General features: G+C 67.7%; 57 protein-coding genes (2 of these 57 cut by a window edge). 35 read left to right on the top strand and 22 right to left on the bottom strand.

Translation table 11 applies throughout. The features are described from left to right. The 8 genes from AC1G9C_RS17050 to AC1G9C_RS17015 form a co-directional block, all read left to right on the top strand. On the top strand, positions 1-59 hold the final stretch of the coding sequence (locus AC1G9C_RS17050) for a glycerate kinase (RefSeq protein ID WP_480408277.1). Its footprint begins 1,069 nt before the window's first position; 59 of the gene's 1,128 nt are visible here — the last part of the coding sequence; the start codon falls outside the window, past its left edge; the stop codon is at positions 57-59. A gap of 96 nt (positions 60-155) precedes the next feature. Further along, entirely contained in the window at positions 156-617 is a 462-nt protein-coding gene (locus AC1G9C_RS17045; protein ID WP_122108679.1) for an outer membrane lipoprotein, read from the top strand. A gap of 287 nt (positions 618-904) precedes the next feature. Then, positions 905-3,697: a monovalent cation/H+ antiporter subunit A gene (locus tag AC1G9C_RS17040; protein ID WP_480408276.1), complete on the top strand. Its 2,793-nt coding sequence runs from the start codon at positions 905-907 to the stop codon at positions 3,695-3,697. Between the two features lies 1 nt (position 3,698). Further along, a complete protein-coding gene (locus tag AC1G9C_RS17035; protein ID WP_021442610.1) occupies positions 3,699-4,028 on the top strand; it encodes a Na+/H+ antiporter subunit C in 330 nt (109 codons plus the stop codon). Then, the gene (locus tag AC1G9C_RS17030; protein ID WP_021442609.1) at positions 4,025-5,530 is read left to right on the top strand and encodes a monovalent cation/H+ antiporter subunit D; all 1,506 of its coding nucleotides are present in this window, start codon (positions 4,025-4,027) and stop codon (positions 5,528-5,530) included. Before AC1G9C_RS17035 ends, AC1G9C_RS17030 begins: the two co-directional genes overlap by 4 nt. Then, a complete protein-coding gene (locus tag AC1G9C_RS17025) occupies positions 5,527-6,030 on the top strand; it encodes a Na+/H+ antiporter subunit E (protein WP_480408275.1) in 504 nt (167 codons plus the stop codon). Before AC1G9C_RS17030 ends, AC1G9C_RS17025 begins: the two co-directional genes overlap by 4 nt. After that, on the top strand, positions 6,015-6,284 hold the full coding sequence (locus AC1G9C_RS17020) for a K+/H+ antiporter subunit F (RefSeq protein ID WP_021442607.1): 270 nt from the start codon (positions 6,015-6,017) through the stop codon (positions 6,282-6,284). The genes AC1G9C_RS17025 and AC1G9C_RS17020 overlap by 16 nt, the downstream gene beginning before the upstream one ends. 23 nt (positions 6,285-6,307) lie before the next feature. Continuing rightward, positions 6,308-6,640: a Na+/H+ antiporter subunit G gene (locus AC1G9C_RS17015; protein ID WP_021442606.1), complete on the top strand. Its 333-nt coding sequence runs from the start codon at positions 6,308-6,310 to the stop codon at positions 6,638-6,640. A 123-nt stretch (positions 6,641-6,763) separates the two neighbouring features. On the opposite strand, the gene AC1G9C_RS17010 is transcribed toward AC1G9C_RS17015, so the two are convergent. The 3 genes from AC1G9C_RS17010 to AC1G9C_RS17000 all read right to left on the bottom strand — a co-directional run bounded on the left by AC1G9C_RS17010 (position 6,764) and on the right by AC1G9C_RS17000 (position 10,452). After that, positions 6,764-8,377 carry an NAD(P)/FAD-dependent oxidoreductase gene (locus AC1G9C_RS17010; protein WP_480408274.1) on the bottom strand — a complete coding sequence of 538 codons (1,614 nt, stop codon included), beginning with the start codon at positions 8,375-8,377 and terminating at the stop codon, positions 6,764-6,766. Between the two features lie 81 nt (positions 8,378-8,458). Continuing rightward, positions 8,459-9,466, bottom strand: a complete 1,008-nt coding sequence (gene gap / locus AC1G9C_RS17005) for a type I glyceraldehyde-3-phosphate dehydrogenase (RefSeq protein ID WP_021442604.1) — start codon at positions 9,464-9,466, stop codon at positions 8,459-8,461. Between the two features lie 314 nt (positions 9,467-9,780). Beyond that, positions 9,781-10,452 carry a COG3650 family protein gene (locus AC1G9C_RS17000; protein ID WP_480408273.1) on the bottom strand — a complete coding sequence of 224 codons (672 nt, stop codon included), beginning with the start codon at positions 10,450-10,452 and terminating at the stop codon, positions 9,781-9,783. Positions 10,453-10,582: 130 nt separating this feature from the next. Here AC1G9C_RS17000 and AC1G9C_RS16995 point away from each other — a divergent pair, with 130 nt between their 5' ends. Beyond that, positions 10,583-11,464 (top strand): pseudouridine synthase, encoded by an 882-nt coding sequence (locus AC1G9C_RS16995; protein WP_480408272.1) that lies wholly within the window; start codon positions 10,583-10,585, stop codon positions 11,462-11,464. 54 nt (positions 11,465-11,518) lie between these two features. Here the strand turns inward: AC1G9C_RS16995 and AC1G9C_RS16990 are convergent, their stop codons facing one another. From AC1G9C_RS16990 to AC1G9C_RS16970, 5 genes are all read right to left on the bottom strand, one after another. Next, positions 11,519-12,541 carry an AbrB family transcriptional regulator gene (locus tag AC1G9C_RS16990; protein ID WP_480408271.1) on the bottom strand — a complete coding sequence of 341 codons (1,023 nt, stop codon included), beginning with the start codon at positions 12,539-12,541 and terminating at the stop codon, positions 11,519-11,521. Continuing rightward, positions 12,525-14,045 (bottom strand): tripartite tricarboxylate transporter permease, encoded by a 1,521-nt coding sequence (locus AC1G9C_RS16985; RefSeq protein WP_021443497.1) that lies wholly within the window; start codon positions 14,043-14,045, stop codon positions 12,525-12,527. The genes AC1G9C_RS16990 and AC1G9C_RS16985 overlap by 17 nt, the downstream gene beginning before the upstream one ends. A 1-nt stretch (position 14,046) precedes the next feature. Then, complete coding sequence (locus tag AC1G9C_RS16980) at positions 14,047-14,490, bottom strand: tripartite tricarboxylate transporter TctB family protein (protein WP_021443498.1); 444 nt, start codon at positions 14,488-14,490, stop codon at positions 14,047-14,049. A gap of 67 nt (positions 14,491-14,557) precedes the next feature. Next, the gene (locus AC1G9C_RS16975; protein WP_021443499.1) at positions 14,558-15,535 is read right to left on the bottom strand and encodes a Bug family tripartite tricarboxylate transporter substrate binding protein; all 978 of its coding nucleotides are present in this window, start codon (positions 15,533-15,535) and stop codon (positions 14,558-14,560) included. 31 nt (positions 15,536-15,566) lie between these two features. Further along, the gene (locus AC1G9C_RS16970) at positions 15,567-16,832 is read right to left on the bottom strand and encodes an OprD family porin (RefSeq protein WP_480408270.1); all 1,266 of its coding nucleotides are present in this window, start codon (positions 16,830-16,832) and stop codon (positions 15,567-15,569) included. 261 nt (positions 16,833-17,093) lie between these two features. Here AC1G9C_RS16970 and AC1G9C_RS16965 point away from each other — a divergent pair, with 261 nt between their 5' ends. Further along, complete coding sequence (locus AC1G9C_RS16965) at positions 17,094-17,765, top strand: response regulator (protein ID WP_397498255.1); 672 nt, start codon at positions 17,094-17,096, stop codon at positions 17,763-17,765. Beyond that, positions 17,762-19,156, top strand: a complete 1,395-nt coding sequence (locus tag AC1G9C_RS16960; RefSeq protein ID WP_480408269.1) for a sensor histidine kinase — start codon at positions 17,762-17,764, stop codon at positions 19,154-19,156. Before AC1G9C_RS16965 ends, AC1G9C_RS16960 begins: the two co-directional genes overlap by 4 nt. Here AC1G9C_RS16960 and AC1G9C_RS16955 read toward each other — a convergent pair. From AC1G9C_RS16955 to ygfZ, 3 genes are all read right to left on the bottom strand, one after another. Then, positions 19,139-19,894, bottom strand: a complete 756-nt coding sequence (locus AC1G9C_RS16955) for a substrate-binding periplasmic protein (RefSeq protein ID WP_480408268.1) — start codon at positions 19,892-19,894, stop codon at positions 19,139-19,141. The two genes, AC1G9C_RS16960 and AC1G9C_RS16955, sit on opposite strands and share 18 nt — an antisense overlap. A gap of 69 nt (positions 19,895-19,963) precedes the next feature. Beyond that, a complete protein-coding gene (locus AC1G9C_RS16950; RefSeq protein WP_021444869.1) occupies positions 19,964-20,800 on the bottom strand; it encodes an HDOD domain-containing protein in 837 nt (278 codons plus the stop codon). A 46-nt stretch (positions 20,801-20,846) separates the two neighbouring features. Beyond that, positions 20,847-21,788 (bottom strand): CAF17-like 4Fe-4S cluster assembly/insertion protein YgfZ, encoded by a 942-nt coding sequence (ygfZ, locus tag AC1G9C_RS16945; RefSeq protein WP_480408267.1) that lies wholly within the window; start codon positions 21,786-21,788, stop codon positions 20,847-20,849. A gap of 145 nt (positions 21,789-21,933) precedes the next feature. Here ygfZ and AC1G9C_RS16940 point away from each other — a divergent pair, with 145 nt between their 5' ends. Next, positions 21,934-22,188, top strand: a complete 255-nt coding sequence (locus tag AC1G9C_RS16940) for an FAD assembly factor SdhE (RefSeq protein ID WP_021444818.1) — start codon at positions 21,934-21,936, stop codon at positions 22,186-22,188. After that, complete coding sequence (locus AC1G9C_RS16935) at positions 22,172-22,630, top strand: protein YgfX (RefSeq protein WP_480408266.1); 459 nt, start codon at positions 22,172-22,174, stop codon at positions 22,628-22,630. The genes AC1G9C_RS16940 and AC1G9C_RS16935 overlap by 17 nt, the downstream gene beginning before the upstream one ends. Here the strand turns inward: AC1G9C_RS16935 and nadB are convergent. Further along, complete coding sequence (gene nadB / locus AC1G9C_RS16930) at positions 22,593-24,215, bottom strand: L-aspartate oxidase (RefSeq protein WP_480408265.1); 1,623 nt, start codon at positions 24,213-24,215, stop codon at positions 22,593-22,595. The genes AC1G9C_RS16935 and nadB overlap by 38 nt on opposite strands. A gap of 376 nt (positions 24,216-24,591) precedes the next feature. On the opposite strand from nadB, the gene rpoE reads away from it, so the two are divergent. The 12 genes from rpoE (at position 24,592) to pdxJ (ending at position 34,982) form a co-directional block, all read left to right on the top strand. Then, a complete protein-coding gene (gene rpoE, locus AC1G9C_RS16925; protein WP_003245473.1) occupies positions 24,592-25,173 on the top strand; it encodes an RNA polymerase sigma factor RpoE/AlgU in 582 nt (193 codons plus the stop codon). A 30-nt stretch (positions 25,174-25,203) separates the two neighbouring features. Continuing rightward, positions 25,204-25,776, top strand: a complete 573-nt coding sequence (locus tag AC1G9C_RS16920) for a sigma-E factor negative regulatory protein (protein ID WP_021444821.1) — start codon at positions 25,204-25,206, stop codon at positions 25,774-25,776. An 8-nt stretch (positions 25,777-25,784) separates the two neighbouring features. After that, on the top strand, positions 25,785-26,732 hold the full coding sequence (locus AC1G9C_RS16915; protein ID WP_480408264.1) for a MucB/RseB C-terminal domain-containing protein: 948 nt from the start codon (positions 25,785-25,787) through the stop codon (positions 26,730-26,732). Continuing rightward, on the top strand, positions 26,729-27,184 hold the full coding sequence (locus tag AC1G9C_RS16910; RefSeq protein ID WP_480408263.1) for a SoxR reducing system RseC family protein: 456 nt from the start codon (positions 26,729-26,731) through the stop codon (positions 27,182-27,184). The genes AC1G9C_RS16915 and AC1G9C_RS16910 overlap by 4 nt, the downstream gene beginning before the upstream one ends. 34 nt (positions 27,185-27,218) lie before the next feature. Further along, entirely contained in the window at positions 27,219-28,643 is a 1,425-nt protein-coding gene (locus AC1G9C_RS16905) for a DegQ family serine endoprotease (protein ID WP_457787660.1), read from the top strand. A 151-nt stretch (positions 28,644-28,794) separates the two neighbouring features. After that, a complete protein-coding gene (gene lepA / locus AC1G9C_RS16900) occupies positions 28,795-30,594 on the top strand; it encodes a translation elongation factor 4 (protein WP_021444825.1) in 1,800 nt (599 codons plus the stop codon). A gap of 6 nt (positions 30,595-30,600) precedes the next feature. Next, positions 30,601-31,455 carry a signal peptidase I gene (gene lepB / locus AC1G9C_RS16895; protein WP_021444826.1) on the top strand — a complete coding sequence of 285 codons (855 nt, stop codon included), beginning with the start codon at positions 30,601-30,603 and terminating at the stop codon, positions 31,453-31,455. Positions 31,456-31,542: 87 nt separating this feature from the next. Further along, positions 31,543-31,920: a DUF4845 domain-containing protein gene (locus AC1G9C_RS16890; RefSeq protein ID WP_480408262.1), complete on the top strand. Its 378-nt coding sequence runs from the start codon at positions 31,543-31,545 to the stop codon at positions 31,918-31,920. Further along, the gene (rnc, locus tag AC1G9C_RS16885; protein ID WP_397488220.1) at positions 31,917-32,606 is read left to right on the top strand and encodes a ribonuclease III; all 690 of its coding nucleotides are present in this window, start codon (positions 31,917-31,919) and stop codon (positions 32,604-32,606) included. Before AC1G9C_RS16890 ends, rnc begins: the two co-directional genes overlap by 4 nt. Next, complete coding sequence (era, locus tag AC1G9C_RS16880; protein ID WP_031303358.1) at positions 32,599-33,498, top strand: GTPase Era; 900 nt, start codon at positions 32,599-32,601, stop codon at positions 33,496-33,498. The genes rnc and era overlap by 8 nt, the downstream gene beginning before the upstream one ends. A 55-nt stretch (positions 33,499-33,553) precedes the next feature. Beyond that, the gene (gene recO / locus AC1G9C_RS16875) at positions 33,554-34,243 is read left to right on the top strand and encodes a DNA repair protein RecO (protein ID WP_480408261.1); all 690 of its coding nucleotides are present in this window, start codon (positions 33,554-33,556) and stop codon (positions 34,241-34,243) included. Then, positions 34,236-34,982, top strand: coding sequence for a pyridoxine 5'-phosphate synthase (gene pdxJ, locus AC1G9C_RS16870; RefSeq protein WP_480408260.1), 747 nt, complete (start codon positions 34,236-34,238; stop codon positions 34,980-34,982). Before recO ends, pdxJ begins: the two co-directional genes overlap by 8 nt. Positions 34,983-35,046: 64 nt before the next feature. On the opposite strand, the gene AC1G9C_RS16865 is transcribed toward pdxJ, so the two are convergent. Further along, positions 35,047-35,931 carry a LysR family transcriptional regulator gene (locus AC1G9C_RS16865; RefSeq protein WP_480408259.1) on the bottom strand — a complete coding sequence of 295 codons (885 nt, stop codon included), beginning with the start codon at positions 35,929-35,931 and terminating at the stop codon, positions 35,047-35,049. Between the two features lie 117 nt (positions 35,932-36,048). Between AC1G9C_RS16865 and AC1G9C_RS16860 the strand changes: the two genes are divergently transcribed. Next, complete coding sequence (locus AC1G9C_RS16860; RefSeq protein WP_480408258.1) at positions 36,049-36,312, top strand: hypothetical protein; 264 nt, start codon at positions 36,049-36,051, stop codon at positions 36,310-36,312. A gap of 33 nt (positions 36,313-36,345) precedes the next feature. Here AC1G9C_RS16860 and cmoB read toward each other — a convergent pair whose 3' ends face one another. The 4 genes from cmoB to AC1G9C_RS16840 all read right to left on the bottom strand — a co-directional run bounded on the left by cmoB (position 36,346) and on the right by AC1G9C_RS16840 (position 39,411). Beyond that, entirely contained in the window at positions 36,346-37,314 is a 969-nt protein-coding gene (gene cmoB, locus AC1G9C_RS16855) for a tRNA 5-methoxyuridine(34)/uridine 5-oxyacetic acid(34) synthase CmoB (RefSeq protein ID WP_480408257.1), read from the bottom strand. Continuing rightward, entirely contained in the window at positions 37,311-38,054 is a 744-nt protein-coding gene (gene cmoA, locus AC1G9C_RS16850) for a carboxy-S-adenosyl-L-methionine synthase CmoA (protein ID WP_480408256.1), read from the bottom strand. The genes cmoB and cmoA overlap by 4 nt, the downstream gene beginning before the upstream one ends. Before the next feature lie 68 nt (positions 38,055-38,122). Further along, positions 38,123-38,695, bottom strand: a complete 573-nt coding sequence (locus tag AC1G9C_RS16845) for a hypothetical protein (protein WP_480408255.1) — start codon at positions 38,693-38,695, stop codon at positions 38,123-38,125. Between the two features lie 80 nt (positions 38,696-38,775). Continuing rightward, positions 38,776-39,411 carry a lysoplasmalogenase gene (locus AC1G9C_RS16840; protein ID WP_480408254.1) on the bottom strand — a complete coding sequence of 212 codons (636 nt, stop codon included), beginning with the start codon at positions 39,409-39,411 and terminating at the stop codon, positions 38,776-38,778. Between the two features lie 163 nt (positions 39,412-39,574). Between AC1G9C_RS16840 and AC1G9C_RS16835 the strand changes: the two genes are divergently transcribed. Then, entirely contained in the window at positions 39,575-40,828 is a 1,254-nt protein-coding gene (locus tag AC1G9C_RS16835) for an RNA polymerase sigma factor (protein WP_480408253.1), read from the top strand. 116 nt (positions 40,829-40,944) lie between these two features. Here the strand turns inward: AC1G9C_RS16835 and rapA are convergent, their stop codons facing one another. Next, positions 40,945-43,785, bottom strand: a complete 2,841-nt coding sequence (gene rapA, locus AC1G9C_RS16830; protein ID WP_021445690.1) for an RNA polymerase-associated protein RapA — start codon at positions 43,783-43,785, stop codon at positions 40,945-40,947. A gap of 163 nt (positions 43,786-43,948) precedes the next feature. Here rapA and AC1G9C_RS16825 point away from each other — a divergent pair, with 163 nt between their 5' ends. The 8 genes from AC1G9C_RS16825 (at position 43,949) to AC1G9C_RS16790 (ending at position 51,103) form a co-directional block, all read left to right on the top strand. Further along, positions 43,949-44,242 carry a hypothetical protein gene (locus tag AC1G9C_RS16825; RefSeq protein ID WP_021445691.1) on the top strand — a complete coding sequence of 98 codons (294 nt, stop codon included), beginning with the start codon at positions 43,949-43,951 and terminating at the stop codon, positions 44,240-44,242. 36 nt (positions 44,243-44,278) lie between these two features. Further along, positions 44,279-44,878 carry an alpha-ketoglutarate-dependent dioxygenase AlkB family protein gene (locus AC1G9C_RS16820; protein WP_480408252.1) on the top strand — a complete coding sequence of 200 codons (600 nt, stop codon included), beginning with the start codon at positions 44,279-44,281 and terminating at the stop codon, positions 44,876-44,878. Further along, entirely contained in the window at positions 44,875-45,036 is a 162-nt protein-coding gene (locus AC1G9C_RS16815) for a hypothetical protein (RefSeq protein ID WP_021445693.1), read from the top strand. Before AC1G9C_RS16820 ends, AC1G9C_RS16815 begins: the two co-directional genes overlap by 4 nt. Before the next feature lie 200 nt (positions 45,037-45,236). Next, a complete protein-coding gene (ccoM, locus tag AC1G9C_RS16810) occupies positions 45,237-45,353 on the top strand; it encodes a cytochrome c oxidase subunit CcoM (RefSeq protein ID WP_021445694.1) in 117 nt (38 codons plus the stop codon). A 177-nt stretch (positions 45,354-45,530) separates the two neighbouring features. Further along, on the top strand, positions 45,531-47,516 hold the full coding sequence (locus AC1G9C_RS16805; RefSeq protein WP_480408251.1) for an FUSC family protein: 1,986 nt from the start codon (positions 45,531-45,533) through the stop codon (positions 47,514-47,516). Continuing rightward, positions 47,503-47,703: a DUF1656 domain-containing protein gene (locus AC1G9C_RS16800; RefSeq protein ID WP_122107507.1), complete on the top strand. Its 201-nt coding sequence runs from the start codon at positions 47,503-47,505 to the stop codon at positions 47,701-47,703. Before AC1G9C_RS16805 ends, AC1G9C_RS16800 begins: the two co-directional genes overlap by 14 nt. 14 nt (positions 47,704-47,717) lie before the next feature. Continuing rightward, positions 47,718-48,572, top strand: coding sequence for an efflux RND transporter periplasmic adaptor subunit (locus AC1G9C_RS16795; protein ID WP_457787649.1), 855 nt, complete (start codon positions 47,718-47,720; stop codon positions 48,570-48,572). Positions 48,573-48,679: 107 nt separating this feature from the next. After that, positions 48,680-51,103, top strand: coding sequence for a bifunctional diguanylate cyclase/phosphodiesterase (locus AC1G9C_RS16790; protein WP_480408250.1), 2,424 nt, complete (start codon positions 48,680-48,682; stop codon positions 51,101-51,103). A 115-nt stretch (positions 51,104-51,218) separates the two neighbouring features. Here AC1G9C_RS16790 and codA read toward each other — a convergent pair whose 3' ends face one another. The 4 genes from codA to AC1G9C_RS16770 all read right to left on the bottom strand — a co-directional run. After that, the gene (codA, locus tag AC1G9C_RS16785) at positions 51,219-52,454 is read right to left on the bottom strand and encodes a cytosine deaminase (RefSeq protein ID WP_480408249.1); all 1,236 of its coding nucleotides are present in this window, start codon (positions 52,452-52,454) and stop codon (positions 51,219-51,221) included. A 100-nt stretch (positions 52,455-52,554) separates the two neighbouring features. After that, positions 52,555-53,025 carry a MaoC family dehydratase gene (locus tag AC1G9C_RS16780; protein ID WP_021444428.1) on the bottom strand — a complete coding sequence of 157 codons (471 nt, stop codon included), beginning with the start codon at positions 53,023-53,025 and terminating at the stop codon, positions 52,555-52,557. Then, a complete protein-coding gene (locus tag AC1G9C_RS16775; RefSeq protein ID WP_480408248.1) occupies positions 53,022-53,972 on the bottom strand; it encodes an alpha/beta hydrolase in 951 nt (316 codons plus the stop codon). Before AC1G9C_RS16775 ends, AC1G9C_RS16780 begins: the two co-directional genes overlap by 4 nt. A gap of 63 nt (positions 53,973-54,035) precedes the next feature. Then, a protein-coding gene (locus AC1G9C_RS16770; RefSeq protein ID WP_480408247.1) for a substrate-binding periplasmic protein crosses the window boundary here: on the bottom strand, positions 54,036-54,369 show its final stretch. 401 nt of this gene lie beyond the right edge of the window; only the last 334 of its 735 coding nucleotides appear in the window; its start codon lies off the right edge, out of view; it ends in the stop codon at positions 54,036-54,038.

The raw sequence follows: 54,369 nt of genomic DNA, 5'->3' as shown, positions 1-54,369 counted from the left end.
CCGCCGTGGAACTCGAGGCGCGGGCGGTGGACATCGCCAGGCTGTGGCGTCTTAGCTGAACTGCGTCTGTCCGAATCGGCTATTGTTGAGTCACGGCCGTGACAGCCGCGTGGACGCGGCGTCTAATGGATTGAGACACTTCTGGAGGAACTGCTATGCGTAAACCCACTCTGCTCATTACCTCGCTGGCCGCGTTGCTGGCCCTCGGCGGGTGTGCGTCCAGCCTGACCGGCGACACCTACAGCCGCGACGAGGCCCGGACCGTGCAGACGGTGCGCATGGGCACCATCGAGTCGCTGCGTCCGGTGAAGATCGAAGGCACCAAGACGCCGATCGGCGCCGGCGCCGGTGCGGTGATCGGCGGTATCGGCGGCAGCACGGTCGGCGGCGGCCGCGGCAGTGCGGTGGCGGCGGTGATCGGGGCGGTGGCCGGCGGCCTGCTCGGCGCCGCGGCCGAGGAGGGCATCACCCGCACTCAGGGGGTGGAGATCACCGTGCGCGAAGACGACGGCACCCTGCGCGCCTATGTGCAGGAGGTCGAGCCGAACCAGATCTTCCGCGTCGGCGAGCGCGTGCGCATCATGACCGTCAACGGCACCAGCCGCGTTACTCACTGAGGTGCAGTGTACGAGCCGGAGCAGCCCCAGGTTGCTCCGGCTTTTTTGTGGCCCGTACGGGCCGCTGCCACGAGGCTGGGCGATTGGCGCGCCGCGCGTGTGTTTAGTAATAATTCAATGCATGACGATGTGTCGATAGGTATGGATAATCGGCGCTTATTCGTGTCACGACAATGACTTAGCTCGACCGCTCGGTCAGGAATCGAATACCGTCAGGGGAGTTGCGACTCCAATTCACGCCGCCGGGGTCTGCAAGCCCGGCGGGCTTGCATAAGGGGTTTTTGCCGATGGCGCTTGCGCTGATTGTCGCCTTGCCATTTCTGGGACTGTTTCTGCCGGTGCTGGCCGACCGCCTGGGGCGTTCCGCCTGTGCCGTGGCCGCCGCCCTGGCGCCGCTGCTCGCCCTGGTGCTGCTGTTCAGTCAGCAGCCGGCGGTGTTCGCCGGCGAGGTGCTGCGGGTCAAGCTGGAGTGGCTGCCGCAACTGGGGCTGAACCTCAGCCTGCGCCTGGATGGCCTGGGCTTTCTGTTCGCCCTTCTGATCCTTGGCATCGGCCTGCTGGTGATCCTCTACGCCCGCTATTACCTGGCCAAGAGCGAGCCGATGGGGCGCTTCTTCGCCTTCCTGCTGCTGTTCATGGGCGCCATGCTCGGCGTGGTGCTGTCGGAAAACCTGCTGCTGATGCTGGTGTTCTGGGAGCTGACCAGCCTGTCGTCGTTCCTCCTGATCGGTTTCTGGGGTTCGCGCTCGGAGGCGCGCAAGGGCGCACGCATGGCCCTGGCGATCACCGGCGGCGGCGGTCTGGCGCTGCTCGCCGGCATCCTGCTGATCGGCCATATCGTCGGCAGTTTCGAGCTGTCGCAGGTGCTCGCCGCCGGCTATGCGATCCGCGCCCACGAGCTGTACCCGCTGGCGCTGGTGCTGGTGCTGCTCGGCGTGTTCACCAAGTCGGCGCAGTTCCCCTTTCATTTCTGGCTGCCGCATGCGATGGCGGCGCCGACCCCGGTGTCGGCCTACCTGCACTCGGCGACCATGGTCAAGGCCGGGGTGTTCCTCCTGGCGCGCCTGTATCCGGCGCTGGCCGGCTCCGAGTGGTGGTTCTACCTGGTCAGCCTGACCGGCCTGGCGACCCTGTTGGTGGGTGCCGGCATGGCGCTGTTCCAGCACGACCTCAAGGGCCTGCTGGCCTACTCGACCATCAGCCACCTGGGCCTGATCACCCTGCTGTTCGGCCTCGACTCGCACCTGGCGGCGGTCGCCGCGGTGTTCCACATCATCAACCACGCCACCTTCAAGGCCTCGCTGTTCATGGCCGCGGGGATCATCGACCACGAGACCGGCAGCCGCGACATGCGGCGCATCAACGGCCTGTGGAAGTACATGCCGCATACCGCGGTGCTGGCCATGGTGGCGGCCTCGGCGATGGCCGGGGTGCCCTTGCTCAACGGCTTCCTGAGCAAGGAGATGTTCTTCACCGAGACCCTCCACCAGCACCTGCTGGGCAGCTTCAGCTGGGTGATCCCGGCGGCGGCGACCCTCGCCGGGGTGTTCTCGGTGGCCTATTCGCTGCGCTTCATCCACGACGTGTTCTTCAACGGCGAGCCGATCAACCTGCCCAAGTACCCGCCGCACGAACCGCCGCGCTACATGAAGGTGCCGGTGGAGATCCTGGTGTTCCTCTGCCTGCTGGTGGGCATGCTGCCGGCCTACACCGTGGCGCCGCTGCTGGCCACGGCGGCCTCGGCCACCCTTGGCGGCACGCTGCCGGAGTACAGCCTGGCGATCTGGCACGGAGTCAACCTGCCGTTGATCATGAGCCTGATCGCCACGGTCGGCGGCATCCTCATCTACACCCTGCGTCAGCCGCTGTTCCGCTGGTACGCCGGGATGCCCAGCGTCGACGCCAAGCTGATGTTCGAGCGCGTGGTGGTCAGCCTGTTCGGCGCCGCCACGGCGCTGACCCAGTGGCTGGAGAACGGTTCGCTGCAGCGCTACCTGGCCTGCCTGCTCGGCGCCGGTGTGCTGGTGGTGGTGCTCGGCCTCGGCCCGCTGCCGCAGCTGAGCGGTTCGGTGGCGCTGAGCCCGGTGGACGGCATCACCGCGCTCGGCCTGGGCATCCTCTCCCTGGCGGCGCTGGTCACGGTGATCTTTCACCGCCAGCGCCTGGTCTCGCTGCTGATGCTCAGCGTGGTCGGCCTGATGGTGGCGCTGGCCTTCGCCCGCTACTCGGCGCCGGACCTGGCGCTGACCCAGCTGTCGGTGGAGGTGGTGACCATCATCCTGCTGATGCTGGCGCTGTTCTTCCTGCCGGCGCAGACCCGCGTCGAGTCCAGCAGCCTGCGCGCGTTGCGCGACTTCAGCCTGGCCATCGGCAGCGGGGTGATGATCGCCATGCTCGCCTTCGCCGTGCTCACTCGTCCCTACGACAGCATCGCCAGCTACTTCCTGGCGAACAGCGTGCCCGGCGGCGGCGGTACCAATGTGGTCAACGTCATCCTGGTGGACTTCCGCGGCTTCGACACCCTCGGCGAGATCAGCGTGCTGGCCATCGCCGGCGTCGGCATCTACGCCATGCTCGACGGCCTGCGCCTGTTCCAGCCCAATGCCGACGCCCAGGGGCGCAGCTGGGCGCGCGACCGCCACCCGCTGATCCTCGCCACCCTGTCGCGGGTGCTGCTGCCGATGGCGCTGCTGATTTCGGTGTTCATCTTCCTGCGCGGCCACAACCTGCCCGGCGGCGGCTTCATCGCCGGTCTGGTCACCGCCGTGGCGCTGATCCTGCAGTACGTCGCCAGCGGCGTGCAGTGGACCCAGTCGCGCCTGCCGCTGAATTACCACCGCATGGCCGGCGCCGGGGTACTGATCGCCGCCGCCACCGGCCTCGGCAGCTGGCTGTTCGGCCGGCCGTTCCTGACCTCGGCCTTCGGCCATTTCCATATTCCCCTGGTGGGGGAGATCGAACTGGCCACCGCCATGCTGTTCGACCTGGGCGTGTACCTGACCGTGGTCGGGGCGACCCTGCTCATCCTCGCCAACCTGGGCAAGCTGACCCAGGAAAAGCCCGGACAGGAGGTACTCTGAAATGGAAGCACTGTTTGCCGTAGCGCTCGGCATCCTCACCGCCAGCGGCGTCTACCTGCTGCTGCGCGCCCGCACCTTTCCGGTGGTGATGGGCCTGACCCTGATTTCCTACGCGGTCAACCTGTTCCTCTTCGCCATGGGCCGCCTGCAGGGCGGCGCCTCCACGGTGATCGGCCAGGGCAGCCACTACGCCGACCCGCTGCCGCAGGCGCTGGTGCTCACCGCCATCGTCATCGGCTTCGCCATGACCGCCTTCGTCGTGGTGCTGGCGCTGCGTAGCGTCGGCGAGTTGAGCACCGACCATGTCGATGGCCGGGAGCCCCATCGATGAACCATGCGTTGATCCTGCCCGTTCTGCTGCCGCTGTTCGTCGGCAGCCTGCTGCTGTTCGCCGCGCGCCTGAGCATGCCGCTCAAGCGCCTGGCCTCGGTGAGCGCCACCGCCTTGCTGGTGCCGGTCAGCCTGTACCTGCTGCTGCAGGCCGACCAGGGCGCCATCCAGTTCTACGCCCTGGGCAACTGGCAGCCGCCGTTCGGCATCATCCTCGTGCTCGACCGCCTCAGCGCGCTGATGCTGCTGGTCACCGCGGTGCTGGCGCTGTTCGCCGTGCTCTACGCCATGCGCGGCGACGACGAGCGCGGGCGCAACTTCCACGCGCTGTTCCAGTTCCAGCTGCTGGGCATCAACGGCGCCTTCCTCACCGGCGACCTGTTCAACCTGTTCGTGTTCTTCGAGATCCTGCTGATCGCCTCCTACTCGCTGCTGCTGCACGGCGGCGGCAAGGATCGGGTACGCGCCGGCCTGCACTACGTGGTGCTCAACCTGGTCGGCTCGGCCTTCTTCCTGATCGCCGTCGGCGTGCTCTACGGCATCACCGGCACCCTCAACATGGTCGACATGGCCGAGCGGGTGGCGGCGGCCGACCACGACCAGGCGGCGCTGATCGGCGCCGCCGGCATGCTGCTGCTGGTGGTGTTCGGCCTCAAGGCGGCCTTCCTGCCGCTGTATTTCTGGCTGCCGAAGGCCTACGCCGCGGCCACGGCGCCGGTGGCGGCGCTGTTCGCGATCATGACCAAGGTCGGCCTGTATTCGATCCTGCGGGTGTACACCCTGATCTTTGGGGACAACGCCGGCGAACTGGCCGACATGGCGCTGCAGTGGCTGTGGCCGCTGGCCCTGCTGACCCTGGGCCTGGGGGTGATCGGCGCCTTCGCCGCCACCAGCCTGCAGGGGCTGCTGGCCTATCTGGTGGTGGTGTCGGTGGGCACCCTGCTGGCCGGCATCGCCCTGGGCACCGCGGAGGCGCTGCAGGCCGCGCTGTTCTACCTGATCCACAGCACCTGGATGGCCGGCGCGCTGTTTTTGATCGCCGACCTGATCGCCCGCCAGCGCGGCGTCAAGGGCGGCCAGCTGGTGCAGGGCGCGGCACTGCAGAACCCGCATCTGCTCGGCGCGCTGTTCTTCGTCGGCGCCATCGCCGTGGCCGGTCTGCCGCCGCTGTCCGGTTTCCTCGGCAAGCTGCTGCTGCTGCAGGCGGTCGGCCCCGGCTGGCAGGGGCTGTTCCTCTGGCCGCTGGTGCTGATCGGCGGCCTGGTCACCCTGGTCAGCCTCAGCCGCGCCGGCAGCACGCTGTTCTGGCGCGTGGGCCTGAGCCAGCTGGACAGTGCCGAACTGGACAAGGGCCGTCTGCTGGCCGCCACCGGCCTGCTGCTGACCGGGCCGCTGCTGGTGGCGCTGGCGCAGCCGGTGCTGACGTACCTCGCCGCCACGGTGGCGCAACTGCACGACCTGGAGAGCTACCGCATGATCCTGCAGAGCGGAGGTGCGTCATGAAGGCGCGCCGCTGGTTGCCCCACCCCCTGCTGAGCCTGTGCCTGCTGTTCGTCTGGTTGCTGCTGGTCAACGATTTCGGCCTCGGCCACTGGCTGCTCGGCGCCTTCCTCGGCTGGCTGATCCCGCTGGTCACCCAGGTGTTCTGGATCAACCCGTCGCGGGTGCGCAAGCCGCTCAAGCTGAGCCTGTTCCTGCTGCGCGTGCTGCTCGACATCGTGGTCGCCAACCTGCAGGTGGCCAAGCTGATCCTCGGCCCGATCAGCCGCCTGCGTCCGGCCTTCGTCGAGGTGCCGCTGCAGCTGAGCGACGAGCTGGCGCTGACCATGCTCGCCAGCATCGTCTCGCTGACCCCCGGCACGGTGTCGGCCGACCTCAGCGACGACAAGCGCATGCTGCTGGTGCACAGCCTCGATGTCGACGACGAACAAGAGCTGGTGCGCAGCATCCAGACCCGTTACGAAGCGCCGCTGCTGGAGGTGTTCGCATGCTCGCCTACGTGATCCCGATCTGCCTGACCATCATGGGCCTGGCCCTGGTGCTGACCCTGGCGCGCCTGATCAAGGGCCCGGACATGCCGGACCGCATCCTCGCCCTGGACACCCTGTACATCAACGCCATCGCCCTGATCGTGCTGTTCGGCATCTGGCTCGGTTCCGACCTCTACTTCGAGGCGGCGCTGCTGATCGCGGTGATGGGCTTTATCGGCACCGTGGCAGTGGCCAAGTACCTGCTGCGCGGCGATATCATCGAATAACGACCTGCTATGGAGACTGCTGCATGGACACCCTGATCGAAGGCCTGGTCGCCCTGTTCCTGCTGCTCGGCAGCCTGTTCGCCCTGGTCGGCGCCATCGGCCTGTACCGTCTGCCGGACTTCTTCATGCGCCTGCACGGACCGACCAAGGCCACCACCCTGGGCGTCGGCGGCATGGTCATTGCCTCGCTGATCTACTTCGGCAGCCGCGGCAACGGCCTCAGCCTGCACGAACTGCTGATCACCCTGTTCCTCTTCATCACCGCCCCGGTCAGCGCCCATATGCTGGCCAAGGCGGCGCTGCAGCAGAAGCTGCCGCTCAGCGAGCAGACCCGCGGGCGGCCCTGGGAACAGTAGTTGAGCGGGATCCATAGCCGAGCGGCCCGCGCCTCGCGCACGGGCCCAATGCCTGGAACCATTTGCCCGTACGCAGTCACCTCGCGGCCATCGCCGCGGTGCGACCCTGTGCTGTCTGAGACGTTAAGGCTTTAGCCCGAGCATATCGCGCGCCACCGCTTCGGCCACGCGGATGCCGTCGACCCCGGCGGAAAGAATGCCGCCGGCATAGCCCGCGCCTTCACCAGCCGGGTACAGGCCCTTGAGATTCAGGCTCTGCAGGTCGTCGCCGCGGGTGATGCGCACCGGCGAGGAGGTGCGCGTCTCGATGCCGGTGAGCACCGCATCGGCCAGGTCGAAGCCCTTGATCTGCTTGGCGAAGGCCGGCAGCGCCTCGCGGATGGCTTCGATGGCGAAGTCCGGCAGCGACGGCGCCAGGTCGCCCAGCTTGACCCCCGGTTTGTACGAGGGTGTGACCTCGCCCAGGGCGGTCGACGGCTGGCCTTTGATGAAGTCGCCGACCAGTTGCCCCGGCGCCTCGTAGTTGCGCCCGCCGAGCACGTAGGCGTGGGATTCCAGGCGCTCCTGCAGTTCGACGCCGGCCAGCGGGCCGCCCGGATAGTCCTGCTCGGGGGTGATGCCGACGACTATGCCGGCGTTGGCGTTGCGCTCGTTGCGCGAATACTGGCTCATGCCGTTGGTGACCACCCGCTCCGGTTCGGAGGTGGCGGCGACCACGGTGCCGCCCGGGCACATGCAGAAGCTGTACACCGAGCGGCCGTTGCTGGCGTGGTGCACCAGCTTGTAGTCGGCGGCGCCGAGCTTGGGATGGCCGGCGTACTTGCCCAGGCGCGCGCGGTCGATCAAGGACTGCGGGTGCTCGATGCGGAAGCCCACCGAGAAGGGCTTGGCCTCCAGGTACACGCCGCGGGCATGCAGCATGCGGAAGGTGTCGCGCGAGCTGTGGCCGAGGGCGAGGATCACGTGGCGGCTGAGGATCTGCTCGCCGCTGTCCAGCACCACGCCGGTGAGCTGGCCGTCTTCCATCAGCAGGTCGCTGACGCGCTGCTGGAAGCGCACCTCGCCGCCCAGGGCCTTGATCTCCTCGCGCATGGTGGCGACCACGCCGGTGAGGCGGAAGGTGCCGATATGCGGCTTGCTGACGTAGAGGATTTCCTCCGGCGCGCCGGCCTTGACGAACTCCTGCAGCACCTTGCGCCCGTGGTGGTGCGGATCCTTGATCTGGCTGTACAGCTTACCGTCGGAGAAGGTGCCGGCGCCGCCCTCGCCGAACTGCACGTTGGACTCGGGGTCGAGCTGGTTCTTGCGCCACAGGCCCCAGGTGTCCTTGGTGCGCTGGCGCACTTCCTTGCCGCGCTCCAGCACTATGGGGCGCAAACCGGCCTGGGCCAGGATCAGCGCGGCGAAGATGCCGCAGGGGCCGAAACCGACGACCAGGGGGCGCTCGTCAAGCGGCGCCTTGGCCTGGCCGACCGGCTTGTAGGCGATATCCGGCGCCGGGCCGACCTGCTTGTCGTGCGCCAGGCGGGCGAGCAGGGCGGCTTCGTCCTTAACCTCGCAATCGAGGGTGTAGATGAACGGCATCTCGCCGAATTTCTTGCGCGCATCGTAGCTGCGCTTGAATACGCTGAAATCGAGCAGCTCGGCGTCGTCGATGCCCAGGCGCTGGACGATGGCCGGGCGCAAGGCGTCGTCGGCATGGTCGAGGGGCAGTTTCAGTTCGGTCAGGCGAATCATGGCGAGTATCCCCCAGGGCCGGTGGCGATCCGGCAGAGTGAAAAAGGCCGGCGATTGTACAGGATCGCCGCCCGCAGGTCGTCAGCCGGCCTGCGGCAGCGGCCAGGCCAGCAGCACGTCGAGCATGCGGTTGGCGAAGGCCCATTCGTTGTCGTACCAGGCCAGCACCTTGACCAGCTCGTCCTGCACCCGGGTGTGGTTGAGGTCGACCACGCAGGACAGCGGGTAGCCGTTGAAGTCGCTGGACACCAGCGGCAGCGCGTTGCACTCCATCACCCCGGCCGGCAGCGCTGCCGCCCCGGCCTGCAGCGCGGCGTTGATCGCCTCGCGGCTGGTCGGCCGCTCGGCGGTGAAGGTCAGGTCGAGCAGCGATACGTTGGGCGTCGGCACCCGCACCGACAGGCCATCCAGGCGCCCGGCCAGTTCCGGCAGCACCAGGCCGATGGTCTTGGCCGCGCCGGTACTGGTGGGAATCATCGACAGCGCCGCGGCGCGGGCGCGGTAGAGGTCCTTGTGCGCCTTGTCCAGCAGGTTCTGGTCGTTGGTGTAGGCGTGCACCGTGTTGATCAGGCCCTGGCGGATGCCCACGGCCTGGTGCAGCACCTTGGCCAGCGGCGCCAGGCAGTTGGTGGTGCAGGAGGCGTTGGAGACGATCTGCTGATTGCCCAGCAGCTCATGGTTGACGCCGTAGACCACGGTCAGGTCGGCGCTTTCCAGCGGGTGCGAGAGCAGCACGCGCTGGGCCCCGGCGGTCAGGTGCTGTTCGACCTGGGCGCGTTTCTTGAACTTGCCCGAGCACTCCAGCACCAGGTCGACGCCGAGGCGGTTCCACGGCAGGTTGAAGGCTTCGCGCTCGCACAGCAGATGGATCGATTGGCCGGCCAGGTGCAACTGGTCGCCCTGCAGCTCGACCTCGCCGGGGAAGCGGCCGAAGGTCGAATCGAAGCGGGTCAGGTGGGCGAGGGTGGCGTGGTCGCCGAGGTCGTTGATCGCGATCAGGCGGATGCGTTGCTGCAGATCGCGCTGCACCAGGGCGCGCAGCAGGGCGCGGCCGATGCGCCCGTATCCGTTCAGGGCTACTCGTAGCATGGCGGTCTCCTTCCGGCTTTGCTCTGTGCAGCTTAGGAGCCAGTTGGCGAGCCTGCCGCGCAGGACTGTGGCAAAAAATCACCGGGAGTGATTTTTGACGTCGCTTGCGACGGCCCAAAGGGGCACCGCAAGGGATGGCAGGTGACAAAAAACTTCCGGGAGAAGTTTTTGACGTCGCCTGCGAGGGCCCACAGGGTGGCCGCCAGGGATGGCAGGCCACCAAAAATCGCCGGGAGTGATTTTTGACCTCGCTGGCGACGGCCCGCGGGACACCGCCAGGCATCGCCGGCAAGCCGGCGCCTACGCGGCGGGGCTCAGTTGCGCGCGCCGCCGAAGTGGGCGCAGCCGCGCTGCACCTGGCCGTCCAGGCGCAGTTCGGCGCTGAGGTGGCTGACCGCGCCGCTCATGCCGTCGACGCAACGTTGCGGCGCCACCCACAGCTCCAGGCGGCGGCCGTTGGCCTCGCTGCTGAAATTCAGGCGGCCTTCGGGCAGCTGCTCTTCCAGGTAGGGCAGGGCCAGCGGCGGCTGGTCGGGGCGGTTGAGCACCAGGCCCTTGCCGCCGACCTCCACCTGCCAGAACGGCTCGTTGCCGCTGGCACGCAGGGTCAGGCGCTTGAAGTTGAGGTCGTCGCAGCCATGGCCTTCGCCCTGGATGCGGTACAGCTGGCTGACCTCGAGACGACCGTCGCTGCCGTTGCCCTGGCTGCCGCCCAGCCGGCCGGCGAGGTCGGTGAACAGCACAGTCTGGCCGTCGGCCAGCAACTCGGCGGCTGCGCGGGTGACGCCGGTGTTGCCGCTGTCGACCAGGGCGAAGCGGCGCTGCTCCTGGCAGGGGGTGAAGAACAGCTGGCCGCCCTGAGCCTGCAACTGGCCCTGCAGGCGCGTGGCCGGCGGCGGGCCTTCGGGTTTGCCGGTGTAGACCTGGCAGGCGGTGAGCAGGGGCAGCAGGGCGAAGCTGGCGAGCAGGGTGCGGGTGATCGACATGAAAGCCTCCGAACGGAAGCCGCCACCTTAGCCACAGGCGTGCGCCGGCTCAAGCCGTTTGCTTTTGACGGCGCGCGCGGGCTGCGGCCTAATGCGCCGGATCAGCCGTTGCCCCCGAGTTGGTTCTGCCATGTCCAGCCCTGCCATGCGTCCCAGCACCCTGCACCTGCCTCAGGGCGAGTGGGCGACGGTGCTCGACTGTCTGTGCGATCACTTTCCCGCCATCGACCGCGCCACCTGGCTGCAGCGCATGGCCCGCGGCCGCGTGCTGGATGCGGCAGGCGCGCCGCTGGGCCCGCAGCATCCCTATCGGGTCGGGCTCAAGGTGCGCTACTTCCGCGAGGTGGCGCAGGAGACGCCGATTCCCTTCGAGGCGCGCGTGCTGTGGCAGGACGCGCAGCTGCTGGTGGCGGACAAGCCGCATTTCCTGCCGGTGATGCCGGCCGGCGAGTACGTCGAGCAGACCCTGCTGGCGCGGCTGGTCAGGCTGACCGGCAATGCCGAGCTGGTGCCGATCCATCGCATCGACCGGCTCACCGCCGGGCTGGTGCTGTTCTCGGTCGAGCCGAGCAGCCGCGGCCGCTACCAGGCGCTGTTTCGCCAGCGTGCGGTGGAAAAGCGCTACGAGGCCATAGCCCCGGCCTTGCCGCAGCTGCAGTTTCCCCATGTGCATCGCTCGCGCATGATCGAGGGCGAGCCGTTCTTTCGCATGCAGGAAGTAGCGGGCGAGGCCAACAGCGAGACGCGCATCGAGGTGCTGGAGCGCCGCGGCGCGCTGTGGCGCTACGGCCTGTCGCCGGTGACCGGGCGCAAGCACCAGCTGCGCGTGCACCTGGCCGGGCTCGGCGCGCCCATCGTCGGCGACGATTTCTATCCCGAGCTGCACGACAGCCGCGGCCAGCCGGACGACTACGCCAAGCCGCTCAAGCTGCTGGCGCGCGACCTGCGCTTCGTCGACCCGCTCAGCGGGCAAGTACGTGAGTTCGAGAGCCAATTGCAGTTGCAGTGGTAGCCCTGGTGCGCCGTGCGCACCAGAAGCATCATAAAAAAACCCGCACAAGGCGGGCTAAGCGTGGCTCTTGCACCAGAGCTTGAATAAGGGCTCGGCGAGAAACATCACCAGAAACAGCCGCAGCACCTGCAGGGCGGTGACCAGTGCCACCGCCAGCTGCAGCGCCTCGGCGGTCAGGCACAGTTCGGTGATGCCGCCGGGCATCATGCCCAGCATCAGCGACAGGCGATCCTCGCCGGCCAGCCAGCCCAGCGCTTCGCCGAGCAGAGCGGCGGCGAGCATGGCCAGCAGGGTGAACAGCAGTACGCGGGCGAGAAAGCCCGGCGCGCTGCGAAAGAAGGCGCGGTCGAAGTGACAGCCCAGGGCGCAGCCGATCAGCCACTGGCCGAACTGACCGAAGCCCGGCGGCAGGCCCAGGTGCAGATCGAAGCTGGCGCTGGCCACGGCGCAGGCGGTCAGCGGGCCGAGCATCCAGGGGTTGGGCTGTTTCAGCCGCGTCCACAGCAACGCCAGCACCGCGCCGGCGGCCAGCAGGACGAGCAGCCAGGCCCAGTTCACCTGTGCCGCCGGCGGGGCGTCGACGGCCGGCAGGCTCCAGGTGAACAGCGCCGGAATCAGCAGTACCACCAGCAGCAGGCGCAGGCTGTGGGCGGCGGCCACGCGCGCCGGCTGGGCATCGTGACGCAGGGCCAGGTTGACCATCTCGCTGGCGCCGCCGGGCATGCTGGCGAAGAACGCAGTGGCGCGGTCGACGCCGCCGCGGCGCAGGATGGCGATGCCGATCAGGCTCAGCAGCAGGGTGACGCAGGCGCCGCCGACTATGATCGGCAGGTGGCTGACGACCTGCGCCAGCACCTCGCTGGTGAAGTGCAGGCCGATGCCGCTGGCCACCAGCCACTGGCCGGCCTTGCGCCCGCCGGGGAGTTCGCTGAAGGCGCGGTTGCTGATGCAGCGCAGGGCGATCACCGCCAGCAAGGATCCGACCATCCACGGCAAAGGCCAGCCGGCGAGGCTGGCCAGGTAGCCGCCGGCCGCACCGGCCAGCGGCGTCACCCACAGATCAGGCGGTAGCCGCATCGGCTTGCGCCTTGACCTGCTTGCGCCGGCGCAGCCAGCGGATGCCCGGCAGGGCCAGCATCAGCACCACCAGCGCCCAGAGCACCAGGGTGATAGGGCTGCCCCAGAGGATGCCCAGGTCGCCGGCGGAGATCGACAGCGCGCGGCGCAGGTTGTCTTCCATCAGCTCGCCGAGGACGAAGCCGAGGATCAGCGCCGACAGCGGGAAGTCCAGCTTGCGCAGGATGTAGCCGAACACGCCGAGCACGATCATCAGCACCAGGTCGAAGGTGGTGCTGTGCACCGCGTAGACGCCGACCATGCTGACCACGGTGATCGCCGGCACCAGCACCCAGTTCGGCACGCTGAGCATGCGCGAGAACAGGCCGACCATCGGGATGTTCATCACCAGCAGGATGACGTTGCCGATGAACAGCGAGGCGATCAGGCCCCAGACCACGTCCGGCTGCTGCTCGAACAGCAGCGGGCCGGGGGTGATGTTGTACAGGGTCAACGCGCCGATCATCACCGCGGTGGTGCCCGAGCCCGGCACGCCGAGAGTCAGCATGGGGATCAGGGAGCCGCAGGCCGAGGCGTTGTTGGCCGCTTCCGGGGCGGCCAGGCCGCGCAGGTCGCCGTCGCCGAAACGGCCCTTGCTGCCGGCCAGGCGCTTCTCGGTCATGTAGGTCATGGCGCTGGCGATGGTCGCACCGGCGCCGGGCAAGGTGCCGATGACGAAGCCGGCCAGGGCGCTGCGGATCATGGTCCAGAAGCTCAGGCAGAACTCCTTGAAGTTGAACAGCAGACGACCGCTGGCCTTGACCGCCTTCTGCCCGCCATGGGTCTTCTCCAGCATCAGCAGGATCTCGCTGACGCTGAAGAAGCCGATCACCACGATGACGAACTGGATGCCGTCGGACAGGCTGACGCTGTCGAAGGTGAAGCGGTACACGCCGGTGGTCGAGTCCACCCCGACCGTGGCCAGGGCCAGGCCGATCAGCGCCGCCATCAGGGTCTTGACCGGTTTGTCGCCGACCATGCCGCCGAGGCAGGCGATGGCGAAGATCATCAGCACGAAGTACTCGGCCGGACCGAAGGCCACCGCCCATTTCGCCAGCAGCGGGGCGAACAGCACCACGCCGCAGGTGGCGATGATGCTGCCGATGAAGGAGCTGACCGCCGACAGCGACAGGGCGATGCCGGCCTTGCCCTGACGCGCCAGCGGGTAGCCGTCGAGGGTGGTCATGATCGCCGCGGCGTCGCCCGGTACGTTGAGCAGGATGGCGGAGATGCGTCCGCCGTACTCGCAGCCCAGGTAGACGGCGGCGAGCAGGATCAGCGCGGTTTCCGGCGGCAGGCCGAGGGCGAAGGCCAGCGGCAGCAGCAACGCCACGCCGTTGATCGGGCCGAGACCGGGCAGCAGGCCGACCACGGTGCCGACGAAGGCGCCGAACAGCGCCACCAGCAGGTTGGTCGGGCGGGTGGCGACGTCGAAGCCCTGCATGAGGAAGTTAAGGGTTTCCATTTCAGCTCTCCACGAAGGCTTCAAGCAGGCCGAGCGGCAGGGGCACGTCCAGCAGCAGATCGAACAACACGTACAGCAGCACGCCCATCAGCACCGCGCTGACGGCGCAGGGCAGGGGGCGGCCGGTGAACAGTAGGCCGAGGGCGAAGGTGGCCAGGGCGGTGCTGAGCACGAAGCCGAGCGACTCGAAGGTCAGCGCATAGGCCAGCAGCACCAGCACGCACAGGGCGCTGCGCGCCGCGGCGGAAAGGTTCAGGCGTTGCTCGAGCATGCCCGGCTTGTACACCAGCCACAGGCTGCCGACGCCCATCAGGGCCAGCAGCAGCAGCGGGTAGGCGCGCGGGCCGACCGGGTCGTAGGCGAAGGGGGCCTGGAAACCCCAGGCGAGGACGGCGAGCCAGGCGCACAGCAGCAGCCAGATCGCGGAGAACAGACGAACGTACATGGTGGGTTACCTCGGGAGCGCCGCGGCCCGGGGAGCGGACGGGCCGGGGGCGGGTTGTGCAGGCGGATTACTGAACCAGGCCGAACTCGCCGGCCAGCGCCTTGTACTCCTGCACCTGCTTGAGCACGAAGGCGTTGAGCTCGTCGCCGGTCAGCGCCAGCGGGAACAGGTCGCGCTGCTCGCGCAGGGTGGCGAAGTCGTCGCGGGCGAGCATCTGCTCGAACTGGCCCTGCCACCAGGCGAACTGCTCGTCGCTCACCTGCGGGCCCATGTAGAAGCCGCGGATCACCGGCCAGCTGATGTCGAAGCCCTGCTCCTTGGCGGTGGGGATGTCGCCCAGCTTGCCCGGCAGACGCTCGTCGGAGAGCACGGCGAGGATGCGCACCTTGCCGGCGGCCAGCTGCGGGGTGACTTCGCCGAGGCCGCTGGAGGTTACCTGGACGTGGCCGCCGAGCATGGCGGTGAGGGTTTCGCCGCCGCCCTCGAAGGCCACGTAGCGCAGGGTTTGCGGATCGATGCCGGCGGCGCGGGCGATCAGCGCGGTCTGCATCCAGTCCTGGCCGCCGATGGTGGCACCGGCACCGAACACCACGCTGGTCGGATCTTTCTTCAGTGCCGCGACCAGGTCGCCGAGGTTCTGCCAGGGCGAGTCGGCGCGCACGGTGATGGCGCCGTAGTCAGTGCCGATGGCGGCCAGCCAGCGCACGGCGTTCTCGTCGTAGCGGCCGAACTTGCCCTGGGCCAGGTTGAGCAGGGAGCCCGAGGAGAAGGCGGTGATGGTGCCCGGGTCCTTGGCGCGCTGGGCGACCACGGCGTTGTAGGCCACCGCGCCGACGCCGCCGGGCATGTAGGTGACGCGCATCGGCGCCTTGAGCAGGCCGCTGTCTTTCAGGCCGCTCTGGGCCAGCTTGCAGGTCAGGTCGAAACCGCCGCCGGGCTTGGCCGGGGCGATGCATTCGGGGCGCTTGGGTTCGGCGGCCAGCAGCTGGCCGGCGAAGGCCAGGCAGGAAACCGTCAGGGCGGCACGGGTCAGGGCAGATTTCATGATGGGTTCTCCTCGCGAATCTTATTGTGGGTTACCAGATCGGCAGGGTGTAGCCGACGATGACACGGTTCTCGTCCGCATCGCGGGCGAAATCGGAGCGGAAGCTGGCGTTGCGCAGGCGCAGGTAGAGGTCCTTGAGCGGGCCGCTCTGCACCACGTACTTGAACTCGATGTCGCGTTCCCATTCGCCGCCGGTGTCGTCCGAGGCGGCGATCTGCGCGTCGCTGCCTTTGATATAGCGGGTCATGAAACTCAGCCCGGGCAGGCCGAGGTTGGTGAAGCTGAAGTCGTAACGGGCCTGCCAGGAGCGCTCGTCGGCGTTGGCGAAGTCGTTGATCTGCACGAAGTTGACCAGGTAGGGGTCGCTGCCGTCGATATAGGCATAGCCGGTGTCGCCGCTCATGTCCTGGAAACCCAGGCCGAACTTGTGGCTGCCGATGCCGTAGCTGAGCATGGCGTTGAAGGCGCGGTTGTCGACCTTGCCGGCGTTGGCCGCGCCGGTGTCGTCGCTGAGCATCAGGCGTACGTCGCTGCTCAGGGTGCCGGCGCCGAGCGGGTGCTTGCTCAGCAGGCCGACGAAGTGCTGGCGGTAGATGTCGTCCAGCTCGGCGTAGAAGTAGCGGCCGCTGAAACCCTGGCCGAAGTCGTAGTCGAAGCCGAGCAGATCCAGGTGATCGGCAGCGATGCCGGCGGCGAAGCGGCGGTTCTTGCTGTTGAGCAGCAGGTCCTCGGAGTTGGTCGAGGCGCGGTCGATCACCTTGTCCAGGCGGCCACCGGTGAAGGTCAGGCCGTCCAGCTCGGAGGAGGTCAGCAGACCACCCTCGAACACCTGCGGCAGCAGGCGGCTGTCGCTGGCCTTGACCACCGGCAGCTCGGGCACATGCGAGCCGTAGCGCAGCTCGGTGGCGGAGACCTTGACCTTGGCGGTTAGGCTCAGGCGGCTGAACTCGTCCGGGGTGCCGCCGTCGTCCTGCACCGGCAGCAGGTCGGTGCCGGTGCGGCCGCCGCCGGAGTCGAGCTTGACGCCGAGCAGGCCCATGGCGTCGACGCCGAAGCCGACGCTGCCGTCGGTGTAGCCGGACTGCACGTCGAGCCAGAAACCCTGGCCCCATTCTTCGCGCTTGTTCTGCCCGGTGCCTTCACGGAAATCGCGGTTGAGGTAGATGTTGGTGGCGGTCAGACTGGCCGTGCTGTCGTCGATAAAGGCAGCGTTGGCGAGGGGGGCGGCGCCGGCAGCGGCGATGGCCAGGCAGAGCAGGCGGACAGGTGGCAGGGCCTGACGTGAGGCTGCGTGCATCTTGTGGTCTCCATTCTTGTTTTTGTCGCGACCTCGCACCACTGCGGGGTCGCTCGAGCAGGTGGATCGAGCCACCATGAGGTCGATGCTAGGGGGGCAAGCTTTCGCCAGGCTTTCAGCACTGAAAAAACGCCTGGAGCGTTTTTTGACGTCGCCTGCGACGGTCCGCAGGCGGGCCTCCTGCTGGCATCTCGGCAATTCACAGCAGCCGCAACGGCGCTACACTGCGCGCCTCGAACGATGCTGCAGGCGGAGGTGGCGGTGCGGATTCTGCTGGTCGAAGACCATCCGCAGTTGGCGGAAAGCGTGGCCCAGGCGCTCAAGGGCGCCGGCTGGACGGTGGACGTGCTGCACGACGGGGTGGCCGCCGACCTGGCCTTGTCCAGCGAGGACTACGCCCTGGCGATTCTCGATATCGGCCTACCCCGGCTCGACGGCTTCGCCGTGCTGGCGCGCCTGCGCGACCGTGGCCAGACCCTGCCGGTGCTGATGCTCACCGCGCGCGGCGAGGTCAAGGACCGGGTGCACGGCCTCAACCTGGGCGCCGACGACTACCTGGCCAAGCCCTTCGAGCTGTCCGAGTTGGAGGCACGGGTCAAGGCCCTGCTGCGCCGTAGCGTGCTCGGCGGCGAACAGCTGCAGCGCTGCGGCACGCTGGTCTACGACCTCGGCGCGCGGCGCTTCAGCCTGGACGGCGAGGCGCTGAGCCTGACCGCTCGCGAGCAGGCGGTGCTGGAGGCGATGATCGCCCGCCCCGGACGGGTGATGAGCAAGGAGCAGCTGGCCGCCCAGGTGTTCGGCCTGGACGAGGAGGCCAGCGCCGACGCCATCGAGATCTACGTCCACCGCCTGCGCAAGAAGCTCGAAGGGCGTGCGGTGCGCATCGTCACCTTCCGCGGCCTCGGCTACCTGCTGGAGGCGATCGAGGCATGAGCCGCGGCGCCAGCCTGCGCGGCCGCCTGCTGCGGCGCCTGGCGCTGCTGCTGGCGCTGATCCTGCTACTGAGCAGCCTGAGCGCCTACTGGAGCGCCCGGCGCGCCGCCGACACCGCCTACGACCGCACCCTGCTGGCCTCGGCGCGGGCGGTGGCCGACGGCCTGTACGCCGAGGATGGCAGGCTCAGGGCCAATATCCCCTACGTGGCGCTGGACACCTTCGCCTACGACAGCGCCGGGCGCATCTACTACCAGGTGCTCGACCTGCAGGGTGAGCAGGTTTCGGGCTACGAGGACCTGCCGCCGGCGCCGCCCGGCACCCGGCGCACCGACGACTACCCGGCGCTGGCGCATTTCTACGACGCCGAGTACCGCGGCCAGGGCGTGCGCGTGGTCAGCCTGCTGCAGCCGGTCAGCGAGCCGCAGCTCAACGGTATGGCGGAAATTCGCGTGGCCGAGACTCAGGGCGCGCGCGAGCGCATGGCCCGCGAACTGCTGGTCGGCACCCTGTGGCGCATGGGCCTGCTGTCGGTCAGCGCGCTGCTGTTGGTGTGGCTGGCGGTGAGCCTGGCCCTGCGCCCGCTGGAGACCCTGCGCCGGGCGGTGGCCGAACGCGCCAGCGACGACCTGCAGCCGCTGCCCGATGCCGGCTTGCCGCGCGAAGTGCTGCCGCTGGTGGAGGCGCTCAACCAGTTCAACGAGCGCCTGCGCGGGCTCTTCGAGCGCCAGTCGCAGTTTATCGCCGACGCCGCCCACGAGCTGCGCACGCCGCTGGCGGCGCTCAAGGCGCGCATCGCCCTGGGCCTGCGCGCCGAGCAACCGCAGGCGTGGCGCGACACCCTGGAGCAGGTGGCGCAGCAGGGCGATCGCCTGACCCAGCTGGCCAACCAGCTGCTGTCGTTGGCGCGTATCGAAAGCGGCGCGCGGGCCATCGCCGAGGGTGGCGCGCAGCGCATCGACCTCAGCCAGCTGGCGCGCGAGCTGGGCCTGGCTATGGCGCCGCTGGCCCATGCCCGCGGCGTCGCCCTGGCCCTGGAGGCCGAGCAGCCAGTGTGGATCGACGGCGAGCCGACCCTGCTCAACGAGCTGCTCAACAACCTGATCGACAATGCCCTGGCGCACACCCCGGCCGGCGGCAACCTGATCCTGCGGGTGCTGGCCCCGGCGCTGCTGGAGGTGGAGGACGACGGCCCGGGGATTCCCGAGGACGAGCATCAGAAGGTCTTCGAGCGCTTCTACCGGCGCGGCGCGCAGGGCAGCGGCGCCGGCCTGGGGCTGGCCATAGTCGGTGAGATCTGCCGCGCGCACCAGGCGCAGATCAGCCTGCACCAGGTGCGGCCGAATGGGTTGCGGGTGCGGGTGGAGTTCCCGTTAGGGGGTGAGGCTTAACGGCTGCTGGATCTCCAGCAGGTACTGCGCGACCTTGCCGCTGTCGCGCAGCTGCGCCAGGCCTCGGTTGAAGCGCGCGATGCGCTCGGCGTTGCCGGGCACCTCGCGCGACAGCAGCAGGTGCAGGCTGTCGCTGCGCAGCGGTTTGGGGTGGAAGCTCAGGCGGGCGCGGTCGGCGGCGCTGAAGTGCTGGTAGAGCATGTCGAAGCCGACCACCTTGTCCATCGGAAACAGCTCGACGCGGCCGGCCAGCAGCTGGCGAAAACCCTGTTCGTCGCTGGTCATGCGGGTCACCTGCAGTTCGCCCGCCGCCTCCGCCTGCTGGAAGGCCGCGCCGTAGTCATAGCCGCGCGTGCCGGCGATGCGCAGGCCGCGCAGGTCGTCGATCGCGCTCCAGTCGAAGGCGCGGCTCTTGCGGTGAAACAGGTAATAGCCGCTTTCCACCACCGGGTCGCTGATATGAAAGCGCTGCGCGCGCTCGGCGCTGTACAGCCACACCGCGCTGCCGTCGCGCTGGCCCTGTTCGGCCAGTTTCAGCGAGCGTGCCCAGGGGTGGAATTCCCACTGCACCTCGATGCCTTGCAGGGCGAAGGCTTCGGCGACGATGCGCGAGGCCACGCCGTGATGCGGCAGGCGCTCGCTCAGGTAGGGCGGCCACTCGCCGTTGGTCAGGCGCAGCGGCTCGGCGGCCTGCAGGCTACCGAACAGCAGGGTGCAGAGGAAAAGGACGAGGCGCATGCGTGACGGCTTCCGACGCAACTGTGGGCTTGAGTCTAGAGGCAGATTGTCAGCCGCGCCGCGACGCTTTTATTGCAGCATGCTCATCGCCGCTTCCATGGCGGCGGAGAGGTCTTCGTCGGCCTGCATGTCGACGTTGGGGTCGAGGCCGAGCTTGGCGAAGGCCGGCACCGTGCTCCAGTCCAGCTGGGTGTAGGGGTGCTCGCTGCCCAGGTAGCTCTGCAGGGTGGCGACCTGGACGATGTCGACGTAATCGACCTTGGCCGAGTCGCGGGCGAAGTTCAGGTACTGGCTGGGCACCATGGCGATCGGCTCGGGGAACTCCCAGGTGCGCAGGATCTTGTCGCCGATGATCGGGTGGATCTGTTCGATCACGTGGTTGAGGCTGATGGAGTCGGCCAGCAGTTCGTTGTGTTCCTCGGCGTAGGTGAGGATCGGCAGCACGCCGATCTGGTGCACCAGGCCGGCGAGGGTGGCCTGGTCCGGCATCAGGCGGGTGTAGTGGCGGCACAGCACATGGCAGATGCCGGCGATCTCGGTGCTCTTGTTCCACACCTCGCGCATCTTGCGGTCGACCACGTCGCTGGTGGCCTGGAACATCTGCTCCATGGCCAGGCCGGTGGCCAGGTTGCAGGTGTAGTTGATGCCCAGGCGGCTGACCGCCATCTGCAGGTCGGTGATTTCCTTGTTGGTGCGCAGCAGCGGGCTGTTGACCACCTTGATGATGCGCGCGGTGAGCGCGGCGTCGTTGCCGATCACCTTGCTGATCTGCGGGATGCCGATATCCGGATCTTCCGCGGCCTCGCGCACCTTCAGCGCCACCTCGGGCAGGGTGGGCAGCACCAGCTCGTCGTTCTCGATGGCGTGGATCAGTTCCTGTTGGACTCTTTCGGCAAGCTTGCTCATCAATGGGCTCTCTTAGGCGATCCGATGCGGCGCCAGGGCAGTTTAGTCAGCGCTGGATTTCCTGGTCGGCATCCAGCTGATAAGGCAGATCGAGCAAAGTCAGCGTCGGCCCTTCGCCGCTGCCGAGATGGAGACGACCATCGTTGACGGCATCTTCCTGCAACACGGCGAGCAGCTCAACGGTATCGCCCGCCTGGGCGGCCAGCACCACTTCGCCGACGCTGGAGCCGTGCACCGGCGAGAACAGTTCGACGCCGACGGCCGGCGTGTCCGTGCCGCTCAGGCGCAGGCGGTACAGGCGCCGCTTGAGCTTGCCCAGGTATTGCATGCGCGCGACGATTTCCTGGCCGGTATAGCAGCCTTTCTTGAAGCTGACGCCGCCGAGGGCCTGCAGGTTGACCATCTGCGGAATGAACAGCTCGCGGCTGGCGCCGAACACTTGGCCGACGCCGGCGCGCACCTGGGCCAGCAGCCAGTCGTTGAGCGGCGCCTGCGGCAGCGCGGCGGCCAGTCGGCTATGCAGGCCTTCGGCGGCAGCGGCCGGCGCCCAGAGCTCGGCGCGGCCGTCGCCGAGGCGCACGGCCAGCAGCTCGCCGGCGCTGGCCAGGGCATCGCGCTCGACGCCCAGCTCCAGGCCCAGCTCGGCCAGCAGGGTGTCGCCGCCGGCCAGGCCGAAGCGCACCCAGGCGGCGCTTTCGTCGCTCAGTTTGGATTTGGAGAACACCGCGTACTTCTGCAGGTCGGCCAGTTGCGCCGCGACCAGCTCGCGCGCCATGGCCAGCAGGTAGCCGCCGTCCACCGGGACGATGCGAAAGCTCGACAGCATGCGCCCCTTGGGCGTGCAGCGGGCGCCCAGGCTGGACTGGGTGGCGGACAGGTAGTCGAGGTTGCAGGTCAGCTGGCCCTGGAGAAACTTGCCGGCATCCGCGCCGCGCACGGCGAGCAGGCCTTCGTGGTCGAGGAGGGTGAAGTACGCGCTATCGGCCATGGTGGGAATCGAGTCGCTGGAGAAAAGACAGGGGCGTCATCATAGAGGGCGCGATAGGCGCTTGTCAGCGGGCGCGGTCGTCGCTTCGGGTCAACAGCGAGACTTTTCGCCGTTATACTGCCGACCTCTTTCAAGGAGCCGTTCCATGGTCGATGCAACCGAACTCAACCGTCTGTTCTGGCACAGCCGTCGCGGCATGCTGGAGCTGGACGTACTGCTGGTGCCCTTCGTCAAGGAGGTCTACCCCAACCTGGATGCCGACGACCGGGCGCGCTATCGCAAGCTGCTGGAGTGCGAGGATCAGGACATGTTCGGCTGGTTCATGCAGCGCGGCGAGCCGGAAGACGCCGACCTCAAGCGCATGGTGCGCATGATCCTGGACCGTGTCCAACCTCAGTGAGGTGTTCGAGTGCCATTGGCAGCCCTCGCGCGGGCTGCTGAGGCTCTATCTGGCCGCTTTGGCGCTGGCTCTGCTGGCGCCCTGGCTGGCCGCCGTGCCCCTGTGGGGCAAGGTTCTGGCGCTGGCGTTGTGCCTGGCGCATGCCGCCTGGGTGCTGCCGCGGCATATCCTGCTGTCTTCGCCCCATGCCGTGCGCGGGTTGCGTCGCGATGCCCTCGGCTGGCAGCTGTGGAGCGCCGCGCAGGGCTGGCAGCCGGTGCAGTTGCGCCCAGATAGCCTGGCCTTGCCGCTGGCGGTGGTGCTGCGCTTTCGCCTTCCGGGCGAGCGTTTCGGCCGCGGTCTGTGCATTCCCCGCGATGCGCTGCCGCGCGAGCTGCACAGGCGCCTGCGTCTGCGCCTGAAGTTCAGCCGCCGGCGCTGGGCTGCGCCGGGGTCAGGATAGTGTCGCGCGCCTCGGCCAACTGCTCGGGGTAATCCAGGGTGTAGTGCAGGCCGCGGCTCTCGTGGCGGCGCATCGCCGACTCGATCATCAGTTCGGCGACCAGCGCCAGGTTGCGCAGCTCGATCAGGTCGCGGCTGACCTTGTAGTTGCTGTAGAACTCGTTGATCTCGCCCTGCAGCAGGCGCACGCGGTGCTCGGCGCGCTGCAGGCGTTTGTTGGTGCGCACGATGCCGACGTAGTCCCACATGAAGCGCCGCAGCTCGTCCCAGTTGTGCGCGATGATCACATCCTCGTCCGAGTCGGTGACCTGGCTGGCGTCCCAGCCGGGCAGGTCGGCCGGCATCGCCACCTGGTCGAGCTGATTGACGATATCGGCGCAGGCCGAACGGGCGTAGACGAAGCATTCCAGCAGCGAGTTGCTGGCCAGGCGGTTGGCGCCGTGCAGGCCGGTGAAGCTGGTTTCGCCGATGGCGTACAGGCCGGGTACATCGGTGCGCCCGTGCTGGTCGACCACCACGCCGCCGCAGGTGTAGTGCGCCGCGGGCACCACCGGGATCGGCTCCTGGGTGATGTCGATGCCGAAGCCCAGGCAGCGTTCGTAGACGGTGGGGAAGTGATTCTTGATGAACTCCGCCGGCTTGTGGCTGATGTCCAAGTAGACGCAGTCGATACCGAGACGCTTCATCTCGTGGTCGATGGCGCGCGCGACTATGTCGCGCGGGGCCAGCTCGCCGCGTTCGTCGAAGCGCGGCATGAAGCGCTCGCCGCTGGGCAGGCGGAGCAGGGCGCCTTCGCCGCGCAGCGCCTCGGTGATCAGGAAGTTCTTGGCCTGCGGGTGGTAGAGGCAGGTGGGGTGGAACTGGTTGAATTCCAGGTTGCCCACCCGGCAGCCGGCGCGCCAGGCCATGGCGATGCCGTCGCCGCAGGCACCGTCGGAGTTGCTGGTGTAGAGGTAGACCTTGGCCGCGCCGCCGGTGGCGAGAATCACGAAACGCGCGCTGAAGGTGTCTACCTCGCCGCGCGCGCGATCCAGCACGTAGGCGCCCAGGCAGCGTTCGCCAGACATGCCGAGCTTGCGCTCGGTGATCAGGTCGACCGCCACGCGCTGTTCCAGCAGCTCGATATTGGGCCGTTGGCGAGCCCGTTCCAGCAGGGTGTTGAAGATCGCCGCGCCGGTGGCGTCGGCGGCGTGGATGATGCGCCGGTGGCTGTGGCCGCCCTCGCGGGTCAGATGGAATTCGAAACCGCCGTCTTCGCGCGCGGTCTGGTCGTCGCGGGTAAAGGGCACGCCCTGGTCGATCAGCCACTGGATGGCTTCGCGGCTGTGTTCCACGGTGAAGCGCGCGGCGTCTTCACGGCACAGGCCAGCGCCGGCATTGAGGGTGTCGGCGACGTGGGATTCGACGGTGTCGGTGTCGTCCAGCACCGCCGCCACGCCGCCCTGTGCCCAGTAGGTCGAGCCATTGGCCAGGTTGCCCTTGCTCAGCACGGCGATGCGCAGCCGGGCGGGCAGGGTGAGGGCGAGAGTCAGGCCGGCGGCGCCGCTGCCGATGACCAGAACATCGTGCTGGAAGTGTTGGTTCATGTCCGAATTCCGCGGGAATGCGAGCCCTAGTATATAGAGAGGGTCGGCGGCACAATAGCCAGCTTATGACCGACCGCAGTGCTCGGGAACTTTCTTAGTCGTTAAGGTTCCATACAGGGTCGCCCATATAAGGGAGAGCGCCGGCGCGTGCCCGCTCGATCTTCGGTCAAACCGTCGATCAATTGGGAAAACGTGTGGCGATAAATTATTCGCGCGAGCGGGATGCGTCCCGTTGGCGCCGCTCCGGCAGAGGGAAAAACAGACTCTGCGGGAAGCTTGCTTGGAGGGGAGAACTTTTGCGCGAGGCCCGAGTCTATCTTGGCAGGCTGATTCGCTCAGGGGCGCAAGCCTCCTCCAAGCATCATGAGGAGAGTGCATGCTAACCCAGGAAGATGATCAGCAACTGGTCGAACGAGTGCAGCGCGGCGACAAGCGCGCCTTCGATCTGTTGGTGCTGAAGTATCAGCACAAGATCCTCGGTTTGATCGTGCGATTCGTGCACGACACCCACGAGGCTCAGGACGTTGCCCAGGAAGCCTTCGTCAAGGCGTACCGGGCGCTTGGAAACTTTCGCGGTGACAGTGCGTTCTATACCTGGCTGTACCGCATCGCCATCAACACGGCGAAGAATTATCTGGTATCCCGCGGTCGGCGGCCGCCAGATAGTGATGTCAGTAGCGATGACGCGGAGTTCTACGACGGCGACCACGCCCTCAAGGACATCGAGTCACCGGAACGGGCATTGCTGCGCGACGAGATCGAGGCCACCGTGCATCGAACCATCGCCCAGCTACCGGACGACTTGCGCACGGCTTTGACCCTGCGCGAGTTCGAGGGTCTGAGTTACGAGGACATTGCCAGCGTCATGCAGTGTCCGGTGGGTACCGTGCGTTCGCGGATCTTCCGTGCGCGTGAGGCCATTGATAAATCTCTGCAACCTTTGTTGCAGGAAGCCTGAGGCAGCGGCGACAGCCAAGAGAGGAACACCATGAGTCGTGAAACCCTGCAGGAATCGCTGTCCGCGGTGATGGATAACGAAGCGGACGAACTGGAGCTGCGGCGTGTGCTCGCGGCCAGTGAGGATGGCGAGCTGCGTGGCACCTGGTCGCGTTACCAGATCGCCCGTGCGGCCATGCACAGGGAATTGCTGGAGCCGCGCCTGGATATCGCCGCGGCGGTCTCGGCGGCGCTGGCCGACGAGGTCGTGCCGGTGCGCAAGGCGCCGCTGTGGCGCAGTGTCGGTCGTCTCGCGGTGGCTGCTTCGGTGACCGTTGCAGTGCTCGCCGGCGTGCGCCTGTACAACCAGGACGAACTGAGTGGCAGCCAGTTGGCCCAGCAGGACGCTGCGCCGACGCTGTCTGTGCCGCAGGTGCAAGGGCCGGCGCTGCTGGCCGGTTACAGCAGCGGCGAGGCGTCGAGCGAAGCCGCCAAGCCCGGCACCGCCGGCTGGCATGAGCAGCGCCTGCCGACCTACCTGCGCCAGCACACGCAGCAGGCGGCGATGAGTGCCGGTGAGACCGCATTGCCTTATGCGCGAGCCGCCAGCCTGGAAAACCGCTAAGGAGTCACATGCGCGCGATCCCTCTCTTTCTTCTCAGCGGCTGGCTGGCGTTGCCGGTCCATGCCGCTGATGCACAAGATTGGCTCAAGCGCCTCGCCGAAGCCGAGCGTGGGCAGAGCTTTCAGGGCACCTTCGTTTACGAGCGCAACGGCAGTTTCTCCACCCACAGCGTGTGGCATCGGGTAGAGGAGGGCGGCTCGATCCGCGAACGCCTGCTGCAGCTCGACGGCCCGGCCCAGGAGGTGCTCAAGGTCGACGGCCAGACCCAATGCGTCAGCGGCGCGCTGGCCGACCAGGTCGGCGACGCCCAGGCCTGGCCGGCACGGCATCTGGACGCCGAGCAACTGGGCAACTGGTACGACATCCGCGTCGCCGGCCAGTCGCGCATCGCCGGACGCAACGCCGTGGTGCTGGTGTTGGCACCCAAGGACCAGCATCGCTACGGCTTCGAATTGCACCTGGACCGGGAAACCGGTCTGCCGCTGAAATCCCTGCTGCTCAACGAAAAGGGTCAGTTGCTGGAGCGCTTCCAGTTCACCCAGCTGCAGACCACGGCCCCCGAAGCGGGCGCCCTGCAACCCAGTTCGCGCTGCCGTCCGGTACGCTTGCGTTCGGTCGATCAGGTGGCCGAAGGCAGCTGGCGTTCGGACTGGTTGCCCCCCGGGTTCACCCTCAACGCCGCCCAGCTGCGGCGCAGTCCTGCCTCCGACGAGGCGGTCGCCTGCCTGATGTACGGCGACGGCCTGGCGCGTTTCTCGGTCTTTCTCGAGCCCCTGCAGGGAGCGGTGGTGGAAGACGCACGCAGCCAGCTCGGTCCTACCGTCGCGGTGTCGCGGCGCATGGCCACCGAGGCCGGCGACGTGATGGTCACCGTGGTCGGCGAGATCCCTCTGGGTACCGCCGAACGTATCGCCCTGTCCATGCGTGCCGGGGCCCCCGAACAGGTCAGTCAATGATCGAAGAACAGGGTCGCGTGGTGGCGGTCGAGCCCGGCGCGGTCTGGGTCGAGACACTGCGCAAGAGCACCTGTTCCAGCTGTTCGGCCAATGCTGCCTGCGGCCAAGGGCTGATGGAGCGTCTCAGTGTCGGCCGCCAGCGTGGTTATGTGCGCGCCCTCTGTCAGTTGCAGCTCGCGGTGGGCGACGCCGTGGTGATCGGCGTGCGCGAAGACCTGCTGGTGCGCAGCTCGCTGCTGGTCTATCTGTTGCCGTTGCTCGGCCTGTTGGGCGCCGCCCTGCTGGCCGACGGCCTTGGCCTGAGCGAGCCCTGGGTCATCCTCGGTGCTCTTGTCGGTCTGTTCGCCACCTGGCTGCTGGTGCGCTGGCGCGCGTCGCGCGTCGCCGACGATCCGACCTTGCAACCCGTTGTCCTGCGTGCGCTGCTGGCCGGTGGGCCGGCGGCGAGTTGAGAGTGTTTGCGTTCCATATGGGGAGTCGTAGTCGATGAGAAAGCTCAGATCCGTTGCGCCGCTGTTGGCGGTTGCCCTGCTCTGGGGGCAGAGTCTGCTGGCCCAGGCCAGCCTGCCCGACTTCACCGAACTGGTGGAGGAAGCCTCGCCGGCGGTGGTCAATATCAGTACCCGGCAGAAGGTGCCGGAGCGGGTGGCCGGCATTCAGCCGGGCATGCCCGACCTGGAAGGCCTGCCGCCAATGTTTCGCGAGTTCTTCGAACGCAACATTCCCCAGGTGCCGCGCGGCCCCGGCGGCGGTCGCCAGCGCGAGGCGCAGTCGCTCGGTTCGGGCTTCATCATCTCCGCCGACGGGTATGTGCTGACCAACAACCATGTGGTCGCCGATGCCGATGAGATCATCGTGCGCCTGTCCGATCGTAGCGAGCTGGAGGCCAAACTGATCGGCGCCGACCCGCGCAGCGACGTGGCCCTGCTCAAGGTCGAGGGCGAGAATCTGCCCACCGTGCGCCTGGGCAAGTCCGACGAACTCAAGGTCGGCGAGTGGGTGCTGGCCATCGGCTCGCCCTTCGGCTTCGACCACTCGGTGACCGCCGGCATCGTCAGCGCCAAGGGCCGCAACCTGCCGAGCGACAGCTACGTGCCGTTCATCCAGACCGACGTAGCGATCAACCCCGGCAACTCCGGCGGTCCGCTGTTCAACCTGCAGGGCGAAGTGGTCGGCATCAATTCGCAGATCTTCACCCGCTCCGGCGGCTTCATGGGGCTGTCCTTCGCCATTCCCATGGAAGTGGCGCTGCAGGTGGCCGACCAGCTCAAGGCGGACGGCAAGGTCACCCGCGGCTGGCTCGGCGTGGTGATTCAGGAAGTGAACAAGGACCTGGCCGAATCCTTCGGTCTGGACAAACCGGCCGGCGCGCTGGTCGCCCAGGTGCTGGAGGACGGTCCGGCGGACAAGGGCGGGTTGCAGGTCGGCGACGTGATCCTTAGCCTCAACGGCAAGCCCATCGTCATGTCGGCCGACCTGCCGCATCTGGTCGGCGGTCTCAAGCCGGGCGAGAAGGCCGAGATGGATGTGGTACGCGAAGGCTCGCGCAAGAAGCTCAGGCTCACCATCGGCACCCTGCCGGAAGAGGGGCAGGAGTTGGCGGCCGCCGGCACGCCGGGCGGCGAACGCAGCAACAACCGCCTGGGCGTTAGCGTGGTGGAGCTGACCGCCGAGCAGAAGAAGGGTCTCGACCTCAAGGGGGGAGTGGTGGTCAAGGAGGTGCTCAACGGCCCGGCGGCGATGATCGGCCTGCGTCCGGGCGACGTGATCACCCACCTGAACAACCAGGCCATCGACTCCACCGCCACCTTCGCCAAGGTCGCGCAGGAGCTGCCGAAGAACCGTTCGGTGTCGATGCGCGTGCTGCGCCAGGGGCGTGCCAGCTTTATCACCTTCAAGCTGGCTGAGTAATCCGGGCAATGCTGAAGAAGGGCGCTTTCGGGCGCCCTTCTGCGTATCTGCACCAGCGCGGTGCGGACGTGACGCGGTCGCGAGGGATCGGGTACAATCCGCGGCTATTTTCGGCAAGCGTCTTGCCTGTGCCTTCTTCGAGTGTTGATCCGTGAGTGACCTGAGTCATATCCGCAATTTTTCCATCATTGCCCACATCGATCACGGCAAGTCCACCTTGGCTGACCGTTTCATCCAGATGTGCGGCGGCCTCGCTGCACGTGAAATGGAGGCTCAGGTCCTGGACTCCATGGATCTGGAGCGTGAGCGCGGCATCACCATCAAGGCCCACAGCGTTACCCTTCACTACAAGGCGCGGGACGGTAAGACCTACCAGCTGAACTTCATCGATACCCCCGGTCACGTCGACTTCACCTATGAGGTCAGTCGCTCCCTGGCGGCCTGCGAGGGCGCGCTGCTGGTGGTCGATGCCGGTCAGGGCGTCGAGGCGCAGTCGGTGGCCAATTGCTACACCGCCATCGAGCAGGGCCTCGAGGTCATGCCGGTGCTGAACAAGATGGACCTGCCCCAGGCCGACCCGGATCGCGTCAAGGACGAGATCGAGAAGATCATCGGCATCGACGCCACCGACGCCGTGGCCTGCAGCGCGAAGAGCGGCATGGGCGTGGACGAGGTGCTCGAGCGCCTGGTGCAGACCATTCCGGCGCCGACCGGGGATATCGAAGCGCCGTTGCAGGCGCTGATCATCGACTCCTGGTTCGACAACTACCTCGGCGTGGTCTCGCTGGTGCGCGTGCGTCAGGGCCGCGTCAAGAAAGGTGACAAGATCCTGGTCAAGTCCACCGGCAAGGTGCACCTGGTCGACAGCGTCGGCGTCTTCACCCCGAAGCACACCGCCACTGCTGACCTGAAAGCCGGTGAAGTGGGCTTCATCATCGCCAGCATCAAGGACATTCATGGTGCGCCGGTGGGCGACACCCTGACCCTGTCTTCGACCCCCGAGGTCGAGGTGCTGCCAGGCTTCAAGAGAATCCAGCCGCAGGTCTACGCCGGCCTGTTTCCGGTCAGCTCCGACGACTTCGAGGACTTCCGCGATGCCCTGCAGAAGCTGACCCTCAACGACTCGTCGCTGCAATACGCGCCGGAAAGCTCCGACGCGCTGGGCTTCGGCTTCCGTTGCGGCTTCCTCGGCATGCTGCACATGGAGATCATCCAGGAGCGCCTGGAGCGCGAATACGACCTGGACCTGATCACCACCGCGCCGAGCGTGATCTACGAGCTCGAGCTCAAGACTGGGGAAACCATCACCGTCGACAACCCGTCCAAGCTGCCGGATGTCTCGGCCGTCGCCGACTTCCGTGAGCCGATCGTCACCGCGACCATCCTGGTGCCGCAGGAGCACCTGGGCAACGTCATCACCCTGTGCATCGAGAAGCGCGGCGTACAGCGCGACATGCAGTTCCTCGGTTCTCAGGTTCAGGTTCGTTACGACCTGCCGATGAACGAGGTGGTGCTGGACTTCTTCGACAAGCTCAAGTCGACCAGCCGCGGCTATGCGTCACTGGACTATCATTTCGATCGCTACCAGTCGGCCAACCTGGTCAAGCTGGACGTGCTGATCAACGGCGACAAGGTCGATGCCCTGGCCTTGATCGTGCATCGCGACAATGCGGCCTACAAGGGCCGTGCACTGACCGAGAAAATGAAGGAACTGATCCCGCGGCAGATGTTCGACGTGGCGATCCAGGCCGCCATCGGCGGCCAGATCATCGCGCGGACCACGGTCAAGGCGCTCAGAAAGAACGTACTGGCCAAGTGTTACGGCGGCGACGTCAGCCGTAAGAAAAAGCTGCTGGAGAAGCAGAAGGCTGGTAAGAAACGCATGAAGCAGGTCGGTAACGTGGAAATCCCACAGGAAGCCTTCCTTGCCGTGCTCAGGTTGGATAGCTAAGGCTCTATGTCGATCAATTTCCCGCTCCTGTTGGTTATCGCGGTCGCCGTTTGCGGCTTTCTGGCTCTGGTCGACCTGGTTCTGCTGGCGCCGCGCCGGCGCTCGGCCATCGCCGCCTATCAGGGGCGCGTCGACGAGCCCGACGAGCGCGTGCTGGAGCGGTTGAGCAAGGAGCCCTTGCTGGTCGAGTACGGCAAGTCGTTCTTCCCGGTGCTGGCCATCGTCCTGGTGCTGCGCTCCTTCCTGGTCGAGCCGTTCCAGATTCCCTCCGGCTCGATGAAGCCGACCCTGGAAGTGGGCGATTTCATCCTGGTCAACAAGTTCGCCTACGGCATCCGCCTGCCGGTGCTCGACACCAAGGTGATCGAGGTGGACAACCCGCTGCGCGGCGACGTCATGGTGTTCCGCTACCCCAGCGACCCGACCATCAACTACATCAAGCGCGTGGTCGGCCTGCCCGGCGACCGCATCCAGTACACCCAGGGCAAGCGTCTGCTGATCAACGGCGAGCCGGTCGCGGAGAAACTGCTCGGCGAAGAAGCCGGCAGTCTGGGCAGCGCGATGCTCTATCAGGAGCGCCTGGGCCAGGTGCAGCACACCATCCGCAAGGAAATGAGCCGCATGCGCCGCGAACCCGGCGGCGAATGGGTGGTGCCGCAAGGGCACTACTTCATGATGGGCGACAACCGCGACAACTCCAACGACAGCCGCTACTGGCGCGACCGCAAGATCCCGCAGGAGCTGTGGGGCATGGTCCCGGACGATCATATCGTCGGCAAGGCCTTCGCCATCTGGATGAGCTGGCCGGAGCCCAAGACCAGCAACCTGCCCAATTTCTCCCGTGTCGGCCTGATTCATTGAGCACTGGCGCGCTGCTTTCGGCAGCGCCGCAGGCTATAAATAGTCTTGCCGCAAGGCTCCAAACAAGACCGTCTATTGGGGATACACATGACTTTCGCGCGTTCGCAGCAGGGCCTGTCCATCCTGGGCTGGCTGGTGGTACTGGCCGTGGTGGCTTTTTTCGCCAGCACCGCATTCAAGATGATGCCGCACTACCTCGACTACATGTCGATGGAAAAGATCATCACCTCGGTGGAAACCGACGCCGCGCAGGAAGTGCGCACCGTCGGCGATTTCTACAACCATGTCAGCAAGGGCATGCAGGTCAACAACATCCGCGACCTGAACCTGCGCGACGTGCTTAAGGTCAAGGTGGAGAACAACGAGTTCCTGGTCCACCTGAAGTATGAGAAACGCGAGCCGCTGATCGAGAACCTCGATCTGGTGGCGAACTTCGACAAAGAATTTCGTGTACGCATGCCGTGAGTTCCAACCTGTCCCGCCTCGAGCGCAAGCTCGGTTACAGCTTCAAGGACCAGGACCTGATGGTCCTGGCCCTGACCCATCGCAGTTTCGCCGGGCGCAACAACGAACGCCTGGAATTCCTCGGTGATGCCATCCTCAACTTCGTCGCCGGCGAGGCGCTGTTCGAGCGCTTCCCGCAGGCGCGCGAGGGCCAGTTGTCGCGCCTGCGCGCGCGCCTGGTCAAGGGCGAGACCCTGGCCGTGCTGGCGCGCGGCTTCGAGCTGGGCGAGTACCTGCGCCTGGGCTCGGGCGAGCTGAAAAGCGGCGGTTTCCGCCGCGAGTCGATCCTCGCCGATGCCCTGGAGGCGCTGATCGGCGCCATCTACCTGGATGCCGGCATGGACGCGGCGCGCGAGCGCGTGCTGGACTGGTTGACCGGCGAGCTCGATGGCCTGACGCTGGTCGACACCAACAAGGATCCGAAGACGCGCCTGCAGGAGTTTCTGCAATCGCGCGCCTGCGAACTGCCCCGTTACGAGGTGGTGGACATTCAGGGCGAGCCGCACTGCCGTACCTTCATGGTCGAGTGCCAGGTGGCCCTACTCAATGAAAAGACCCTGGGCCAGGGCGGCAGCCGGCGTATCGCCGAGCAGGTCGCCGCGGCTGCGGCACTGATCGCCCTCGGGGTGGAGAACGGCAATGACTGATGCACCTGTGAGCCGCTGCGGCTATGTCGCCATCGTCGGTCGCCCCAACGTGGGCAAATCGACGCTGCTCAACCATATCCTCGGGCAGAAGCTGGCGATCACCTCGCGCAAGCCGCAGACCACGCGCCACAACATGCTCGGGATCAAGACCGAGGGCGAGATCCAGGCGGTCTACGTCGACACCCCCGGCCTGCACAAGAACAGCGACAAGGCGCTCAACCGCTACATGAACAAGACCGCGGCCTCGGCGCTCAAGGACGTCGACGTGGTGATCTTCGTGGTCGACCGCGCGCGCTGGACCGACGAAGACCAGATGGTGCTCGAGCGCGTGCAGTACGTGCAGGGACCGGTGATCCTGGCGGTGAACAAGGTCGACCGCCTCGAGGAAAAGGCCGAGCTGATCCCGCACCTGCAATGGCTGCAGCAGCAGCTGCCGAACGCCGAAGTGGTGCCGATCTCGGCGCAGCAGGGCAGCAACCTCGACACCCTGGAGCAGCTGGTGGCCGAGCGCCTGCCGGAAGGCGAGCACTTCTTCCCGGAAGACCAGATCACCGACCGCTCCAGCCGTTTCCTCGCCGCCGAACTGGTGCGCGAGAAGATCATGCGTCAGCTCGGCGCCGAACTGCCCTACCAGATCACCGTGGAGATCGAGGAGTTCAAGCAGGAAGGGCGCATTCTGCATATCCATGCGCTGATCCTGGTGGAGCGCGACGGGCAGAAGAAGATCATCATCGGCGACAAGGGCGAGCGCATCAAACGCATCGGCCAGGAGGCGCGCAAGGACATGGAGGTGCTGTTCGACTCCAAGGTCATGCTCAACCTCTGGGTCAAGGTCAAGGGTGGCTGGTCCGACGACGAGCGCGCGCTGCGCTCGCTGGGCTACCTGGAGTAGACCGCGCCGTGCGCACCATCGGTGCCCGTCATAGAGTACCCAGGCGGCCACGCCGATGAGCCACGCCGCCTACGTCCTGCATAGCCGTCCGTACAAGGAAAGCAGCGCCCTGGTGGATTTCTTCACCCCCCAGGGGCGCCTGCGCGCCGTGCTGCGCGCCGCGCGCGGCAAGGCCGGCAGCATCGCCCGGCCGTTCGCCCCGTTGGAGCTGGAGCTGCGCGGGCGTGGCGAGCTGAAGACGGTCGGGCGTCTGGAAAGCGCCGGCATTCCGCTGCTGCTGAGCGGCGAGGCGCTGTTCTCCGGGCTCTACCTCAACGAATTGCTGATCCGCCTGCTGCCGGCCGAAGACCCGCACCCGCGGATGCTCGAACACTATGCCCTGACGCTGCAGGCGCTGGCCGCCGGCCGGCCGCTGGAGCCCTTGCTGCGTGCCTTCGAATGGCGCCTGCTGGACGAGTTGGGCTATGGTTTCGCCCTGGATCGCGACCAGCAGGGCGCGCCGGTCGCGCCCGACGGCCTGTACCGCTGGCAGCTGGACGCCGGCCTGGTGCCGGTGGCGCAATTGCAGCCCGGCGTATTTCACGGCCGCGACCTGCTGGCCATGGCCGAGGCCGACTGGAGCGCCCCCGGCGCCCTGGCTGCGGCCAAGCGCCTGATGCGTCAGGCGCTGGCACCTCATCTGGGCGGCCGACCGCTGGTCAGCCGCGAACTCTTCATGACGCTCAAGGAGCCCAAGCGTGACTGACGCCAACCGAATCCTGCTAGGCGTGAACATCGATCACGTCGCCACCCTGCGCCAGGCCCGTGGCACCCGCTACCCCGATCCGGTGAAAGCCGCGCTGGATGCCGAGGAGGCCGGCGCCGACGGTATCACCGTGCACCTGCGCGAGGATCGCCGGCATATCCAGGATCGTGACGTGCGGATCCTCGCCGAGGTGCTGCAGACGCGGATGAACTTCGAGATGGGCGTCACCGACTTCATGCTCGACTTCGCCGAGCAGATCCGCCCGGCGCACGTCTGCCTGGTGCCGGAAACCCGTCAGGAGCTGACCACCGAAGGCGGCCTCGACGTGGCCGGCCAGGAGGCGCGCATCGCCGCCGCAGTCGAGCGGCTTTCCCGCGCCGGCTGCGAGGTGTCGCTGTTCATCGACGCCGAGGCGCGGCAGATCGAGGCTTCCCGGCGCGTCGGTGCGCCGGCCATCGAACTGCACACCGGGCGCTATGCCGATGCCCACACCCCCGAGGAAGCCGCCCGCGAACTGGCGCGCATCCGCGACGGCGTCGCCTGCGGCCTGCAGCATGGCCTGATCGTCAACGCCGGGCATGGCCTGCACTACCACAACGCCGAGGCGGTGGCGGCGATTTCCGGGATCAACGAGCTGAACATCGGCCATGCCATCGTCGCCCATGCGCTGTTCGTCGGCTTCAAGCAGGCGGTGGCGGAGATGAAGGCGCTGATCGTCGCGGCGGCCAATCGCGGTTAGCCGCTGCAGGGCGTCGCGGCGCCGCCTAGGCCATGCGTACCGCCCCGTATCCGATGCGCGCCGTTCAGCTCTGCGTAAACGCCTGAATCACCTGCGTGGCGAGTGCCTCGATGGTGTCGTTGGCCTGAGTGCCGCGCAGTAGCCTGATCTGGTAGTCGTCCAGCGGCGGCAGGCCGTGCTCCTCGCCCAGGCGACGTAGCGGCGGCCGGACCAGACCGCGCGGGAAGGGGGCTATCGCCAGATCGGCGATCATCGCCGCTTCCTGCCCCGCACTTTGATCGCAGGAGTACGCCACGCGATAGTCCAGGCCAATCCGGTCGAGGGCGTCCAGCGCCGCACGGCGCCAGGCGCAGCCGGGATTGGCCAGGGCCAGCGGCAGCGGTGAGCGCTGTACCGCCAGGCCGCCGTCGCGACCTGCCCAGACCAGCGGCTCGGTATGGACCACCACGCCGAGCGTATCGTCCAGGCCCTGGTTGCCGGTCTCGATCAGGCACAGGTCGAGTTCGCCCAGCTCCAGTTTGGCCACCAGATCCACGCTGCGTCCCACGCAGACGTCCACCTGCACGGCCGGATGGCTGCGGGCGAAGCTAGTCAGCACGCCAGGCAGCACGCGCGTGCTCAGATCGTTCGGGATGCCCAGGCAGACCCGGCCGCTCAGCGCCGGCTGGAGAAACTGCGCCACCGCCTCCTCGTTGAGCCTGAGCAGGCGCCTGGCATAACCCAGCAGCAGCTCACCCTCGGCGGTCAGGCGCACGCGCCTGGCCTCGCGGACGAACAGGCGCTGGCCGAGGCTTTCCTCCAGGCGTTTGATCTGCAGGCTGACGGCCGCCGTGCTGCGAAACACCTGCGCCGCGGTGCGGGTGAAGCTGCCGCTGTCGGCGATGGCGACGAAGGTACGCAGCACATCGCTTTCCAGCAGCGGCAGGGAGATGGGGGCTGCCGTGTTCATGATCGTTAAATAATAATTAACTCATGGTTTGATATTTGTCGTTTGTTTGAACGATAGGCGCGTTTCATCCTGCTCGCAAGCCCGGCCAGAAGCCGGCACTGAACAGGAGGAAAGGCCATGAAAGGTTCGAACGAGTGCGACAAGTCGCGTCCAGCCATGCCCGAGTTCTATCTGCCGGCCATGTGGCCGCTGGATCTGCAGAACGCCATCGCCGACTGGATCGGCGCCTGGTGCTGGCGTCGGCGCATGCGCCGTCTGCTGGCGCAGGATGCCGCGGGGTGGATTCGCCTGGGCAGTGCCCGCGGCGTGGTGGAGCAGGGGGCGAGCGAACCGCTACGGCTGATCGCGCAGCGGCGGGCGTACTGGTTGCGTGGTCGGTAGGGCCTATCTGGCGGTGCGCGTGGCGCACCGGGGCTACGGCTTGCGCGCGATCAGCACGGCGCGGGTCGGCGCCGGCAGGCCTTCGACGGTGCGGCTGTGGTCGGCCGAGTCGAGGAATTCCGGTAGCGACTGGAAGCGCATCCACTCGGTGGCGCGTTGTTCGTCCACCGAGGTGGTGCTGACGTCCACGCAGCGCACGTCCTCGAAGCCGGCGCGGCGCAGCCAGCGCTGCAGCGCTGGGACCGAGGGCAGGAACCAGACGTTGCGCATCTGCGCGTAGCGATCCTCGGGGACCAGCACCTGTTCGGCGTCGCCCTCGACCACCAGGGTTTCCAGCACCAGTTCGCCGCCCTTGACCAGCGCGTCCTTGAGGTCGAGCAGGTGGTCGATGGGCGAGCGGCGGTGATACAGCACGCCCATGGAGAACACCGTGTCGAAGCCCTGCAGCTTGGCCGGCAGTTCCTCGAAGGCCAGCGGCAGGTGCCATGCCGGCTGCTCCGGCATGTAGCGTTTGATCGCCAGGAACTGGCAGAGGAACAGCCAGTTGGGGTCGATGCCGATCACGCTGCCAGCCCCGGCGCCGAGCATGCGCCACATGTAGTAGCCGTTGCCGCAACCGACGTCGAGGATGCGTTTGCCGGCCAGATCCAGGTGGGGGGCGACGCGCTGCCATTTCCAGTCCGAGCGCCACTCGGTGTCGATGTGCACGCCGAACAGCTCGAACGGCCCCTTGCGCCAGGGAATCAGCCCCTGCAGGGCAGCTTTCAATTGCGCGCGGCTGGCCTCGTCGCAGGCGCCGCCGAAGGCGAAGCGCTGCGCCAGCTCCACTTCGCTCACTGTCAGTGACGGCAGCGCCTGCACGGCGCCGTACCAGCGCGTCAGATCGCCGTGACCGATGGCCAGCTTGGCGTCGAGCTGACCGGGTAGATCGGCTGCCCAGTCCTGCAGCGGGGTGCCGGCCAGTTGCGCCTGTAGGGCGTCGAGGTCCAGATCGCGCATCATGGCAGGGCCACCAGCGAGGCGAAGTTCAGGCACTGGAACCAGGGCACCACCTGGCTGAAACCGGCGGCCAGCAGGCGTTCGCGGTGCTGCTGGAGGCTGTCCGGCAGCATCACCTTCTCGATGGCGCTACGCTTCTGCGCGATTTCCAGTTCGCTGTAGCCGTTGGCGCGCTTGAAGGCGACGTGCAGCTCGGTGAGCAGCTTGTGCTCGGCGGCGTCCTCGAAGCGCAGCTTTTCCGAGAGGATCAGCGCGCCGCCCGGCAGCAGCGCCTGGCGGATGCGCGTGAGCAGCTCCAGGCGCCGCTCCGGCGGGATGAACTGCAGGGTGAAGTTGAGCGTGACCAGCGAGGCGGGTTGCAGCTCGAAGGCAAGAATGTCCGCCTCGATCACTTCCGCCGGCAGCAGTTCCTGGAACATGGCGTCCTGCGCGTGCAGGTACTCGCTGCAGCGGGCGACCATGGCCGGCGAGTTGTCCACCGCGATCACCTTGCAGCCATCGACGCGCACGTGGCGGCGCAGCGCCTGGGTCACCGCGCCGAGCGAGGCGCCGAGGTCGTACAGCAGGGTGTGTGGCTGGGCGAACTGACCGGCGAGCACGCCGATGTTCTCGACTATGGTCGGGTAGCCGGGCACCGAGCGCTTGATCATGTCGGGGAACACCCGCACCACGTCCTCGTTGAAGACGAAATCGGGCACCTCGGCCAGCGGCTGGGCGAATAGACGGTCGGGTTCTTGGCTCACGGGTGGTCGCAACGGGCAGCGGAAAAGGCCGGCATTTTAGCCAAGAGCGCGGCCGGGCTGAACAGGCACTACTTCAACTGGTCGGAAAAGAATTCGCCGGCGCCCTGCAGTGGGCCCAGCGGGTTGCGCTTGACCTCCAGGCGGCGGATGTTCGGCTCGCCGTTGCTGACCTTGTGCACCAGCTTGTCGTCGACCAGCACGAACACCGCACGGAACACCCAACCCTGCAGCTCGCGGTTCTTGCGAAAGTTCAGCACGTCGGCCCAGAAGCTGCCGACCCGCTGGGTATCGGTCTTGGTGAACTCGAAGGCGTAGCCCACGCAGCGGTCCTTGGCCTCCAGGCAGTGCACCAGGCCGTCCGGCAGGTAGGCGATGGGTACGTTGGGCTGGACGAACATCAGCCGCACGTCGATGAACGAGAGCATCTTGCCGTTGCCATGGGCCAGCGGGTCGAAGCCAAGGGAGAACAGTTCGGCGCGGTCGGTCAGCCCCGGCACCGCCTGCGAGTAACGCATCTCGGCGTCGAGGTAATCGCCGAAGGGTGACAGCGATTCGGCCCGCTCGCTGGGTAGCAAGCTGCCGCAGCCAGACAACCCGGTCGCCAGCATGATCAGCCCGACCGCCCGCCCGATCACCACCATATCGCTCACCCTGAAGTGGACTGCCCTGTAACTCCTATAGTCGATTTATCGCCGTCCTGCTGTTTCATCGGCGTAACAGCTCAGGCGCGGCGGGCGAAGGCCGAGGCGGTGATGCCCCATTGGCCGGCCCAGTAGCTGAGGATGATGGCGTAGGGCGCGGCGGCGAAGCTGGCGACGAAGCGATCGATGCCGATCAGACTGTCGGAAAGCACGAACAGCGCCGCGCCGGCGGCGGCCAGATAAGTCGAGCGCGGCTGCAGCTCGGGGTTGCCGAGGCGGGCCAGGGCGCGCCACAGCATCAGGCTGATGACCAGGGCGTAGCAGGCCACCGGAATCAACATCGGGCCCAGGCCGCTGGCGGCCAGCACGGCGAACATCGCGCCGCCGGCGCCGAGCGCCAGCAGCAGGGCGGGCAGGGCCGGGCGGCGGGTGTCGGAGAAGTAGGCGCGCAGGTAGGCCAGGTGGCCGAGGAGGAAGGCGCCGAGGCCGAACACGAACAGATCGCCCGGCCAGTCCAGCAGGATGTCGCCGGCCAGGGAGCACAGCAGACCGATGCCGATCCAGCGCCGGTAGGTGCCGGCCGGCGCCTGGCGCAGCCAGAGCAGCAGGGCGATCACCGGAATGCCCTTGGTCAGCAGGCTCAGTTGCGCATCGCCGCTGATCCGGCCGTAGAGAAAGATCGCGGCTCCCGCCAAGCCGAGCAACAACCAGCGCATAGTGAGGCTCCATCCAATGATCGAATGGCCGGTACTATGCCGGGCAGGCGTGGCGCTGCCAATGCGCAGCGTGCCAGGCCGAGTGGCGGATCGTGCCGCCTCTCGACCATTGCCCGCTTAGCGGGCATTGTTGAGCCTCGTCGTCGCCATGGAGGCCGTTGCAATGGATACACCCAGCGAGATCGGCGCCCTGATCGAACGCCTGTATCGCGAGGAGTCGCGCCGCGTGCTGGCGACCCTGATCCGCCTGCTGGGCGACTTCGACCTGGCCGAGGAGGCGCTGCACGAGGCCTTTCGCGTGGCGGTGGAACAGTGGCCGCAGGAGGGCGTGCCGGCCAATCCGCGCGCCTGGCTGGTGTCGACCGGGCGCTTCAAGGTGATCGACAACCTGCGCCGCCAGCGTCGTTTCCAGCCGCTCGACGAGCAGGTCGAGCTGCCCGACGAGGCGCCGCTGGAGGAGGGTGAACTGCTCGAAGACGACCGTCTGCGCCTGATCTTCACCTGCTGCCACCCGGCGCTGGCCAACGATGCCCAGGTGGCGCTGACCCTGCGCGAGGTGTGCGACCTGACCACCGAGGAGATCGCCCGTGCCTTTCTTGCCAGCCCCGCGACCCTGGCCCAGCGCATCGTTCGTGCCAAGAGCAAGATCCGCGAGGCGCGGATTCCCTACGAGGTGCCGGGGCGCAGCGAGCTGCCCGAGCGCCTGGAGGCGGTGTTGCGGGTGGTCTACCTGGTGTTCAACGAGGGCTACTTCGCCAGCTCCGGCGATTCGCTGACCCGCAGTCAGTTGTCCGACGAGGCCATTCGCCTGGGGCGGTTGCTGGCGGAGTTGCTGCCCGAGCCGGAGGTGCAGGGGTTGTTGGCGCTGATGCTGCTGCACGAGTCGCGCCGCGCCGCACGCAGCGGCGCCGACGGCGAGGTGATTCTGCTCGAGGCGCAGGATCGCGGTCTGTGGAACCCCGAGCTGATCGCCGAGGGCGAGGCGCTGGTGCTGCAGGCCCTGCATTCGCGACGCTTCGGCCCCTACAGCCTGCAGGCGGCGATTGCTGCGGTGCATGCCGAGGCGCCGAGCCTGGAGGCGACCGACTGGGCGCAGATCGTCGGCCTGTACGATGAACTGCTGCGCCTGACGCCCTCGCCTGTGATCGAGCTCAATCGCGCGGTGGCCCTGGCCATGCGCGACGGCCCCGAGGCGGGGCTGGCGCAGGTCGACCGGCTGCTGGCGGCCGGCGAGCTGGACAATTACCACCTGGCCCATGCCGCCCGCGCCGACCTGCTGCGCCGCCTGGGCCGCCGCGAACAGGCGCGTGCCGCCTACCGCCAGGCCCTGGCGCTGGCGCAGCAGGGGCCGGATCGGCAGTTTCTGCAGAAAAGGCTGGAGGAGTTGGAGGCACGCGAGGCGGACGACAAGCCCTAGGGTGTCGCGGGGCCGCCCAGGTCGTGCGCACCATTTGCCACAGTTCGTCGCCCGGACAGGCATAACAGGGGGCGGGCATTGAACCCTCTCCCAGAGGGAGAGGGGCTTTTCAGCACTTAACCGGCCACCAATACGCGAATCGCTTCCAGACGCAGGGCAGCCTTGTCGAACATCGCCAGGCTCTGCTCGCGCTGCTGGCGCAGGGCCTCGATCTCGCTGTCGCGCACGCTGGGGTTGACCGCCTGCAGGGCGACCAGACGCGCCAGTTCCTCGTCCAGCTCGGCGATCAGGCGGCGCTTGGCCTCGGCCACGCGCTCGACGTGGCGCGGCATGACCTTGGCTTCGGCGTCGTTGAGCTGCTTGGTCAGCACGTCGCGCTGGGCCTGGACGAACTTGTTGGCGCTGGCGCGCGGCACGCTTTCCAGCTGGTCGTTGAGGGTTTCGAAGCCGACCTTGGCGGCCAGGTCGTTGCCATTGGCGTCGAACAGGCAGCGCAAGGCGGCCGGGGGCAGGAAGCGGCCCAGTTGCAGCTTGCGCGGGCCGACCACTTCGCTGACGTAGAGCAGTTCCAGCAGCACGGTGCCGGGTTTGAGCGCCTTGTTCTTGATCAGCGCCACCGCGGTGTTGCCCATCGAGCCGGACAGCACTAGGTCCATGCCGCCCTGCACCATGGGGTGTTCCCAGGTGAGGAACTGCATGTCCTCGCGGGCCAGGGCCTGGTCGCGGTCGTAGGTCACGGTCACCGCCTCGTCGTCGCCGAGCGGGAAGCTGGCGTCCAGCATCTTCTCGCTGGGGCGCAGGATCAGGGCGTTGTCGGAGTGGTCTTCGCTGTCGATGCCGAAGGCGTTGAACAGCTCTTCCATGTAGATCGGCAGGCTGAACTGGTCGTCCTGCTCGAGGATGGCTTCGACCAGCGCCTCGCCTTCACCGGCGCCACCGGAGTTGAGTTCCAGCAGACGGTCGCGGCCGCTGTGCAGCTCGCCTTCCAGGCGAATGCGCTCGGCGGTGGCCTCGTCGATCAACTGTTGCCACTGGCCGTCGTCGCCGCTTTCCAGCAGCGGCAGCAGGCGCGGGCCGAACTGGTGCTGCAGGGCGTTGCCGGTGGGGCAGGTGGCGAGGAAGGCGTTCAGCGCCTGGTGATACCACTGGAACAGACGCTCCTGCGGACTGTTCTCCAGGTAGGGCACATGGAGCTGGATACGGTGCTTCTGACCGATGCGGTCGAGACGGCCGATGCGCTGTTCGAGCAGGTCCGGGTGGGCCGGCAGGTCGAACAGCACCAGGTGATGGGCGAACTGGAAGTTGCGGCCTTCGGAGCCGATCTCCGAGCAGATCAGCACCTGGGCGCCGAATTCTTCGTCGGCGAAGTAAGCGGCGGCGCGGTCGCGCTCGAGGATGCTCATGCCCTCGTGGAACACCGTGGCCGGGATGCCGGAGCGCACGCGCAGGGCGTCTTCCAGGTCCAGGGCGGTCTCGGCGTGGGCGCAGATCACCAGCACCTTGTATTTCTTGAGCATCTTCAGGGTGTCGATCAGCCACTCGACGCGCGGGTCGAAGCGCCACCAGCGCTGCTCCTCGTCCACCTCGTCCTGGGCCTGGTAGCCGACTTCCGGGTACAGCTCGGCATGCTCGCCGACCGGCAGCTCCAGGTATTCGACCGGGCAGGGCAGCGGGTAGGGGTGCAGCTCGCGCTCGGGGAAACCCTGCACCGCCGCGCGGGTGTTGCGAAACAGCAGGCGGCCGGTGCCGTGGCGGTCCAGCAGCTCGCGCACCAGGCGCGCGCGGGCGGCTTCGTCGCCGCCGTCGATGGCGTCGAGCAGCTCGCGGCCCTCGTCGCCGAGGAAGCCGCCGATGGCGTCGCGCGCCTGGGCGCTGAGCTTGCCGTGGTCGAGCAGTTCCTGCACCGCCTCGGCCACCGGACGGTACTGGCCGCTCTCGGCGCGGAAAGCGTCCAGGTCATGGAAGCGCGCCGGATCGAGCAGGCGCAGGCGGGCGAAGTGGCTGTCCTGGCCGAGCTGCTCGGGGGTGGCGGTGAGCAGCAGCACGCCGGGGATGACTTCGGCCAGTTGCTCGACCAACGAGTACTCGGCGCTGGCCTGTTCCGGGTGCCAGACCAGGTGGTGGGCTTCGTCGACCACCAACAGGTCCCAGCCGGCGGCGAACAGCGCGTCCTGGGCCTTCTCGTCGTCCTTCAGCCACTCCAGCGCGACCAGCGCCAGCTGGCAATCCTCGAAGGGGTTGCTGGCGTCGCTTTCCATGAAGCGCTCGGCGTCGAACAGCGCCACGTCCAGGTTGAAGCGCCGGCGCATCTCCACCAGCCACTGGTGCTGCAGGTTCTCCGGCACCAGGATCAGCACGCGGCCGGCGCGGCCGGAGAGCAGCTGGCGGTGGATCACCAGGCCGGCCTCGATGGTCTTGCCCAGGCCCACCTCGTCGGCCAGCAGCACGCGCGGGGCGATGCGGTCGGCGACTTCGCGGGCGATGTGCAGCTGATGGGCAATCGGCTGGGCGCGCGCGCCGCCCAGGCCCCACAGCGAGGATTGCAGCAGGCGGCTGTTGTGTTCCAGGCTGTGGTAGCGCAAGGCGAACCAGGCCAGCGGGTCGATCTGCCCGGCGAACAGGCGGTCGCTGGCCAGGCGGAACTGGATGAAGTTCGACAGCTGCGTCTCCGGCAGGGTGACGCTCTGGTGCTGACCGTTGAGGCCGTGGTAGACCAGCAGGCCGTCGATGTCCTCGACTTCCTGCACGGTGAGCTTCCAGCCCTCGAAATGGGTGATCTCGTCGCCCGGGGCGAAGCGCACGCGGGTCAGCGGGGCGTTGCGGGTGGCGTACTGGCGCGTCTCGCCGGTGGCCGGGTAGAGCACGGTGAGCAGGCGGCCGTCCTCGGCGAGGATGGTGCCCAGCCCCAATTCCGCCTCGCTGTCACTGATCCAGCGTTGCCCCGGTTGATACTGCATGCCTGTCTCCCCGCGTGAAAAAGCCGGCTATGGTAACGGATGCGCTGCCCGGGCCAAAGCGGCCATGGCACTTATGCCGTTCGACTCAGTCGAAAGTGTAGCGAGCACCGCCTAAAGTCGCGGCTTGCGGGGCCGACAGCCTGACCAAAGGAGGTGCGATTACGTGTTACCACCTATCCCCCACAGCCTGGTGCCGGTCACTGCCTCGCAAGACGTGATCAAGCCCAAGCCCGAGATTCCGCCGGTGACGCCAGCCGAGGCCAGCGCCAAGGAAAGCGCGCTGAACCTGGACAAGCGCCACCCGCAGGAAACCGAGGAGCTGCTGCGCGAAGAGCAGCGCCGCCGTCAGCGCCGCGGCTACACCCCCGAACAGCTGGCTGCGGCCGAGCCGGAGGAGGTGGAGCAGGCACTGGGCGATCTGCCGCGCCAGGGATTATGGGTGGATGTGGAAGTCTGACAGACTGGCCGCCTGTGTCTTTCTCCGAGTCTGATCATGCTGTTTGCCGATCCCTTGCCCGAGCTGGCCGATGCCGAGCTGGACTACCAGCCGGGCTGGGTCGACGCCGCCGTGGCCGATGCCTGGCTCGCCGCCTTGGTGGACGAGACGCCCTGGCAGCAGCCGGAGCTGTTCATCCATGGCCGTTACCACCGGGTGCCGCGCCTGACCGCCTGGTACGGCGAGCCCGAGGCGCGCTATCGCTATTCCGGCAAGCTTCACCAGCCGCTGCCCTGGACGCCGTTGCTCGATGAGATTCGCCGGCAGATCGTGAAGGCCGTAGGCCAGCCGCTCAATGCCGTGCTGCTCAACTATTACCGCGATGGCCAGGATTCCATGGGCTGGCACAGCGATGCCGAAGCCGAGCTGGGGCGCAATCCGCTGATCGCCTCGCTCAACCTCGGCGGCAGCCGGCGCTTCGACCTGCGCCGGGTCGGCAGCACGCGCATCGGCCATTCGCTGACCCTGGAACACGGCTCGCTACTGGTCATGCGCGGGCCGACCCAGCATCATTGGCAGCACCAAGTGGCGAAGACGCGCCAGCCCTGCGCGCCGCGTCTGAACCTGACCTTTCGCCTGATCCGGTTTCCGCTATGAGCAACGACGACAAGCTGATCGACTTCGCCGCCGAACGCGGCAAGCGCATCCACGACCTCAACGACAAGCGTCTCGACGAGATGCGCCAGGCCTTCGAGCAGGCCCTGCCGCTGGCCAAGGCGAAGAAGAAGCCTAAGCACAAACCGAAGAAGCGCTGAAGCCTCCTGCCCCTTTGCCGTCCTGGGCGGCGCTGCCGCCGTGTCCGCTCGCTCCGTGCCCCTCGATTGCTTGACCTGGATCAGTGTTGCCGCCGCCAGGGCGGCGGCCGCCGTCGCGCATTGACCCAGATCAATTGTCCTCCCGCCGCCGCTGGTAAGGTGCAGTCATCCCAGACAGGCAGGCACAACAGGAGGCAGCCATGTTCGTCGATACAGTGGTTCTCGCCGGAGTCGGCACGGTTGTTCTGATGGTCGCCTTTTTCGGCGGGGTCGGTTACTTCATCTGGAAGGATTCGCACAAGCGCAAGCCAAGCTGATCTTTTCGGTTTACAGGGCACGCAAGGCAATTCGGGCGACTTCGGTCGCCCTTTTTTATGGGCGTGCGGCGTGCGGAGCTGGGCGCAAACTACGTAGCTAGCTAATAATTAGCTTGTTTCGTAGGGCGCTATGACGCTCGTCTACGCTTTCCTCGCCCAGTCCTTGAAGCCGATTCCATGCGCGATGCCCTGCTGGCCTTTGTGGCGCCCAGCGCCCAGGCCCTTCAGTTTGCGATCAAGACCCTGCTGGGCGGCGGCCTGGCGCTGTGGTTCGCCTTCCGTTTCGATCTGCCGCAGCCGCAGTGGGCGTTGATGACCGCCTTTATCGTCGCCCAGCCGCTGTCCGGCATGGTGGTGCAGAAGGGCCTGGCGCGCCTGCTCGGCACCCTGGTCGGCACCGTCATGGCGGTGCTGCTGATGGCGCTGTTCGCCCAGGCGCCCTGGTTGTTCCTGCTCGCCCTGGCGTTCTGGCTGGGGCTGTGCACCGCCGCCTCGAGCATGCTGCGCAGCGCCTGGAGCTATGCCTTCGTGCTGGCCGGCTACACCGTGGCGATCATCGGCCTGCCGGCCATCGACGCGCCGCTGACGGTGTTCGATCAGGCGGTGGCGCGCTGCACGGAAATCTGCCTGGGGATTGTCTGCGCCACCGCAGTCAGCGCGGTGCTCTGGCCGCAGCGGGTCGAGCGCCAGCTGGTGCAGCAGGCACGCAGCGCCTGGCAGGCCGGGGTGAACGCCGCGGCCTCGGCACTGGTCGGCGAGGCCATGGCGCGTCAGGGCCTGCTCGAGGTGCTGGGGCGTATCGTCGCGGTGGATGCCCAACGCGAGCACGCCTGGTTCGAGGGCGCTCGCGGCCGCCAGCGCGCCCGTGCCCTGCGCGCGCTGAGTCGCGATCTGCTCACCCTGCTGCGCCTGGCGCGCGGCGTGGCGCGCCAGTGGCGGCAGTTGAGCGAGGCCGAGCGCCACGCCCTGGCGCCTTGGCTGGAGCGGGTAGGCGAGCAGCTGGCAGAGGGGCAGGCGCAGCAATTGTCGGCGCTGGCCGAGCAACTGCGTCAGGCCGCCGAGGCGCCGACGCTCAGCGCGGTGCAGCGTTTGTGCCTGGAGCGCCTGGCGTTGCTGGCGCTGCGCCTGGATACCGCCAGCCAGTCGCTGGCGGCGGTGGAGCACGGCGAGAGCGGGCAGGCGTCGCCGGCACTGTCCTGGCACAGCGACTGGCAGACCGCCGCGGTCTATGGCGCGCGCAGCGCCCTGGCCTTCCTGGCGCTGGCGGCGTTCTGGCTGGCCAGCGGCTGGACCGCCGCCAGCGGCGCCCTGCTGCTGTGCTGCGTGGTCTGCAGCCTGTTCGCCAGCCGCGAGAACGCCGCACAGATCGGCCTGTTGTTCATGCGCGGGATCTTCTATGCGCTGCCGCTGGCATTCATCGTCGGACAGATCCTGCTGCCGCAGCTCAACGGCTTCGCCATGCTCTGTCTGGCCCTCGGCGTGCCGCTGTTCTTCGGCGCCCTGGGCATGGCCAAGCCGGCGCTGGGCGCCACCGCCACCTCCTTCAGCCTGCATTTCATCGTGCTCTGCGCGCCGCAGAACGACATGCAGTACGACGTCGCCTTCTTCCTCAACGAGGCGCTGGCCATGCTGATCGGCGTCGGCTGTGCGGTGCTGGCGTTCAACCTGATCGGCTTGCGCAGCCCGGCCTGGCATGGCCGCCGTCTGCTGCGCGCCACCCTGCAGGACCTGGCCCGGCTCACCCGTCAGCCGCTGGCCGGGGCCGAGAGCTGGTTCGGCGGGCGCATGGCCGACCGCCTGCTGCAACTGGCGCGGCACTACCCGGCGCTGCCCAGCCAGAGCCGCAGCCGCTGGGACGACGGCATCGCCAGCCTGGACCTGGGCGACGAGCTGCTGCACCTGCGCGCCTGCCTGGCGGCGGGCGACCGCGCGCTGGGCCTGGCCGAAACGAATTTTCTCGATCACCTGCGCCGACAGCTGTTGCTCGGCCCGGCGCCGGCGCGGGGTGCTGCCCTCGATGCCGCGCTGGACGACTTGCTCCAGGCCCTGCGCGGCGCGCCGCCGAGCATCGACCGGCGTCTGGCCGAGGCGGCCCTGCTGCAGCTGCACGGCGGCTGGCAACACTGGTGCGGGCAACAAGGAGAAGCCCATGGGCTTGCGTGAATGGGCGCTGGGCGGGGTGCTGCTCAGCCCCATGCTGCTTTATGCGTTGCTGGCGCTGCTGCTCACCGGCGCGCTGCGCCTGGCCCTGCAGCGGCTTGGTGTGGCGCGCTGGATCTGGCACGAGGCGTTGTTCGACTGCGCCCTGTATGTCTGTGTGCTGGCGGCGCTGGTCGCCGTGTTGAGTTGATGAAGGAGATGTCCATGCGTGCGAGCATTCGCCTCGGCCTCACCCTGAGCCTGGTGGCAGCGGCCCTGCTGGCCGGCGCCTGGCTGTGGCAGCACTACCTGTATTCGCCCTGGACCCGCGACGCGCGGGTGCGCGCCGAGGTGGTGACCCTGGCCCCGGATCTGACCGGCTGGGTCACCCAACTGAAGGTGCGCGACAACCAGCGGGTTGCGGCCGGCGAGCTGCTGCTGAGCCTGGATCGCGAGCGCTATCAGGTGGCACTGGAACAGGCCCAGGCGGTGGCCGAGACGCGGCGCCAGCAACTGCTGCTGCGCGAGCACGAGGCCAGCCGTCGCGTGCGCCTGGGGCCGCAGGCGATCAGCGCCGAGCTGCGCGACAACGCCCAGATCAGCGCCGAGATCGCCCGCGGCGAGTATCGTCAGGCGCAGGTGGCGGTCAAATCCGCCGAGCTGGACCTGGCGCGCAGCGAGGTGCGTGCACCGCGCGCCGGCCAGGTGACCAATCTGCGCCTGGCCGAAGGCAACTATGTCAAGGCCGGCGAGCCGGTGCTGGCACTGGTGGACGAGGCGTCGTTCTATATCCAGGCCTATTTCGAGGAGACCAAGCTGCCGCGCATCCGCGTCGGCGCGCCGGTGGACATCTGGCTGATGGGCGGCGACCAGCCGTTGCGCGGCGAGGTGGAGAGCATCAGCCGCGGCATCACCGACCGCAACGCCAGCCCGGACGGCCAGCTGCTGGCCGACGTCGAACCGACCTTCAACTGGGTACGCCTGGCGCAGCGGATTCCGGTGCGGATCAAGCTCGACGAGCTGCCCGAGGGCCTGCTGCTCAGTGCGGGAATGACTGCCAGCGTGCGGGTGGCGCAGTAGCCTGGGGCGACGCCGGCGGCCACCGCGTACCGTCCGGCCAGCGGAACCCGGTGCCCGGACGGCAGCTCTATACTCAAGCCAGGTCGTGCATGAGTCGGAGGCAAGCCGTGCCAACGTCGCGTTCCACCCACCAGGAACACCTGTGCCTTAACCGTGCGTTGCGCACTTTGAGCGGCTGCAACCGGGCGCTGCTGCGCGCCGAAAACGAAGCCAGCCTGCTCCAGGAGATCTGTCGGGTCATAGTCGAGCAGGCCGGTTACCGCCTGGCCTGGGTCGGCCGCGCCGAGCACGATCCGGCGCAAACCGTCACTCCGCTGGCCCATGCCGGGGTCGAAAGGACCTACATCGACTCGCTGAATATCTCCTGGGGCGACAACGAACGCGGCCACGGCCCCTCCGGCACCGCGATCCGCACCGGCCAGCTGAGCCTGACCCACAACCTGCTGACCGACCCGAACACCGCGCCCTGGCGCGAAGGCGCCATCCAGCACGGCATCGCCTCGGTGATGTCGCTGCCGCTGCGGGTCGAAGGGCGGATCTTCGGTGCCCTCGGCATCGGCGCGCCGGAACCCGATGCCTTCGGCCCGCAGGAAATGGCGTTGCTCAGCGAGGCCGCCGAGGACCTGGCCTTCGGCCTCGAGACCCTGCGCGGCAAGGCGCGTCGCATCCAGGCCGAGCAGGAGATCCAGCGCCTCAATCGCGCCCTGTCGACGCGGGTGGCGGTCAACCATGCGCTGATCCACGCCGACGCCGAATCCGCGCTGCTCAAGGAAGTCTGTCGGGTACTGGTGGTCGACTGCGGCTACCGCCTGGCCTGGGTCGCCTATCGCCAGGAAGACCCCGCCGAGCCGGTACGCCAGGTCGCCTACGCCGGCGACGATCACGGCTTCCTCGCGCGGGCCGAGGCCTGGGCCGCCAGTGCCGAGGGCCAAGCCTACATCCAGCGAGTCGATGCCCGGCTCGAGAGCGGCCGGCCACTGGTCATACGCAACCTACCCGAGGAGCCGGTGGACGGGTTCCTGAGAGACGAGGCCAAGGAGCACGGCTTCGCGGCGACCATAGTGCTGCCGCTGCGAGTGGACGACCGGCTGATCGGCAAGCTGGTGATCATGGCCGCGGCGAGCGACACCTTCGACGAGCAGGAGGTCGAGCTGCTGTTCGCCACCGCCAACGACCTTGGCTTCGGCATCGCCACCCTGCGCACCCGCGATCGGGCGCTGCAGGCCGAGGCGACCATCAGGCGCATGGCCTATGCTGACGAGCTGACCGGCCTGCCCAACCGCCTGCGCCTGCGCGAGTTGCTGGAAGCTGCGATCGCCGAAGCCAAGCAGGAACACCGGGCGCTCGGTCTGTTGCAACTGGAGGTCGGGCGCAACCAGGCGATCAACGAAACCCTCGGCTACCGCGAAGGCGACCGCCTGCAGCAGGCCATCGCCGCTCGCCTGGTACAGGCGGTGGGCGCCGGCAACAGGCTGGCGCGTATCGGTGAAAGCGAGTATGCCGTGCTGATGCCCAGCGGCGGCGCCGAGCAGGCGTCGCAACTGGCGCAGAAGATCCTGGTGGCGCTGTACGAACCGATCGACCTGAGCGGGCTGCTGCTCGATACCCGCGCCAGCATCGGCATCGCCCTCTATCCCGGCCACGGCACCGATCCGGACGCCCTGATCCGCCGCTCGGCCAGCGCCATGGATCAGGCCAAGCGTTCCAGCGCCGGCTATGCGCTGTTCCAGGGCGGGATGGACCGCGAATGCGCCCAGCACCTGACCCTGATGAGCGAACTGCGCCGGGCGATCAACGGCAACCAGCTGCTGTTGCACTATCAGCCGAAACTGCAGATCGCCACCAACAAGGTGTGCGGCAGCGAGGCCCTGGTGCGCTGGCAGCATCCGCAGCATGGTCTGCTGCCGCCCAACGACTTCATCAAGCTGGCCGAGAGCGCCGGGTTGATCACCCCGCTCACCTACTGGGTGCTCGACGCGGCGCTGGGCCAGAGCTACGCCTGGCGCGAGGAAGGCGACGAGCGACCGGTTTCGGTCAACCTCTCGGCCCACGACCTGCGCGACCCCAAGCTGCTCGAACGCATTCGCGGCACCTTCGCCACCTGGGGCGCCGAGCCGAACTGGGTCGAATTCGAGCTGACCGAAAGCGCGCTGATGGACGATCCGGTCGCGGCGCTGGAGACCCTGACCCAACTGAAGAACCTCGACACCCGGCTGACCATCGACGACTTCGGCACCGGCTACTCCTCGCTGGCTTACCTGCAGAAGCTGCCGGTGGATTCGCTGAAGATCGACCAGTCCTTCGTCACCCGCATGCTCAGCGACGACGATGACTCGGCGAAGATCGTGCGCTCGATCGTCGAGCTGGCGCACAACCTCGAGCTCGAGGTGGTCGCCGAAGGCGTGGAGAACCAGGAGACCCTGACCCGTCTGGGCAACTTCGGCTGCGACATCGCCCAGGGCTTCTCGATCAGCCAGCCGCTGCCCGGCGACAAGTTCCGCGCCTGGGAAGCCCTGTCGGCCTGGCACTGAGCAAGCCCCCTACGACCGGCGCATTTCCCGTGGGACGCAGCGAGGCTCGGCACCGGTTTCGCGGCCGAGACCGCTCCGGCGGCAGCGCGGCATGGCCGCCCCCTTCAGCCAAGCATCAGGCCCGTTCGACCCGCGCCGGCGTACGGCGCATCAGCACCCTGCCGTGGCGGATTGATACCAGCGCGTGGCCCTGACTGCGCAGCATCTCGTAATCGTCCGGTGCCGAGAGGATCAGCAGGTTGGCCGGACGGCCCACTTCCAGCCCATACCCTTCACCCAGGTTCAGCGCGCGCGCCGAGTTGTCGGTGATCAGGTCCAGGCTGCGCTTGAGGTCGTCGTAGCCGAGCATGTGGCAGATGTGCAGGCCGGCTTCGAGGATGCGCAGGATGTTGCCGTTGCCCAGCGGGTACCAGGGGTCGACGATGGAGTCCTGGCCGAAGCACACGTTCATCCCGGCACGGTCGATTTCCGCCACGCGGGTCAGGCCCCGGCGTTTCGGGTAGCTGTCGAAGCGGCCCTGCAGGTGGATGCTCTCGGTGGGGCAGGAGATGAAGCTGATGCCGCTCAGCTTCAGCAGGCGGAACAGCTTGGAACAGTAGGCGTTGTCGTAGGAGCCCATGGCCGTGGTGTGGCTGGCGGTGACGCGCGCGCCCATGCCACGCACACGGGCTTCCTCGGCCAGCACTTCGAGAAAGCGCGAGTTGGGGTCGTCGGTCTCGTCGCAATGCACGTCCACCAGACAGCCCGTGCGTTCGGCCAGGTCCATGAGGAACTTGATCGAGGCCACGCCCTGGTCACGGGTGTTCTCGAAGTGCGGGATGCCGCCAACCACGTCGGCGCCCAGCGCGATGGCCTGTTCCATCAGCGCGCGGCCACCCGCGTACGACTCGATGCCCTCCTGGGGGAAGGCGACGATCTGCAGGTCGATCAGCTGGCGGGTTTCCTCGCGCACTTCGAGCATGGCCTTGAGCGCGGCCAGGCTCGGGTCGGTGACGTCGACGTGGGTGCGCACGTGCTGGATGCCATGGTCGACCAGCATGTCGATGGTCTTCTTGGCGCGGGTCTTGGTGTCTTCATGGGTGACCAGCGCCTTGCGCTCGGCCCAGCGCTCGATGCCCTCGAACAGGGTGCCGCTCAGGTTCCAGGCCGGCTCGCCGGCGGTGAGGGTGGCGTCGAGGTGGATATGCGGTTCGACGAAGGGCGGCACGACCAGGTTGCCGGCGGCGTCCAGGTCGCCTTCTGCGATGGGATTCGGGGCGTGCTGGGCGTCGATGGCGGCGATACGCACGCCGTCCAGGGTGATGCGCTGCAGGCCGTCGCGGCCGCGCAGGCGGGCATTGTGGATGATCATAGGGGCGGGCTCCAGGGGCGGCGGTCAGCCTGGCGGCTGAGGGTGGCGCAGAAGGTGCCGAGCAGGGGCTCGGCACCGGGTCCCGGCATTCGGCAGGCCGTCAGCCGATGCTCACCTGCGGCATGGCCGGCATGGTCACGGTCTGCTCGCTGGCCGGGGCGAGCACTTCGGCTTCGCCGTCGACCACCTGTTTGCCGTCCTGGTTGAACACGCGGGTGGCGATGCGCACGCGGTTCTTCGGCAGCTTTTCCAGCACTTCCAGCTGTACCGTCAGGCTGTCGCCGAGCTTCACCGGGCGGGTGAACTTGAGCTGCTGGCCGAGGTAGATGGTGCCCGGGCCGGGCAGGCGGCAGGCGATCGCCGCGCTGATCAGCGCGCCGCTGAACATGCCGTGGGCGATACGCTCCTTGAACAGCGTCTCGGCGGCGAAGGCGGCGTCCAGGTGCACCGGGTTGTTGTCGCCGGAAACGGCGGCGAACAGCTGCACGTCGCGCTCTTCCACCCGCTTCTCGAAACTGGCCTGCTGGCCGACTTCGAGGGCGGCATAGGGGATATTGGTGACCTGGGTCATGGGGACTCCTTGCGAGGTTGCCGACTGTGGCTCAGCGCCTGCTGCAGCCAGTCGATCAGGTGGGCGGTGACCTCGTCGCGGTTGCTCTCGTTGAGCAGCTCGTGGCGGGCCTCGGGGTAGATCTTCAGTTGCACGTCCTTGATGCCGGCCTGGCGCAGGGCATTCGCCAGGTGGCCCAGGCGCTTGCCGTCGCTGACCGGGTCGCGCGCGCCGCCGATCACCAGCAGCGGCAGGTCGGCGTCGATCTGCGCCAGGTTGGCCGGCGGGGTGATCTGCTGCAGGCCGTCGAGCAGGTCGCACCACAGCTGGGTGGTGCAGACGAAGCCGCACAGCGGGTCGGCGACGTACTTGTCCACTTCGGCCGGGTCGCGGCTGAGCCAGTCGAAGGCGGTGCGGTTGGGCTTGAACGCCTTGTTGAACGAGCCGAAGGAGAGCCAGTCGATCAGTTTGCTGCGCCCCTTGGGGCCCAGGCGCCAGCGCTCGAAGCCGGCGATCAGCCGCGCGATGCGGTACAGCGCCACGGGCTGGTAGTTGGAGCCGGACAGCACCGCGCCCTGCAGGCTGCAGCTGTGACCCATCAGGTAGGCCATGCCGATGTAGCTGCCCATGCTGTGGCCGAGCAGGAAGATCGGTGCCTGCGGATGCTGCTGGCGGATATGGTGGTTGAGGGTGGCCAGGTCGCCGACCACCTTGTCCCAGCCGCCTTCGTCGGCGTAGTGGCCGAGTGTGCCGTGCGCCGCGCTCTGGCCGTGGCCGCGCTGATCCAGGGCATAGAGCGCCACACCCGCCGCCGCCAGCGCCTCGGCCAGGCGCGCATAGCGCAGGCTGTGCTCGGCCATGCCATGGGCGAGCATGACCACCGCCCGCGGCGGCTGCTCGGCATGCCAGTGGTTGACCTGCAGCGGCTGGCCGTCGCTGGCGTTCAGGGTGAATGCGTCGTGGCGCATGGCGAATCCTTGTGCCGGAAGTTGGCCGCATTGTGCACCGCGCACCGTGCGGCGCAAAGCCTGTCAGGGATTGGCGCTGTGGCGCCGCAGAATCTGCATGTATTCGCCGCTGGCATGCAGGTCGCGCAGGCCCTGCTCGAAGATCGCGCTCCAGTCGGTTTGCCCCGGCTGCGCCGGGACGAAGCCCACCAGCAACGGGATGCGCTCCAGGGCGCGGCCGTGCCAGCGCAGCTGGCCGTGCAGTTGCGGGTCGCCGGCGATCAGGTATTCGCCGACCCGGCGCTCCAGCAGCACCAGGTCGAAACGCCCGGCGTGCAGCTTGCGCAGGTTGCTGATGTCGTCCACCGCTTCCTCCAGCGTCAGCCCGGCGTCGAGGATGCGCTGCGGGTAGCCGTAG

The organism is Pseudomonas sp. ABa2, from assembly GCF_056676075.1.
Note: the sequence above shows the minus strand (reverse complement) of the source record. Positions and strands in the feature narration are given on the sequence as shown.

What these genes read in the sequence shown, in the direction of transcription:
- AC1G9C_RS17045 (WP_122108679.1), top strand. Translation starts at nt 156, where the DNA reads ATGCGTAAACCCACTCTGCTCATTACCTCGCTGGCCGCGTTGCTGGCC.
- AC1G9C_RS17040 (WP_480408276.1), top strand. Translation starts at nt 905, where the DNA reads ATGGCGCTTGCGCTGATTGTCGCCTTGCCATTTCTGGGACTGTTTCTG.
- AC1G9C_RS17035 (WP_021442610.1), top strand. Translation starts at nt 3,699, where the DNA reads ATGGAAGCACTGTTTGCCGTAGCGCTCGGCATCCTCACCGCCAGCGGC.
- AC1G9C_RS17030 (WP_021442609.1), top strand. Translation starts at nt 4,025, where the DNA reads ATGAACCATGCGTTGATCCTGCCCGTTCTGCTGCCGCTGTTCGTCGGC.
- AC1G9C_RS17025 (WP_480408275.1), top strand. Translation starts at nt 5,527, where the DNA reads ATGAAGGCGCGCCGCTGGTTGCCCCACCCCCTGCTGAGCCTGTGCCTG.
- AC1G9C_RS17020 (WP_021442607.1), top strand. Translation starts at nt 6,015, where the DNA reads ATGCTCGCCTACGTGATCCCGATCTGCCTGACCATCATGGGCCTGGCC.
- AC1G9C_RS17015 (WP_021442606.1), top strand. Translation starts at nt 6,308, where the DNA reads ATGGACACCCTGATCGAAGGCCTGGTCGCCCTGTTCCTGCTGCTCGGC.
- AC1G9C_RS17010 (WP_480408274.1), bottom strand. Translation starts at nt 8,377, where the DNA reads ATGATTCGCCTGACCGAACTGAAACTGCCCCTCGACCATGCCGACGAC.
- gap (WP_021442604.1), bottom strand. Translation starts at nt 9,466, where the DNA reads ATGCTACGAGTAGCCCTGAACGGATACGGGCGCATCGGCCGCGCCCTG.
- AC1G9C_RS17000 (WP_480408273.1), bottom strand. Translation starts at nt 10,452, where the DNA reads ATGTCGATCACCCGCACCCTGCTCGCCAGCTTCGCCCTGCTGCCCCTG.
- AC1G9C_RS16995 (WP_480408272.1), top strand. Translation starts at nt 10,583, where the DNA reads ATGTCCAGCCCTGCCATGCGTCCCAGCACCCTGCACCTGCCTCAGGGC.
- AC1G9C_RS16990 (WP_480408271.1), bottom strand. Translation starts at nt 12,541, where the DNA reads ATGCGGCTACCGCCTGATCTGTGGGTGACGCCGCTGGCCGGTGCGGCC.
- AC1G9C_RS16985 (WP_021443497.1), bottom strand. Translation starts at nt 14,045, where the DNA reads ATGGAAACCCTTAACTTCCTCATGCAGGGCTTCGACGTCGCCACCCGC.
- AC1G9C_RS16980 (WP_021443498.1), bottom strand. Translation starts at nt 14,490, where the DNA reads ATGTACGTTCGTCTGTTCTCCGCGATCTGGCTGCTGCTGTGCGCCTGG.
- AC1G9C_RS16975 (WP_021443499.1), bottom strand. Translation starts at nt 15,535, where the DNA reads ATGAAATCTGCCCTGACCCGTGCCGCCCTGACGGTTTCCTGCCTGGCC.
- AC1G9C_RS16970 (WP_480408270.1), bottom strand. Translation starts at nt 16,832, where the DNA reads ATGCACGCAGCCTCACGTCAGGCCCTGCCACCTGTCCGCCTGCTCTGC.
- AC1G9C_RS16960 (WP_480408269.1), top strand. Translation starts at nt 17,762, where the DNA reads ATGAGCCGCGGCGCCAGCCTGCGCGGCCGCCTGCTGCGGCGCCTGGCG.
- AC1G9C_RS16955 (WP_480408268.1), bottom strand. Translation starts at nt 19,894, where the DNA reads ATGCGCCTCGTCCTTTTCCTCTGCACCCTGCTGTTCGGTAGCCTGCAG.
- AC1G9C_RS16950 (WP_021444869.1), bottom strand. Translation starts at nt 20,800, where the DNA reads ATGAGCAAGCTTGCCGAAAGAGTCCAACAGGAACTGATCCACGCCATC.
- ygfZ (WP_480408267.1), bottom strand. Translation starts at nt 21,788, where the DNA reads ATGGCCGATAGCGCGTACTTCACCCTCCTCGACCACGAAGGCCTGCTC.
- AC1G9C_RS16940 (WP_021444818.1), top strand. Translation starts at nt 21,934, where the DNA reads ATGGTCGATGCAACCGAACTCAACCGTCTGTTCTGGCACAGCCGTCGC.
- nadB (WP_480408265.1), bottom strand. Translation starts at nt 24,215, where the DNA reads ATGAACCAACACTTCCAGCACGATGTTCTGGTCATCGGCAGCGGCGCC.
- rpoE (WP_003245473.1), top strand. Translation starts at nt 24,592, where the DNA reads ATGCTAACCCAGGAAGATGATCAGCAACTGGTCGAACGAGTGCAGCGC.
- AC1G9C_RS16920 (WP_021444821.1), top strand. Translation starts at nt 25,204, where the DNA reads ATGAGTCGTGAAACCCTGCAGGAATCGCTGTCCGCGGTGATGGATAAC.
- AC1G9C_RS16915 (WP_480408264.1), top strand. Translation starts at nt 25,785, where the DNA reads ATGCGCGCGATCCCTCTCTTTCTTCTCAGCGGCTGGCTGGCGTTGCCG.
- AC1G9C_RS16910 (WP_480408263.1), top strand. Translation starts at nt 26,729, where the DNA reads ATGATCGAAGAACAGGGTCGCGTGGTGGCGGTCGAGCCCGGCGCGGTC.
- AC1G9C_RS16905 (WP_457787660.1), top strand. Translation starts at nt 27,219, where the DNA reads ATGAGAAAGCTCAGATCCGTTGCGCCGCTGTTGGCGGTTGCCCTGCTC.
- lepB (WP_021444826.1), top strand. Translation starts at nt 30,601, where the DNA reads ATGTCGATCAATTTCCCGCTCCTGTTGGTTATCGCGGTCGCCGTTTGC.
- AC1G9C_RS16890 (WP_480408262.1), top strand. Translation starts at nt 31,543, where the DNA reads ATGACTTTCGCGCGTTCGCAGCAGGGCCTGTCCATCCTGGGCTGGCTG.
- era (WP_031303358.1), top strand. Translation starts at nt 32,599, where the DNA reads ATGACTGATGCACCTGTGAGCCGCTGCGGCTATGTCGCCATCGTCGGT.
- recO (WP_480408261.1), top strand. Translation starts at nt 33,554, where the DNA reads ATGAGCCACGCCGCCTACGTCCTGCATAGCCGTCCGTACAAGGAAAGC.
- AC1G9C_RS16865 (WP_480408259.1), bottom strand. Translation starts at nt 35,931, where the DNA reads ATGAACACGGCAGCCCCCATCTCCCTGCCGCTGCTGGAAAGCGATGTG.
- AC1G9C_RS16860 (WP_480408258.1), top strand. Translation starts at nt 36,049, where the DNA reads ATGAAAGGTTCGAACGAGTGCGACAAGTCGCGTCCAGCCATGCCCGAG.
- cmoB (WP_480408257.1), bottom strand. Translation starts at nt 37,314, where the DNA reads ATGATGCGCGATCTGGACCTCGACGCCCTACAGGCGCAACTGGCCGGC.
- AC1G9C_RS16845 (WP_480408255.1), bottom strand. Translation starts at nt 38,695, where the DNA reads ATGGTGGTGATCGGGCGGGCGGTCGGGCTGATCATGCTGGCGACCGGG.
- AC1G9C_RS16840 (WP_480408254.1), bottom strand. Translation starts at nt 39,411, where the DNA reads ATGCGCTGGTTGTTGCTCGGCTTGGCGGGAGCCGCGATCTTTCTCTAC.
- AC1G9C_RS16835 (WP_480408253.1), top strand. Translation starts at nt 39,575, where the DNA reads ATGGATACACCCAGCGAGATCGGCGCCCTGATCGAACGCCTGTATCGC.
- rapA (WP_021445690.1), bottom strand. Translation starts at nt 43,785, where the DNA reads ATGCAGTATCAACCGGGGCAACGCTGGATCAGTGACAGCGAGGCGGAA.
- AC1G9C_RS16820 (WP_480408252.1), top strand. Translation starts at nt 44,279, where the DNA reads ATGCTGTTTGCCGATCCCTTGCCCGAGCTGGCCGATGCCGAGCTGGAC.
- AC1G9C_RS16815 (WP_021445693.1), top strand. Translation starts at nt 44,875, where the DNA reads ATGAGCAACGACGACAAGCTGATCGACTTCGCCGCCGAACGCGGCAAG.
- ccoM (WP_021445694.1), top strand. Translation starts at nt 45,237, where the DNA reads ATGTTCGTCGATACAGTGGTTCTCGCCGGAGTCGGCACGGTTGTTCTG.
- AC1G9C_RS16805 (WP_480408251.1), top strand. Translation starts at nt 45,531, where the DNA reads ATGCGCGATGCCCTGCTGGCCTTTGTGGCGCCCAGCGCCCAGGCCCTT.
- AC1G9C_RS16800 (WP_122107507.1), top strand. Translation starts at nt 47,503, where the DNA reads ATGGGCTTGCGTGAATGGGCGCTGGGCGGGGTGCTGCTCAGCCCCATG.
- AC1G9C_RS16795 (WP_457787649.1), top strand. Translation starts at nt 47,718, where the DNA reads ATGCGTGCGAGCATTCGCCTCGGCCTCACCCTGAGCCTGGTGGCAGCG.
- codA (WP_480408249.1), bottom strand. Translation starts at nt 52,454, where the DNA reads ATGATCATCCACAATGCCCGCCTGCGCGGCCGCGACGGCCTGCAGCGC.
- AC1G9C_RS16780 (WP_021444428.1), bottom strand. Translation starts at nt 53,025, where the DNA reads ATGACCCAGGTCACCAATATCCCCTATGCCGCCCTCGAAGTCGGCCAG.
- AC1G9C_RS16775 (WP_480408248.1), bottom strand. Translation starts at nt 53,972, where the DNA reads ATGCGCCACGACGCATTCACCCTGAACGCCAGCGACGGCCAGCCGCTG.